At 44.5% G+C, this 50,164-nt stretch carries 63 protein-coding genes and 2 other annotated features; of the genes, 60 read left to right on the forward strand and 3 right to left on the reverse strand.

What is annotated here, in order from left to right:
- Nucleotides 1-257: 257 nt before the first annotated feature.
- From JOC94_RS18675 to tuf, 30 genes are all read left to right on the forward strand, one after another.
- A complete protein-coding gene (locus JOC94_RS18675; RefSeq protein ID WP_077111605.1) occupies nt 258-719 on the forward strand; it encodes a CtsR family transcriptional regulator in 462 nt (153 codons plus the stop codon).
- Nucleotides 720-740: 21 nt separating this feature from the next.
- Nucleotides 741-1,286, forward strand: a complete 546-nt coding sequence (locus JOC94_RS18680; RefSeq protein WP_077111516.1) for a UvrB/UvrC motif-containing protein — start codon at nt 741-743, stop codon at nt 1,284-1,286.
- Nucleotides 1,283-2,365 carry a protein arginine kinase gene (locus JOC94_RS18685; protein WP_077111517.1) on the forward strand — a complete coding sequence of 361 codons (1,083 nt, stop codon included), beginning with the start codon at nt 1,283-1,285 and terminating at the stop codon, nt 2,363-2,365. Before JOC94_RS18680 ends, JOC94_RS18685 begins: the two co-directional genes overlap by 4 nt.
- 1 nt (nt 2,366) lies before the next feature.
- On the forward strand, nt 2,367-4,802 hold the full coding sequence (gene clpC, locus JOC94_RS18690) for an ATP-dependent protease ATP-binding subunit ClpC (RefSeq protein ID WP_077111518.1): 2,436 nt from the start codon (nt 2,367-2,369) through the stop codon (nt 4,800-4,802).
- A gap of 68 nt (nt 4,803-4,870) precedes the next feature.
- The gene (gene radA / locus JOC94_RS18695; RefSeq protein ID WP_077111519.1) at nt 4,871-6,250 is read left to right on the forward strand and encodes a DNA repair protein RadA; all 1,380 of its coding nucleotides are present in this window, start codon (nt 4,871-4,873) and stop codon (nt 6,248-6,250) included.
- Nucleotides 6,251-6,444: 194 nt separating this feature from the next.
- The gene (locus tag JOC94_RS18700) at nt 6,445-7,542 is read left to right on the forward strand and encodes a PIN/TRAM domain-containing protein (RefSeq protein WP_077111520.1); all 1,098 of its coding nucleotides are present in this window, start codon (nt 6,445-6,447) and stop codon (nt 7,540-7,542) included.
- Between the two features lie 17 nt (nt 7,543-7,559).
- On the forward strand, nt 7,560-8,252 hold the full coding sequence (gene ispD, locus JOC94_RS18705; RefSeq protein ID WP_077111521.1) for a 2-C-methyl-D-erythritol 4-phosphate cytidylyltransferase: 693 nt from the start codon (nt 7,560-7,562) through the stop codon (nt 8,250-8,252).
- A gap of 12 nt (nt 8,253-8,264) precedes the next feature.
- Entirely contained in the window at nt 8,265-8,744 is a 480-nt protein-coding gene (gene ispF / locus JOC94_RS18710) for a 2-C-methyl-D-erythritol 2,4-cyclodiphosphate synthase (RefSeq protein ID WP_077111522.1), read from the forward strand.
- Nucleotides 8,745-8,840: 96 nt separating this feature from the next.
- Nucleotides 8,841-10,298 carry a glutamate--tRNA ligase gene (gltX, locus tag JOC94_RS18715; protein ID WP_077111523.1) on the forward strand — a complete coding sequence of 486 codons (1,458 nt, stop codon included), beginning with the start codon at nt 8,841-8,843 and terminating at the stop codon, nt 10,296-10,298.
- A gap of 35 nt (nt 10,299-10,333) precedes the next feature.
- Nucleotides 10,334-10,573 (forward strand) — a binding site (T-box leader).
- Between the two features lie 127 nt (nt 10,574-10,700).
- A complete protein-coding gene (cysE, locus tag JOC94_RS18720; protein WP_077111524.1) occupies nt 10,701-11,354 on the forward strand; it encodes a serine O-acetyltransferase in 654 nt (217 codons plus the stop codon).
- A complete protein-coding gene (cysS, locus tag JOC94_RS18725) occupies nt 11,351-12,748 on the forward strand; it encodes a cysteine--tRNA ligase (protein ID WP_077111525.1) in 1,398 nt (465 codons plus the stop codon). Before cysE ends, cysS begins: the two co-directional genes overlap by 4 nt.
- Nucleotide 12,749: 1 nt before the next feature.
- Nucleotides 12,750-13,181 carry a Mini-ribonuclease 3 gene (locus tag JOC94_RS18730; RefSeq protein WP_205180084.1) on the forward strand — a complete coding sequence of 144 codons (432 nt, stop codon included), beginning with the start codon at nt 12,750-12,752 and terminating at the stop codon, nt 13,179-13,181.
- The gene (gene rlmB / locus JOC94_RS18735; RefSeq protein ID WP_205180086.1) at nt 13,178-13,921 is read left to right on the forward strand and encodes a 23S rRNA (guanosine(2251)-2'-O)-methyltransferase RlmB; all 744 of its coding nucleotides are present in this window, start codon (nt 13,178-13,180) and stop codon (nt 13,919-13,921) included. Before JOC94_RS18730 ends, rlmB begins: the two co-directional genes overlap by 4 nt.
- A gap of 4 nt (nt 13,922-13,925) precedes the next feature.
- Complete coding sequence (locus JOC94_RS18740) at nt 13,926-14,435, forward strand: NYN domain-containing protein (RefSeq protein ID WP_077111527.1); 510 nt, start codon at nt 13,926-13,928, stop codon at nt 14,433-14,435.
- Between the two features lie 4 nt (nt 14,436-14,439).
- Complete coding sequence (gene sigH, locus JOC94_RS18745; protein WP_408021936.1) at nt 14,440-15,156, forward strand: RNA polymerase sporulation sigma factor SigH; 717 nt, start codon at nt 14,440-14,442, stop codon at nt 15,154-15,156.
- A 102-nt stretch (nt 15,157-15,258) separates the two neighbouring features.
- A complete protein-coding gene (gene rpmG / locus JOC94_RS18750; RefSeq protein ID WP_077111529.1) occupies nt 15,259-15,408 on the forward strand; it encodes a 50S ribosomal protein L33 in 150 nt (49 codons plus the stop codon).
- A gap of 31 nt (nt 15,409-15,439) precedes the next feature.
- Entirely contained in the window at nt 15,440-15,625 is a 186-nt protein-coding gene (secE, locus tag JOC94_RS18755; protein ID WP_077111530.1) for a preprotein translocase subunit SecE, read from the forward strand.
- Nucleotides 15,626-15,779: 154 nt separating this feature from the next.
- Nucleotides 15,780-16,313: a transcription termination/antitermination protein NusG gene (gene nusG, locus JOC94_RS18760; protein WP_077111531.1), complete on the forward strand. Its 534-nt coding sequence runs from the start codon at nt 15,780-15,782 to the stop codon at nt 16,311-16,313.
- A gap of 131 nt (nt 16,314-16,444) precedes the next feature.
- Nucleotides 16,445-16,870: a 50S ribosomal protein L11 gene (gene rplK / locus JOC94_RS18765; protein ID WP_139345628.1), complete on the forward strand. Its 426-nt coding sequence runs from the start codon at nt 16,445-16,447 to the stop codon at nt 16,868-16,870.
- An 89-nt stretch (nt 16,871-16,959) separates the two neighbouring features.
- A complete protein-coding gene (gene rplA, locus JOC94_RS18770) occupies nt 16,960-17,661 on the forward strand; it encodes a 50S ribosomal protein L1 (protein ID WP_077111533.1) in 702 nt (233 codons plus the stop codon).
- Nucleotides 17,662-17,707: 46 nt separating this feature from the next.
- Nucleotides 17,708-17,855, forward strand: a sequence feature (ribosomal protein L10 leader region).
- 31 nt (nt 17,856-17,886) lie between these two features.
- Nucleotides 17,887-18,387 (forward strand): 50S ribosomal protein L10, encoded by a 501-nt coding sequence (rplJ, locus tag JOC94_RS18775; RefSeq protein WP_077111534.1) that lies wholly within the window; start codon nt 17,887-17,889, stop codon nt 18,385-18,387.
- Nucleotides 18,388-18,535: 148 nt separating this feature from the next.
- Nucleotides 18,536-18,901 (forward strand): 50S ribosomal protein L7/L12, encoded by a 366-nt coding sequence (gene rplL, locus JOC94_RS18780; protein ID WP_077111535.1) that lies wholly within the window; start codon nt 18,536-18,538, stop codon nt 18,899-18,901.
- Between the two features lie 68 nt (nt 18,902-18,969).
- Nucleotides 18,970-19,572 (forward strand): class I SAM-dependent methyltransferase, encoded by a 603-nt coding sequence (locus JOC94_RS18785; RefSeq protein ID WP_077111536.1) that lies wholly within the window; start codon nt 18,970-18,972, stop codon nt 19,570-19,572.
- Nucleotides 19,573-19,818: 246 nt separating this feature from the next.
- The gene (gene rpoB, locus JOC94_RS18790) at nt 19,819-23,373 is read left to right on the forward strand and encodes a DNA-directed RNA polymerase subunit beta (RefSeq protein WP_077111537.1); all 3,555 of its coding nucleotides are present in this window, start codon (nt 19,819-19,821) and stop codon (nt 23,371-23,373) included.
- A gap of 55 nt (nt 23,374-23,428) precedes the next feature.
- Nucleotides 23,429-27,028: a DNA-directed RNA polymerase subunit beta' gene (rpoC, locus tag JOC94_RS18795; RefSeq protein WP_205180088.1), complete on the forward strand. Its 3,600-nt coding sequence runs from the start codon at nt 23,429-23,431 to the stop codon at nt 27,026-27,028.
- A 142-nt stretch (nt 27,029-27,170) separates the two neighbouring features.
- Entirely contained in the window at nt 27,171-27,419 is a 249-nt protein-coding gene (locus tag JOC94_RS18800) for a 50S ribosomal protein L7ae-like protein (protein WP_077111539.1), read from the forward strand.
- A gap of 105 nt (nt 27,420-27,524) precedes the next feature.
- Nucleotides 27,525-27,944 carry a 30S ribosomal protein S12 gene (gene rpsL / locus JOC94_RS18805; RefSeq protein WP_077111540.1) on the forward strand — a complete coding sequence of 140 codons (420 nt, stop codon included), beginning with the start codon at nt 27,525-27,527 and terminating at the stop codon, nt 27,942-27,944.
- A 47-nt stretch (nt 27,945-27,991) separates the two neighbouring features.
- Nucleotides 27,992-28,462 carry a 30S ribosomal protein S7 gene (gene rpsG, locus JOC94_RS18810; protein ID WP_077111541.1) on the forward strand — a complete coding sequence of 157 codons (471 nt, stop codon included), beginning with the start codon at nt 27,992-27,994 and terminating at the stop codon, nt 28,460-28,462.
- A 57-nt stretch (nt 28,463-28,519) separates the two neighbouring features.
- Entirely contained in the window at nt 28,520-30,595 is a 2,076-nt protein-coding gene (gene fusA, locus JOC94_RS18815) for an elongation factor G (protein ID WP_077111542.1), read from the forward strand.
- Between the two features lie 129 nt (nt 30,596-30,724).
- Nucleotides 30,725-31,912: an elongation factor Tu gene (gene tuf / locus JOC94_RS18820; protein WP_077111543.1), complete on the forward strand. Its 1,188-nt coding sequence runs from the start codon at nt 30,725-30,727 to the stop codon at nt 31,910-31,912.
- Nucleotides 31,913-32,642: 730 nt separating this feature from the next.
- On the opposite strand, the gene JOC94_RS18825 is transcribed toward tuf, so the two are convergent.
- From JOC94_RS18825 to JOC94_RS18835, 3 genes are all read right to left on the reverse strand, one after another.
- Nucleotides 32,643-33,605: a metal ABC transporter solute-binding protein, Zn/Mn family gene (locus JOC94_RS18825; RefSeq protein WP_077111545.1), complete on the reverse strand. Its 963-nt coding sequence runs from the start codon at nt 33,603-33,605 to the stop codon at nt 32,643-32,645.
- 250 nt (nt 33,606-33,855) lie between these two features.
- Nucleotides 33,856-34,686 carry a metal ABC transporter permease gene (locus JOC94_RS18830; RefSeq protein WP_077111546.1) on the reverse strand — a complete coding sequence of 277 codons (831 nt, stop codon included), beginning with the start codon at nt 34,684-34,686 and terminating at the stop codon, nt 33,856-33,858.
- Nucleotides 34,686-35,432: a metal ABC transporter ATP-binding protein gene (locus tag JOC94_RS18835; RefSeq protein WP_077111547.1), complete on the reverse strand. Its 747-nt coding sequence runs from the start codon at nt 35,430-35,432 to the stop codon at nt 34,686-34,688. The genes JOC94_RS18830 and JOC94_RS18835 overlap by 1 nt, the downstream gene beginning before the upstream one ends.
- 419 nt (nt 35,433-35,851) lie before the next feature.
- Between JOC94_RS18835 and rpsJ the strand changes: the two genes are divergently transcribed.
- From rpsJ to JOC94_RS18985, 30 genes are all read left to right on the forward strand, one after another.
- Entirely contained in the window at nt 35,852-36,160 is a 309-nt protein-coding gene (gene rpsJ, locus JOC94_RS18840; protein WP_018708729.1) for a 30S ribosomal protein S10, read from the forward strand.
- Nucleotides 36,161-36,195: 35 nt separating this feature from the next.
- The gene (gene rplC / locus JOC94_RS18845; RefSeq protein WP_077111548.1) at nt 36,196-36,825 is read left to right on the forward strand and encodes a 50S ribosomal protein L3; all 630 of its coding nucleotides are present in this window, start codon (nt 36,196-36,198) and stop codon (nt 36,823-36,825) included.
- A 30-nt stretch (nt 36,826-36,855) separates the two neighbouring features.
- The gene (rplD, locus tag JOC94_RS18850; RefSeq protein WP_077111549.1) at nt 36,856-37,479 is read left to right on the forward strand and encodes a 50S ribosomal protein L4; all 624 of its coding nucleotides are present in this window, start codon (nt 36,856-36,858) and stop codon (nt 37,477-37,479) included.
- Entirely contained in the window at nt 37,479-37,763 is a 285-nt protein-coding gene (rplW, locus tag JOC94_RS18855; RefSeq protein WP_077111550.1) for a 50S ribosomal protein L23, read from the forward strand. Before rplD ends, rplW begins: the two co-directional genes overlap by 1 nt.
- 36 nt (nt 37,764-37,799) lie before the next feature.
- Nucleotides 37,800-38,633, forward strand: a complete 834-nt coding sequence (gene rplB, locus JOC94_RS18860) for a 50S ribosomal protein L2 (protein WP_077111551.1) — start codon at nt 37,800-37,802, stop codon at nt 38,631-38,633.
- Between the two features lie 60 nt (nt 38,634-38,693).
- Nucleotides 38,694-38,972, forward strand: a complete 279-nt coding sequence (gene rpsS / locus JOC94_RS18865; RefSeq protein WP_077111552.1) for a 30S ribosomal protein S19 — start codon at nt 38,694-38,696, stop codon at nt 38,970-38,972.
- Between the two features lie 20 nt (nt 38,973-38,992).
- A complete protein-coding gene (gene rplV / locus JOC94_RS18870) occupies nt 38,993-39,334 on the forward strand; it encodes a 50S ribosomal protein L22 (RefSeq protein WP_077111553.1) in 342 nt (113 codons plus the stop codon).
- A 3-nt stretch (nt 39,335-39,337) separates the two neighbouring features.
- Nucleotides 39,338-39,994: a 30S ribosomal protein S3 gene (rpsC, locus tag JOC94_RS18875; protein WP_077111554.1), complete on the forward strand. Its 657-nt coding sequence runs from the start codon at nt 39,338-39,340 to the stop codon at nt 39,992-39,994.
- Between the two features lie 2 nt (nt 39,995-39,996).
- Nucleotides 39,997-40,431, forward strand: coding sequence for a 50S ribosomal protein L16 (rplP, locus tag JOC94_RS18880; RefSeq protein WP_077111555.1), 435 nt, complete (start codon nt 39,997-39,999; stop codon nt 40,429-40,431).
- The gene (rpmC, locus tag JOC94_RS18885) at nt 40,421-40,624 is read left to right on the forward strand and encodes a 50S ribosomal protein L29 (RefSeq protein WP_077111556.1); all 204 of its coding nucleotides are present in this window, start codon (nt 40,421-40,423) and stop codon (nt 40,622-40,624) included. The genes rplP and rpmC overlap by 11 nt, the downstream gene beginning before the upstream one ends.
- A gap of 18 nt (nt 40,625-40,642) precedes the next feature.
- Nucleotides 40,643-40,906 (forward strand): 30S ribosomal protein S17, encoded by a 264-nt coding sequence (gene rpsQ, locus JOC94_RS18890; RefSeq protein ID WP_077111557.1) that lies wholly within the window; start codon nt 40,643-40,645, stop codon nt 40,904-40,906.
- A gap of 48 nt (nt 40,907-40,954) precedes the next feature.
- Nucleotides 40,955-41,323, forward strand: a complete 369-nt coding sequence (gene rplN / locus JOC94_RS18895) for a 50S ribosomal protein L14 (protein WP_077111558.1) — start codon at nt 40,955-40,957, stop codon at nt 41,321-41,323.
- A gap of 35 nt (nt 41,324-41,358) precedes the next feature.
- Nucleotides 41,359-41,709: a 50S ribosomal protein L24 gene (rplX, locus tag JOC94_RS18900; protein WP_077111559.1), complete on the forward strand. Its 351-nt coding sequence runs from the start codon at nt 41,359-41,361 to the stop codon at nt 41,707-41,709.
- 18 nt (nt 41,710-41,727) lie between these two features.
- Nucleotides 41,728-42,267 (forward strand): 50S ribosomal protein L5, encoded by a 540-nt coding sequence (gene rplE, locus JOC94_RS18905; RefSeq protein ID WP_077111560.1) that lies wholly within the window; start codon nt 41,728-41,730, stop codon nt 42,265-42,267.
- A 24-nt stretch (nt 42,268-42,291) separates the two neighbouring features.
- A complete protein-coding gene (locus JOC94_RS18910) occupies nt 42,292-42,477 on the forward strand; it encodes a type Z 30S ribosomal protein S14 (protein WP_077111561.1) in 186 nt (61 codons plus the stop codon).
- Between the two features lie 29 nt (nt 42,478-42,506).
- A complete protein-coding gene (gene rpsH, locus JOC94_RS18915) occupies nt 42,507-42,905 on the forward strand; it encodes a 30S ribosomal protein S8 (protein WP_077111562.1) in 399 nt (132 codons plus the stop codon).
- 28 nt (nt 42,906-42,933) lie between these two features.
- Complete coding sequence (gene rplF / locus JOC94_RS18920) at nt 42,934-43,470, forward strand: 50S ribosomal protein L6 (protein ID WP_077111563.1); 537 nt, start codon at nt 42,934-42,936, stop codon at nt 43,468-43,470.
- A gap of 30 nt (nt 43,471-43,500) precedes the next feature.
- Nucleotides 43,501-43,863: a 50S ribosomal protein L18 gene (gene rplR / locus JOC94_RS18925; protein WP_077111564.1), complete on the forward strand. Its 363-nt coding sequence runs from the start codon at nt 43,501-43,503 to the stop codon at nt 43,861-43,863.
- A gap of 21 nt (nt 43,864-43,884) precedes the next feature.
- Entirely contained in the window at nt 43,885-44,385 is a 501-nt protein-coding gene (rpsE, locus tag JOC94_RS18930) for a 30S ribosomal protein S5 (RefSeq protein WP_077111565.1), read from the forward strand.
- A gap of 13 nt (nt 44,386-44,398) precedes the next feature.
- Nucleotides 44,399-44,581, forward strand: coding sequence for a 50S ribosomal protein L30 (gene rpmD, locus JOC94_RS18935; RefSeq protein ID WP_077111566.1), 183 nt, complete (start codon nt 44,399-44,401; stop codon nt 44,579-44,581).
- A 28-nt stretch (nt 44,582-44,609) separates the two neighbouring features.
- Nucleotides 44,610-45,050, forward strand: coding sequence for a 50S ribosomal protein L15 (gene rplO, locus JOC94_RS18940; protein WP_077111567.1), 441 nt, complete (start codon nt 44,610-44,612; stop codon nt 45,048-45,050).
- Nucleotides 45,050-46,342 carry a preprotein translocase subunit SecY gene (secY, locus tag JOC94_RS18945; RefSeq protein ID WP_077111568.1) on the forward strand — a complete coding sequence of 431 codons (1,293 nt, stop codon included), beginning with the start codon at nt 45,050-45,052 and terminating at the stop codon, nt 46,340-46,342. The genes rplO and secY overlap by 1 nt, the downstream gene beginning before the upstream one ends.
- 46 nt (nt 46,343-46,388) lie before the next feature.
- Nucleotides 46,389-47,039, forward strand: coding sequence for an adenylate kinase (locus tag JOC94_RS18950; protein WP_077111569.1), 651 nt, complete (start codon nt 46,389-46,391; stop codon nt 47,037-47,039).
- Nucleotides 47,039-47,785 (forward strand): type I methionyl aminopeptidase, encoded by a 747-nt coding sequence (gene map / locus JOC94_RS18955; RefSeq protein ID WP_077111570.1) that lies wholly within the window; start codon nt 47,039-47,041, stop codon nt 47,783-47,785. The genes JOC94_RS18950 and map overlap by 1 nt, the downstream gene beginning before the upstream one ends.
- A gap of 15 nt (nt 47,786-47,800) precedes the next feature.
- Nucleotides 47,801-48,136, forward strand: a complete 336-nt coding sequence (locus tag JOC94_RS18960; RefSeq protein ID WP_077111571.1) for a KOW domain-containing RNA-binding protein — start codon at nt 47,801-47,803, stop codon at nt 48,134-48,136.
- Nucleotides 48,114-48,332 carry a translation initiation factor IF-1 gene (infA, locus tag JOC94_RS18965; RefSeq protein ID WP_077111572.1) on the forward strand — a complete coding sequence of 73 codons (219 nt, stop codon included), beginning with the start codon at nt 48,114-48,116 and terminating at the stop codon, nt 48,330-48,332. Before JOC94_RS18960 ends, infA begins: the two co-directional genes overlap by 23 nt.
- 33 nt (nt 48,333-48,365) lie before the next feature.
- A complete protein-coding gene (gene rpmJ / locus JOC94_RS18970) occupies nt 48,366-48,479 on the forward strand; it encodes a 50S ribosomal protein L36 (RefSeq protein WP_048601043.1) in 114 nt (37 codons plus the stop codon).
- A gap of 18 nt (nt 48,480-48,497) precedes the next feature.
- Nucleotides 48,498-48,863, forward strand: a complete 366-nt coding sequence (rpsM, locus tag JOC94_RS18975; protein ID WP_077111573.1) for a 30S ribosomal protein S13 — start codon at nt 48,498-48,500, stop codon at nt 48,861-48,863.
- Nucleotides 48,864-48,885: 22 nt separating this feature from the next.
- Nucleotides 48,886-49,275, forward strand: coding sequence for a 30S ribosomal protein S11 (rpsK, locus tag JOC94_RS18980; protein WP_077111574.1), 390 nt, complete (start codon nt 48,886-48,888; stop codon nt 49,273-49,275).
- Between the two features lie 160 nt (nt 49,276-49,435).
- A partial coding sequence (locus JOC94_RS18985; RefSeq protein WP_205180090.1) for a DNA-directed RNA polymerase subunit alpha occupies nt 49,436-50,164 on the forward strand: 729 nt, incomplete at its 3' end.

Here is a 50,164-nt window from a genome sequence, read left to right on the forward strand (position 1 = left end):
TTCGCGCGCCGATGGTAATGAGGGGCTTCCCCTTGTGAGAGCAGGACGTTGCCGGGCAAGCGAAAACATAGAGTGGATACGCTCTATGTTTTTTCTGTTTTATTCCGAAATAGCCATTTTTTTGCTTTGGTTTTATTTTGTCGGAAAAAGGCAAAAATATAGATGACCGATCTGATTGCAAAAGAGGCTTTTTTTCGTGTATAATTTAAGTCAAATATAGTCAAAGTCAAGCATAAAGTCAGGGAGGCGGCTTGATGATGCGGAATGTGTCAGATATTATCGAGGAATATTTAAAAAAAGTATTGGAACTTAGTGAAGGCGAAATCGTAGAAATAAAGAGAAGCGAGGTGGCTGATAAGTTTCAATGTGTTCCCTCGCAAATTAATTATGTGATTAACACCCGTTTTACGATGGAAAGAGGATATATGGTAGAGAGCAAGCGGGGGGGAGGCGGTTATATCCGAATTTCCAGGGTGAAAATTCATAATCAGGCCCATCTAATTGATCAATTAAAAGTGCTGATTGGGAAAAAGATCTCTCAAACAAGAGCGGAAGATGTTATTATGCGACTATTGGAGGAAAAAATACTGAACGAACGCGAGGCAAAATTAATGCTAAACGTGATTGACCGGACAGTATTACACATCGATTTACCGGAAAGAGACGAGCTGCGCGCTCGTATGTTAAAAGCGATGCTGTTGTCGATTAAATATGATTAGGGGAAAAGGAGGATGGCTATTATGGTTTGTCAAGAGTGTAAAGAAAGGCCGGCCTCCCTGCATTTTACGAAAGTTGTGAATGGGGAGAAAACCGTTATTCAGCTGTGTGAGCGCTGTGCACAGGAAAAAGGGGAACTTTATTTGCTTCAAGGAGGGACCGGCTTTTCGATCAACGATATGCTTGCCGGACTATTGAATATTGATCCCGCTTATCAGCAAGCGGCTCCGGAATCGATTTCCGGAGGAGTGCTTCAGTGTGAAGTTTGCAAGATGACTTACCCGCAATTTGCCAAGGTTGGGCGATTCGGATGTGCAAACTGTTATAAAACATTTCGGCACCAGCTTGCCCCCATCATTAAAAGACTGCACAGTGGGAATATGGCACATGGAGGGAAAGTGCCTACAAGGATTGGCGGATCTTTGCATTTGAAAAAAGAAATAGAGTTGTTAAAAGAGAAACTCGGTTTTTTGGTTCGGCAGGAAGAATTTGAAAAAGCCGCAGAAGTACGCGATCAAATTCGCTCCCTTGAAAAAAAATTGCATGAAGGGGAGGATAAAAGCGAATGAGTCTCGAAAAGTTTCTTAATCAAGCTCTCAGTTCTTGGATGAGTTCGGAAGGCCCTGATTCGGATATTATTTTAAGCTCCCGCATCAGATTGGCCCGAAATCTGCGAAATTATAAGTTTCCTACGTTGTTTAGCAATGAGGAAGCGAGGGAAATTATTCATAAAATAAATGAAACGATCCAAGTACATGCTTTCCGCGACTACGGTGCATTGGAATTTTTGGAAATTGACGGATTAAAAGATTTGCAAAAAAGAGTGCTCGTGGAAAAGTATTTGATTAGTCCAAGGTTGGCGGAGCAAGCAACCCATGGAGCAGTCTTCCTTTCCGAAAAAGAAGACGTCAGCGTTATGATCAATGAGGAAGATCACATCAGGATACAATGCCTCTATCCGGGCTTGCAAATTATGGAGGCATTGGAACGCGCAAGTAAAATTGATGACCTGTTGGAAGAACATGTTGATTATGCGTTTGATGAGCAGTTTGGCTACTTAACTACATGTCCGACTAATGTTGGAACTGGATTGCGCGCATCCGTCATGGTTCATTTGCCTGCTCTGATTCTTACTCGTCAAATGAATCAGATTATCCCAGCCATCAACCAGTTGGGACTTGTCGTGAGGGGAATATATGGAGAGGGCAGTGAGGCTCTGGGAAACATATTCCAGATCTCCAACCAAATTACATTAGGGAAGTCTGAAGAGGATATTGTGGGCGACCTAATAGGTGTTGTTCATCAAATTGTGGCCCAAGAAAGGGCAGCCCGTGAAGCATTAGTGAAAACATCAAACATACAATTAGAAGACAAAGTGTTCCGATCATACGGGATCTTGGCCAATTGCAGAATTATTGAAACAAAAGAGGCGGCAGAATGTTTATCTGACGTCAGATTGGGCATAGATACAGGATATATTACTCATCTTTCAAGAAACATATTAAATGAACTCATGATTTTGACACAACCAGGATTTTTACAACAATATGCAGGAGGGCCGCTTCGACCTGTTGAACGGGATATAAAAAGAGCGGCGTTAATCAGGGAACGTTTAAAGCTTGAAGAGAAACGGACAGGAGGAGATTAGCATGATGTTTGGTCGTTTTACAGAGAGAGCACAAAAAGTATTGGCCCTTTCCCAGGAAGAGGCAGTTCGCTTGGGCCATGGAAATATTGGCACTGAGCATATTTTACTCGGTCTTGTCAGAGAAGGGGAAGGAATTGCAGCCAAGGCGTTATACGGACTTGGTCTCGGTCCAGAAAAAATTCAAAAAGAAGTTGAAAACTTGATTGGACGCGGAAAAGATACGTCTCAGACGATCCACTATACCCCACGGGCCAAAAAAGTAATGGAGCTTTCGATGGATGAAGCAAGAAAACTCGGCCATTCATATGTGGGCACGGAACATGTTTTGCTTGGACTAATTCGTGAAGGTGAAGGTGTAGCGGCGCGAGTCTTAAATAATCTGGGTGTCAGCCTCAACAAAGCGCGACAGCAAGTTCTCCAACTTTTAGGGAGCAATGAGGCCAGCACACATGGCGGTGGAAATGCTTCTAGCGCCAATACGCCGACACTGGACAGTTTGGCCCGCGATTTAACAGCAATAGCCAGGGAAGGGAGCCTGGACCCGGTGATCGGCCGGAACAAGGAGATCCAACGCGTCATTGAGGTACTCAGCAGGCGGACAAAAAATAACCCGGTTCTTATCGGAGAGCCAGGCGTAGGGAAAACAGCGATCGCTGAAGGTCTTGCTCAGCAAATTATCAATAACGAAGTGCCTGAAACGCTCCGTGACAAGAGAGTCATGACACTGGATATGGGAACAGTTGTTGCGGGGACAAAATATCGTGGCGAGTTTGAAGACCGCTTGAAAAAAGTGATGGATGAAATTAGGCAGGCAGGCAATATTATTTTATTTATTGACGAACTTCATACATTGATTGGTGCCGGTGGAGCTGAAGGAGCGATAGACGCTTCCAATATTTTGAAACCTTCTTTGGCTCGCGGAGAGTTGCAGTGCATTGGTGCTACAACATTGGATGAATACCGAAAGTATATTGAAAAAGATGCAGCACTTGAGCGGCGCTTTCAGCCAATACAGGTTGATGAACCAACAGTCGAAGAATCCATTCAAATTTTGGAAGGCCTACGCGACCGTTATGAAGCGCATCACCGTGTTTCTATTACAGACGAAGCGATTGAAGCCGCGGTAAAATTGTCTGACCGCTATATTTCAGACCGTTTTCTGCCGGATAAAGCCATCGATCTGATCGATGAAGCCGGTTCAAAAGTGCGACTTCGTTCCTATACGACACCTCCCAATTTAAAAGAGCTCGAGCAAAAGCTTGAAATGATCCGTAAAGAGAAAGATGCGGCTGTCCAAAGCCAGGAATTTGAAAAGGCTGCATCATTGCGGGATACAGAACAAAGACTCCGCGAAGAATTGGAGGAAACGAAGAAGTCTTGGAAAGAAAAACAAGGACAGGAAAATACAGAAGTCACGGTGGAAGACATTGCCCAAGTCGTATCAAGCTGGACGGGGGTTCCTGTATCGAAGCTTGCTTCTACCGAGACGGAAAGATTGCTTAATTTAGAGGAAATCCTCCATTCTCGTGTGATTGGCCAGGAAGAGGCTGTAAAAGCGGTTGCCAAAGCGGTTAGAAGAGCGCGTGCAGGATTGAAAGATCCCAAAAGGCCGATTGGATCTTTTATCTTCCTTGGCCCAACAGGTGTCGGAAAGACGGAACTGGCCCGCGCATTGGCGGAAGCTATGTTCGGCGATGAGGATGCCATCATCCGTCTGGATATGTCCGAATATATGGAGAAACATTCCACCTCTAGGCTTGTTGGTTCGCCTCCGGGATATGTCGGCTTTGAAGAGGGCGGACAGTTGACAGAAAAAGTTCGAAGAAAGCCGTACTCGGTTATCTTGCTCGATGAAATAGAAAAAGCACATCCTGATGTTTTTAATATTTTGCTTCAAGTTCTGGAAGATGGGCGGTTGACCGATTCCAAAGGTAGGACAGTCGACTTCCGGAATACAGTGCTCATCCTAACGTCAAACGTCGGAGCACAGGCTTTGCAGCGGAATAAATATGTCGGTTTCGCAGTCCAAGATGGGGAGCAAAGCTACAAGGACATGAAAGGCCAAGTGTTAGAGGAATTGAAAAAAGCGTTCCGCCCCGAATTTTTAAACCGGATCGACGAAATGATTGTATTCCATGCTTTGGAGAAAACACACTTGAAGAAAATTGCCACTCTCATGGTTAATCAGCTTATCAAGCGTTTGAAGGAACAGGAAATGGATCTTGAATTAACTGAACGGGCCCAGGAAAAAATTGCCGAAGAAGGGTTTGATCCAGAATATGGTGCAAGGCCGCTTAGAAGAGCAATTCAAAAGTTCGTTGAAGACCGTCTCTCAGAAGAACTGTTGAAAGGAACAATTAAAATAGGTCAACATGTACTGATTGATGTTGAGGACGACGAATTTGTCGTTAAAACAAAAGAAGAGTCATTGTCTTAATGAAACGGGGGTACATAGAGATCAATCTTGTACCCCATCTTTTGTATGACTGCTAGGGAGGAGAAACTATGGCGAAAAGAAAAACAAAGTTCATGTGCCAAAGTTGCGGCTATGAATCACCAAAATGGATGGGCCGCTGCCCAGGCTGTGGCGAGTGGAACCAAATGGTGGAAGAAGTCAATATAACCGGAAAAACGAGACGGGGAGCACTCCATCATACTGCCTCGGATACGACTTCTCAACCTTCGCCTATTACCTCCATTCAAACAGACATAGAGCCCCGCGTTGAGACAAAGTCAACAGAATTCAACCGCGTTTTGGGCGGAGGTGTCGTTCCCGGCTCGCTCGTCCTGATCGGGGGAGATCCAGGAATTGGCAAATCGACCCTTCTGCTCCAAACTTCTTCCCAACTGGCTGAATTGAATAAAAAAGTTCTATATATATCCGGAGAGGAATCGGTGAAACAAACAAAATTGCGAGCCAACCGGCTACATGTCACTTCATCAGAGCTTTACCTTTTTGCTGAAACGAATTTGGAGTTGATTCATCAAACCATTTTAAATTTATCTCCAGATTTTGTAGTGGTGGATTCGATTCAAACCGTCTATCATCCTGAAGTAACTTCTGCACCAGGCAGCGTTTCGCAAGTCCGTGAGTGTACCGGCGAATTAATGAAAATAGCAAAAACGAAAGGAATCGCGATTTTTATCGTTGGACATGTAACGAAAGAAGGAGCGATTGCGGGGCCGCGTCTTTTGGAGCATATGGTTGATACTGTTCTCTATTTTGAAGGAGAACGCCACCACACATACAGGATTTTGCGGGCCGTCAAAAACAGGTTCGGTTCTACGAATGAAATAGGGATTTTTGAAATGAAAGAGTCGGGATTAGAGCAAGTGGAAAATCCTTCGGAAATTTTCCTGGAAGAACGTTCAAAAGGAGCATCTGGTTCAACCGTAGTTGCTTCGATGGAGGGGACAAGGCCTGTCCTTGTAGAGGTTCAAGCCCTGATTTCTCCTACAAGCTATGGAAATCCCCGCCGAATGGCAACAGGTATTGACCATAATCGCGTTTCGCTGCTGATGGCCGTTTTGGAAAAGCGGGTAGGCCTTTTATTGCAAAACCAGGATGCTTATCTCAAAGTGGCTGGAGGAGTAAAACTAGACGAGCCGGCAATTGACCTGGCGGTAGCGGTTAGTATTGCATCGAGTTTTCGCGATCAGCCTACCAGACCCGCAGATTGCCTGATTGGAGAAGTTGGTTTAACAGGGGAGGTAAGGCGCGTATCCCGAATTGAGCAGCGGGTACAGGAAGCTGCAAAGCTGGGATTCACCCGGATATTGGTTCCCGCCAAAAATATCGGAGGCTGGAAGGTTCCGGAAGGGATTCGGCTTATTGGTGTAGATACGGTGGAGGAAGCATTACAGCAAGCATTTCTACCTTCATAATTTACCTAATTGTCATATGTCTGAAATGGAGATGTACCATACTTTTGTTAAAGTAAAAATGAAGAAAAGATAGGTCTTAAAGCTATTTAAGTATAATATTTGAAACCATTTTGCTTTTGAATTCGTAAAATAATCAATTCGTCACGTTTTTAAATCGCTTAATTTGCTTATAATTAAAACAAGGAGGTGAAAGCATGTTAAAGCGAATTGTCCAGGCATGTTTTTTGCTTTTTGGAGGAATGCTTGGCATTTTTCTAGTTCCCGAACTTTTAAAATTGGCATCTCTTGACGAAATTATTTGGATAAATAATACGTTTGTTACTGCTATTTTGGGTGCTATTATTTTTTATATCATTACATTTTGGGCAGTTGACCATGTGGTCAACTTGGTCAAATGGTTTGAAGACCGGATTGTAAAGGCTCCGGTCACTGATATATTGTTTGGAAGTTTGGGTCTTACTTTCGGATTGATCGTTGCATTTTTGGCCGGACTGGCCATCAATCATATTGAGATACCCATTGTGAACGAGTTTGTTCCGATTTTACTTACGCTGTTGCTCGGCTATCTCGGATTTCAAGTCGGGTTTAAAAAGCGCGATGAACTGACGAACTTATTTTCGTTCAACCGAGCCGGCAAAAAGAAAGCTGCCGGTGACTTGGGTGAAGATCAAGAACATGCATCAAAAAGGTTGAAAATCCTCGATACGAGTGTCATTATTGATGGGAGAATCGCCGATATTTGCCAAACAGGGTTTTTGGAAGGAACTCTTGTTATCCCCCATTTTGTGTTGGCGGAGCTTCAGCATATAGCCGATTCATCCGATGCTTTGAAAAGAAATAGGGGAAGGCGCGGTTTAGATACCCTGAATCGGATACAAAAGGAAGTCGAAATTGAGGTCGAGATGTATGAAGGCGACTTTGAAGATGTTCAGGAAGTGGACAGCAAGCTTGTCAAACTGGCAAAACTATTGAACGGCATCGTTGTAACAAACGATTTTAACTTAAATAAAGTATGTGAGATTCAAAACGTTTCTGTTTTGAACATAAATGATTTGGCAAACGCGGTAAAACCAGTCGTCTTGCCAGGAGAAGAACTCAATGTTCAGGTCATCAAGGACGGAAAAGAGTATAACCAGGGTGTGGCCTATCTTGACGACGGAACGATGATTGTCGTAGAAGAAGGAAGAGACTACATTGGCAAAAGAATTGACGTGGTTGTAACAAGCGTATTGCAAACATCGGCTGGGCGAATGATTTTTGCGAAGCCTAAATTACTGGAAAAAGCGCTATAGACAGGGGTTTGGACTAGGTGGAGTATGATGTCATCATCCCCGCTGCCGGATCGGGTACAAGAATGGGAGCGGGGAAAAACAAATTATTGTTGGAATTAAATGAGCGTCCGATTATTTTGCATACACTCGAGGTGTTTGCAGGAGAACCGGATTGTTCCAAAATGATTGTAGTGATACAACCCAAGGAAGAAAAGATTTTTCGGGAAATGACAGTGGGTTCGCCTTATGAAAAAAAACTGGCGTTTGTGTATGGTGGGGCAGAGCGGCAGCATAGCGTTTATAATGGTTTAAAAGCTGTATCGACGGGCATTGTTTTAGTCCATGACGGCGCCCGCCCATTTATCCGCCGCCCGGTCATTAAACAACTTGTGAGTGAGGCGGTGCGTTCCGGCGCGGCCATCGCAGCGGTGCCTGTAAAAGATACGATTAAACAAGCGGTTGACCATGAAGTTGTTCAAACCATTGACCGTAGCAGCTTGTGGCAAGTACAAACACCACAAGCTTTTCGTTTGCCCATTTTGCAGCAGGCTCACGAATGGGCGAGAGCTGAAGGGTACTTGGGCACGGATGAAGCATCGCTTGTTGAAAAAAAAGGGGATATTTCGATTAAAATCATTAAAAGTGATTACGATAATATAAAAATTACGACCCCTGAGGATTTATATTTTGCCAGAGCCATTTTAGAAAAACGCGCACAACTTGATGGATAGGGAGAGGCTTATATGTTAAGAATTGGACAAGGTTTTGATGTACATCAATTTGCCGACAAACGGCCGCTCATCATTGGCGGAATTGAAATTCCTTATGAAAAAGGGTTAATTGGCCACTCAGATGCAGATGTTCTTCTCCATACGATTGCGGATGCAGCACTGGGAGCCATTGGAGAAGGAGATATTGGCAGGCATTTTCCGGACACTGATATGGCGAATAAAGATTTGGATTCCGCCCTTCTGCTTGAAGATGTTTGGCGGCTTGTCAAACAAAAGGGTTACGATCTTGTAAATGTTGACTGTACCATTATGGCGCAAAAACCGAAAATGGCGCCCTATATTGAACAGATGAGAGAGCGGATCGCCGGTTTGTTGGAGGCGGACAAAGCCCGTGTCAATGTAAAAGCAACGACGACGGAAAAGCTTGGTTTTGTAGGGCGCGGGGAAGGAATTGCCGCCATGGCTGTTTTATTGATTCAAAAAAACAATTAAAGCACGCCACCTTTCAACAAAGGCTAAACTGTTGTAAAATATAAGAAGAATGAAGAGTTTCAAACTTGATTTGGAACTTTGAGGAGGCAGCAAGTGATGTCAAATGACATACGGGTACGCTATGCGCCGAGTCCGACGGGACATCTTCATATCGGAAACGCGCGTACAGCATTATTTAATTATTTGTTTGCCCGCAACAAGGGCGGAAAATTTATTATCAGAATTGAGGATACGGACCAGAAAAGAAATATAGAAGGTGGCGAGCAAAGCCAGCTTACATATTTAAAATGGTTAGGCATTGACTGGGACGAAAGCATTGATAAAGACGGGGGATATGGTCCCTATCGGCAGTCCGAGAGGAATCACATATACGAAGAATATTATAATACTCTTTTGGAACAGGGCTTGGTTTATAAATGCTACTGTACGGAAGAAGAATTGGAAGCGGAGCGCGAAGCGCAAATCGCCCGCAAAGAGATGCCGCGCTATTCCGGGAAATGTCGCCATTTAACAGATGAACAACGGAAACAGCTTGAAGCCGAGGGGCGAAAGCCGAGTGTCCGCTTTAAAGTTCTACCCGGAAAAACGTATACTTTTAAGGATATGGTAAAAGACGAGGTTTCTTTCGATTCTGATGGAATCGGTGATTTCGTCATTGTGAAAAAAGATGGCATTCCGACTTATAACTTCGCGGTTGCTGTTGATGATCATTTAATGGAAATCAGTCATGTGTTGCGCGGAGACGACCATATTTCCAATACTCCGAAGCAGTTGATGGTTTACGAAGCATTTGGCTGGGAACCTCCGGTATTTGGGCATATGACGTTGATCGTTAATGAAAGCCGGAGAAAATTAAGCAAGCGGGATGAGTCGATCATCCAGTTTATTGAACAATACGCCGAATTAGGTTATTTGCCGGAAGCATTATTTAATTTTATTGCGATGCTTGGCTGGTCTCCCGAAGGGGAAGAGGAAATTTTTTCGAAAGAAGAATTTATCGACATTTTTGACGCTAGTCGATTGTCGAAATCTCCAGCATTATTCGACAAGCACAAACTTGCCTGGATGAATAACCAATATATGAAAAAGCTGGATTTGGAGAAAGTAGTCGAATTATCTTTGCCACATCTTCAAAAAGCAGGCTTTATAAGCGAAAAGCCTACTAAAGAAGAAATGGATTGGGCAAGAAAACTGGTTGCCCTGTATCAGGAGCAAATGAGCTATGGTGCAGAAATTGTTGAACTGTCTAAACAATTTTTCCAAAATGACATAGAGTTTGATGATGATGCCAAAGCTGTGTTGGAAGAAGAGCAGGTGCCGGAAGTTCTCCAAGCATTTTATGATCAAATTTCGGTTCTGGAACCATTTGAAGCGGCCGGGATTAAACAGGCAATGAAGAACGTCCAAAAAGCAACTGGCCATAAAGGGAAAAAGCTATTTATGCCGATTCGGGTCGCCGTTACGGGTGCTACCCGCGGCCCTGAATTACCGAATGCCATTGAGCTTTTAGGAAAGGAAAAAGTAAAAAGACGGTTGGAGCGTTTGATTTTTTAACAAAATGCTCAAAATGTAATATATTAAAGTTATAGAAAAAAGCGTTGAAGAGGAAAAGTAAAAAGTCGATGCTGATCAGAGAGAACCGCCGCCGGCTGAGAACGGTTCAAGCCACTCGATTTTTGAAAATGCCCCTCTGAGCCTTGTGCCGAACGGAAATTCCCAGTAGGTCCAAGCGGGTCCCCTTGCCGTTATAAAGGAAGAGCTGGGGTGTAAAGCAATTTGATTGCTGGAATCCAACCAGAGTGGAACCGCGCGAAAAAAGCGTCTCTGATTGATCGGAGGCGTTTTTTGTGTTTCTTAGCGGCAAGCTTATCAATAGAGTGCGATTGGGTATGGGAGCAAGTTTCATTGTCGATGGCAAGGGTTCAATACACGCACTTATAGAGAGGAGTGAAGTCGATGTTCAAGCGAATGAAGGAAGATATTAATACGGTGTTTGATCAAGATCCGGCTGCCCGGTCGGTCGTGGAGGTTGTGTTAACATATTCCGGTTTGCATGCTGTTTGGGCGCATAGGATCGCCCACATGTTCTTCAAAAGAAAGATGTTTTTTATCGCGCGGCTCATTTCTCAAATCAACCGATTTTTTACAGGGATTGAAATACATCCGGGAGCGAAAATAGGCCGCAGATTTTTTATAGACCATGGCATGGGGGTTGTCATTGGGGAAACTTGTGAAATTGGTGATGATGTAACGGTATATCAAGGAGTAACGCTTGGAGGAACAGGGAAGGAAAAAGGAAAGCGGCACCCGACGATCAAAGATCATGCCTTAATTGCGACTGGAGCGAAGGTGCTGGGGAATATTACAATTGGAGAGTATTCAAAAGTGGGAGCCGGATCGGTCGTGTTGAAAGACGTGCCGCCCAACTCAACGGTTGTCGGAATACCTGGACGGGTCGTCATACAGGATGGGGTAAGGCTGAAAAGGGATCTTAACCACAGTGATTTGCCGGATCCCATTGCGGACCGCTGTTCAGCCATGGAAAAGGAAATTGAACGCCTGCAGTCCGAAATTGCTGCAATGAAACGGGAGAGGAGCCATTCGGGATGACAATTAAAATTTATAATACACTAACACGAAAGAAAGAGACATTCATTCCGTTAGAAGAAGGAAAAGTAAAAATGTACGTTTGCGGGCCGACCGTTTACAACTATATTCATATCGGGAATGCCCGGCCTGCAATAGTTTTCGACACAGTTCGCCGCTACTTGGAATACCGCGGCTATGAAGTACACTTCGTATCGAATTTTACGGACGTCGATGACAAAATTATCAAGGCCGCCAAGGAGCTTGGGGTGGACGCTATAACGGTGGCCGAGCGTTTTATCGAGGCATTTTTTGCAGATACATCAGCGCTCGGTTGCAAGAAAGCGGATGCTCATCCGCGCGTAACCGAAAATATGGATGAGATTATCCAGTTTATTGAGGCGCTTATCGAAAAGGGATATGCTTATGAGTCCGGCGGCGATGTATATTTTAGAACAAGAGAGTTTGATGGATACGGGAAGCTTTCCCACCAATCGGTTGACGATTTAAAAGTTGGCGCGCGTATTCAACCGGGGGAGTTAAAAGAGGATCCACTTGATTTTGCGTTATGGAAAGCGGCAAAAGAAGGGGAAATCAGTTGGGATAGTCCATGGGGAAAAGGCCGTCCGGGCTGGCATATCGAGTGTTCCGCCATGGCGAGAAAGTATTTGGGAGATACGATTGATATTCATGCCGGCGGCCAGGACTTGACATTCCCTCACCATGAAAATGAAATCGCCCAATCCGAAGCGCTGACGGGGAAAATGTTTGCTCGCTACTGGATGCATAACGGGTATATTAATATCGAGAATGAAAAAATGTCAAAATCTCTCGGCAACTTTGTCCTCGTCAATGATATTATTAGGGAACATGATCCACAAGTCTTACGGTTTTTCATGCTGTCTGTCCATTACCGCAACCCTATTAACTACTCCGAAGAATTGTTTGCCAATGCGGGAGCAGGATTGGAAAGGCTGAAAACAGCGTATCAAAACTTGAAGCACCGCCATGGGGTCAGCGCCAATTTGGCGGATGGCGATCAGAAGTGGCTTGATCAGATCAAAGCGCTCCATGATGAGTTTATCGAAAAGATGGACGACGACTTTAACACGGCAGATGGTATTTCTGTCCTGTTTGAACTGGCCAAACACGCCAATTACTATTTGAGGGAGAAAAACACCTCAACAACTGTCATAGAGGCCTTCATGAAGGAATTTGAGGAACTTTTTTCCGTGCTCGGATTGGAACTGGAAACCGAAGAATTGCTGGATGAGGAAATTGAACAGTTGATTAAGCAGCGAAATGAGGCGCGGAAAGAACGCAATTTCAAGCTCGCCGATGAAATACGCGACCGTTTAAAGGATATGAACATTATTTTGGAAGATACCGCACAAGGTACTAGATGGAAGCGAGGATAACATGATGCAGCTCCCGCAGCTAAATATAGATTATAAACAACTAAACAGCCTGGCTCTTGCCTATATGGGGGATGCTATTTACGACGTATTTATCAGACGGCACTTGATTGCAAGCGGAAAAACAAGGCCTCATCGGCTTCATTCAGAAGCCACCCGCTTCGTGTCAGCAAAAGCGCAGGCCGCCACGTTGAAAACCTTGGTCGATAATGGATGCCTGAGGGAACAGGAATTAGAGATCATCAGACGCGGCCGAAACGCCAAGTCTGGAACAATCCCGAAAAACACCGATGTCCAAACATACAGGCACAGCACGGCTTTTGAAGCGCTAATCGGATGGCTGTATTTGGCGGATGAGCGGGAGCGGCTTTTTGAAATTGTCCAAATGGCCATCAAGAGTGTTGAAAAAGAGAAAAAAGGAGGCGGCCTGGCATGAGCGGGCAATGGATTGCCGGAAAAAACCCAGTTTTGGAAGCTTTAAAATCCGGTCGCGATATGCATAAAATTTGGATTGCCGAAGGCTCCCAAAAAGGGCAGATGAGGCCAATCATCCAACTAGCAAATGAAAAAAAGGTCCAGATTCAATTTGTTCCAAAACAAAAACTAGATCAAATGACAAAAGAAAATCACCAAGGTGTCATCGCTGAAGTGGCCGCTTATCAATATGCGGAGATTGACGACTTGTTTAAGCGTGCGGAAGAAAAAGGTGAAGATCCTTTTTTTCTCATCTTGGATGAACTGGAGGATCCACATAATTTGGGGTCCATTTTAAGGACAGCCGATGCAGCGGGGGTCCACGGCATCATCATTCCGAAAAGGCGGGCGGTTGGCTTGACCGCCACGGTGGCCAAGCTCTCAACTGGTGCGATTGAGCATGTGCCGGTCGCCCGTGTAACGAATATCGCTCGTACGATTGATGAGTTGAAAGACCGCGGGGTTTGGGTGTTTGGAACAGAAGCAAAGAAGAGTCAAGATTACCGCATGATGGATGCCTCTCTTCCTCTTGCGCTCGTCATTGGAAGTGAAGGAAGAGGAATAGGCCGCCTTGTAAAGGAAAAATGTGACTTTTTCATTCATTTGCCAATGGCTGGGCATGTCACTTCATTGAATGCTTCAGTGGCGGCCGCTTTGCTAATGTATGAAGTATACCGGAAGCGACAGCCGCTGCGGGGGTGAAGGAATGGACATCCTTATTGTTGACGGTTACAACATGATCGGAGCATGGCCTGAACTCATTGAATTAAAAAAGAAGGATCTTGCAGCGGCCCGGGACCGGCTTATTGAATTGCTGGCTGATTATCAGGGGTTTACCGGTTTGAAAGTCATTGTCGTCTTTGATGCTTACCATGTACGCGGCAATGAAAAGAAATACTTGAACCATAAGGTGGAGGTCATTTATACAAAATCGGAAGAAACCGCAGATGAGAGAATAGAAAAGCTGGCGATGGAGCTACATCATATCCGCAATAAAATTTACGTGGCGACGTCCGATTTTACAGAGCAATGGGTGATTTTTGGTCAGGGAGCCTTGCGCATTTCCGCTAGGGAACTGTTAAAAGAAATAGAAGATACCGAGCGAAAAATAGAAAGCAGAATCGAAAAAACTCGAGTTCAAGCACCAACTGGAAAAATCATTCTTAGTCAAGATCTGACAGAAATCTTCGAAAAGTGGCGGCGGGGAAAAAAATGACCAGTTGACGTTAGAATTTTCAGTCATGTATAATATTTCTAATCGACGGTTTAAAGGACGGGGGATAAGAGTGATCTCATACATGAAAATTGATCAAGATGTCGGGTTCGATTTGCTAGAAGATGAGGCTTTAATAGAATTAGTCCACAAAGGAGAAAGCGAAGCACTTGATTACCTTATCAAAAAATATCGTAACTTCGTCAGGGCTAAAGCGCGCTCTTATTTTCTAATAGGAGCGGACAGTGAAGATATTATTCAGGAAGGTATGATCGGTCTTTACAAAGCAATTAGGGATTATAAGGAAGAAAAGCTCACCTCGTTTAAAGCTTTTGCGGAGCTATGTATTACACGGCAAATTATTACCGCTATCAAAACTGCCACTCGTCAAAAACATATTCCACTTAACTCCTACGTTTCCTTGGACAAGCCAATTTATGATGAAGATTCTGACCGTACGCTGATGGACGTTATTTCTGGCGCCAAAAATATGGATCCCGAAGAGTTGCTCATTCATCGGGAGAAGTTTAATAGTATTGAAGATAAAATGACCGAGCTTTTAAGCGATCTTGAGAGAAAAGTGCTGGCGCTTTATTTGGATGGAAGGACATATCAGGAAATCTCTGATGAACTCGACCGTCACGTAAAGTCGATAGACAATGCTCTTCAAAGAGTCAAACGGAAGCTGGAACGCTATATGGAATTGCGTGAAATTAGTCTGTAAAAACTCTGTAAAAACTCTGTAAAACCCGGCTGTCATGTTGACAGCCTTATTTCTCTATGGTATTTTTTATGAGATATATCGAGATTATAGGTGCTATCATACATGAAGAAAAAAATCACATTGGCCTGCACCGAGTGCGGCTTGCGAAACTATACCACGGACAATTCAAAAGACGGTTCAGACAAGCGGTTAACATTGAAGAAGCATTGCCGGCATTGCAACGCCCACACGCTTCATCAAGAAACGAAGTAATCCGTCGCATTTCATGTTGGAGGTTTGATCCATGTCAAGCATAACTCAATTTTTCCGTAACGTCAGCTCAGAGATGAGAAAAGTAAGCTGGCCGAAGCGGAAAGAACTTACGGGATATACCATCACCGTTATTTCAACTGTTATTATACTTGCCTTATTTTTTGCCGGTATTGATCTAGTCATTTCCAAATCGATTCGCCTTATTCTCGATTTATAAATAATTAATCGATAAACTGTATATAAGCAAACACCGCATGGTATAATGTTATCAATCCTATATTGCACCGTACATCAAAGCCCGATCGACGGGTTTTTTCATTTGGCTTACATTTTACAATTAATAGGGAGGGAAGGACGAACAGTCCTAATCCATGGAAAAAAATTGGTATGTTGTCCACACTTATTCGGGATACGAGAATAAGGTAAAGGCAAATTTGGAAAAAAGGGTAGAATCTATGGGGATGCAAGACAAGATTTTCCGTGTCATCGTTCCCGAAGATGAAGAAACGGCCATGAAAAACGGCAAAAAGAAAACAGTCAAGAAAAAAGTTTTTCCCGGTTATGTGCTCGTGGAAATTATTATGACGGATGACTCATGGTATGTTGTTCGGAACACTCCGGGTGTGACGGGGTTTGTCGGTTCTGCTGGTTCAGGATCAAAGCCGACGCCGCTGTTGCCTGAAGAAATCAACTATATATTAAAGAGAATGGGCCTCGAAAAGACCCAGGTTGATGTCCAGTTTGAACAAGGGGAAACGGTTACGGTAAAAGAAGGCCCGTTTGCCAGTTATACTGGAAAGATAGAGTCATTGGATCAAGATAAGGGGAAAGCGAGAGTTCTTGTCAACATGTTTGGCAGGGAAACGCCCGTGGAACTCGATTTTACCCAAATTGAAAAAATATGATTTTCAACAGCTTGAATTTTGCTGTTAAAAGTGGTAATATTCTTTAGGTTAGTCTGTCTTTAAAAAGACAGCTTTATGAGTGGGAGGGGAAAACCCTATTACCACATCACGGACTTAAGGAGGTGTGTCTCGTGGCTAAAAAAGTCATTAAGGTTGTTAAATTGCAAATCCCTGCTGGAAAAGCGAATCCCGCACCGCCAGTCGGACCGGCGCTCGGTCAGGCAGGTGTGAACATCATGGGCTTCTGTAAAGAGTTTAACGCCCGTACACAAGATCAAGCAGGACTTATTATTCCTGTTGAAATCACAGTGTTTGAGGATCGTTCTTTTACATTCATTACAAAAACTCCACCGGCGGCTGTTTTGCTTAAAAAAGCAGCAGGTATCGACTCTGGTTCCGGTGAACCAAACAAGAATACGGTGGCTGTCATTAAACGTGATAAAGTGAGAGAAATCGCTGAATTAAAAATGCCGGATTTAAATGCGGCGAATGTGGAAGCGGCAATGCTCATGGTTGAAGGCACTGCGCGCAGCATGGGAATCAAGATAGAAGACTGATTGTTGGTGGTTGCAGGATTTTATATCAATCTGCAACCTTCTTCGTGGGAGGTTATTCCGCTATAACCACAATATAGGAGGATATTATAATGGCTAAAAAAGGCAAGAAATATATTGAAGCTTTAAAGCTTGTCGACCGTTCAAAAGCTTATGCAGTTTCCGAAGCGATTGAACTCGTCAAAAAAACAGATCATGCAAAATTTGACGCGACAGTAGAAGTGGCATTCCGCCTCGGGGTAGACCCGAAAAAAGCGGATCAGCAAATTCGCGGTGCTGTTGTACTGCCTAACGGCACTGGTAAAACGCAACGTGTGCTCGTCTTTGCCAAAGGCGAAAAAGCGAAGGAAGCAGAAGCTGCTGGAGCTGATTATGTCGGAGACGCAGAATACATCAATAAAATCAACCAAGGCTGGCTCGACTTTGATGTCGTTGTCGCAACGCCTGATATGATGGGTGAAGTGGGCAAACTTGGACGCACACTCGGTCCCAAAGGCTTAATGCCTAACCCGAAAACAGGAACTGTTACATTTGATGTAGGCAAAGCGGTTAATGAAATCAAAGCGGGTAAAGTAGAGTATCGTTTGGATAAAGCTGGGATTATCCACGTTCCAATCGGCAAAGTGTCCTTTGATTCCGCCAAATTGGAAGAAAACTTCGTTACCATTTTTGACACGCTCTTAAAAGCGAAGCCGGCTGCCGCCAAAGGCACTTACATGAAAAATGTAACGATCACTTCGACAATGGGCCCTGGCATTAAAATTGACCCGACATCTGTTTCTGTCAAAGCATAAGTTGACAATAAACAGTGAATTTGGTAGAATATTTTTGCTGAAAAATTGAATGAAAACATTTGTACCGTAGACAGCAGGTGCCGATAAGCTTAATTTCCTGCCGAGGTCATTGCGATATATTTTTTCAATCTGTCCGAAATGATTGAACGCATTGAAACCTCCAGTCTGCCGCTTGGAGGTTTTTTTATGGTATAAATGTTCATCTGAACTTTGGGAGGTGTAAAGGTGAGCAAAGTAATTGAACAAAAGAAACAAATAGTTGATGAAATTACCGAGAAATTAAAAGCGAGTGTATCTACAGTCATTGTTGACTACCGCGGATTGAACGTTGCCGAAGTAACAGAACTTCGCAAACAGTTGCGTGATGCTGGAGTCGAATATAAAGTTTATAAAAACTCAATGACTCGTCGTGCCGCAGAAGCTGCCGGTCTGGCTGAGCTAAATGAAACATTGGTTGGTCCGAATGCAATTGCGTTCAGTACAGAAGATGTTGTAACACCTGCGAAAATTTTAAATAATTTCGCAAAAGACCATGAAGCTCTGGAAATCAAAGCAGGGGTCATAGAAGGAAACATTGCTACTGTCGAAGACATTAAGGCACTTGCAAATCTTCCTTCCCGCGAAGGCTTACTTTCTATGTTGCTTAGCGTTCTTCAAGCTCCGGTTCGCAACCTCGCGCTTGCTACAAAAGCTGTTGCGGAGCAAAAAGAAGAGCAAGGTGCGTAAAAAAGTAAGGGCGCTTTGCGATCGGCGAAGCATTTTGCGTCAACCAGAGAGGTTATCATTAGGAACCTCATGAATGGAACCGCTGATAGCGCCAAGAAATGGGTACGGAATACAAACGATTTAAATCAAATGATGGAGGAAAAAAATCATGACGAAAGAACAAATTATTGAAGCTGTCAAAGAAATGACAGTTCTTGAATTAAATGAATTAGTAAAAGCCATTGAAGAAGAGTTTGGTGTAACAGCCGCTGCTCCAGTTGCTGTAGCGGGTGGAGCTGCTGCTGGTGAAGCTGCTGCTGAACAAACTGAGTTTGATGTAATCCTAGCAAACGCTGGAGGACAAAAAATCAAAGTAATCAAAGCGGTTCGTGAAATTACAGGTCTTGGCCTGAAAGAAGCGAAAGAGCTTGTTGATAACGCGCCTAAACCAGTCAAAGAAGGTGCATCTAAAGAAGAAGCAGAAGAACTGAAAGCGAAGCTTGAAGAAGCTGGAGCTGAAGTGGAAGTTAAGTAATGATTGTGTTGGGGAAAAGCTCGTCCATTTAAGGCGGGCTTTTTTCGCACGTTCACGGAGGTAGCCAAATGACGGATCATTATTATTCGCGCACGCCGGAAACGGAGAGTGAACCAACCGTTTGGACAGCGGTATTGCGAGGGCATAAATTTCACTTCCAAACAGACCGGGGTGTTTTTTCCAAAAATGAAGTCGATTTTGGTTCCAGGTTGCTCGTCGATTCTTTTTCCATGCCTGAAATAGAAGGGCCTTTGCTTGATGTCGGTTGCGGCTATGGTCCGATTGGATTGAGCATCGCAAAGGAGTATCCCGGAAGACATGTTCACATGATTGATGTAAACGAGCGGGCGCTCAGATTAGCCAAAGAGAATGCCCAAGCAAATCACATTGAAAATGTGAAAATATATGAGAGCTCCGGTTTTCAAAGTATACAGGAAAAAAACTTTGCCGCCATTTTGACGAATCCGCCTATTAGGGCCGGAAAGCAAGTCGTGTTTGCCATATTTGAAGGCAGTTTCTCTCATTTGGCGCCAGGCGGGGAGCTGTGGGTCGTGATCCAAAAGAAGCAAGGCGCACCTTCCACAAAAGTAAAATTAGAAGAGCTTTTTGGCGCTGTGGAAGTTGTCGCCAAGAAAAAAGGATATTTTATTTTTAAAGCAATAAAAATTTGATTCTTCACCACTTTTATGATAGCATTGTAAAATGCCAATATACTGTTCTCCATAAAATGGCCAAAAAGATAATTTTGACGTATAATCAATGGCTTTTATGGAAAAAATGAATAAATATAAGTTTGTCTCGGGTAAATTGTGGTTTTCAAAGCAAAACCATTTTTCTTTTTGTCTGATGATTTGTATCTTCCAGTCTTTTTGGTTGGAAATCAATCATTAAAATGCATGATTTGAGGGGTGAAACAGTTGACAGGTCAACTTGTTCAGTACGGACGGCACCGCAAACGCAGAAGCTTTGCCCGCATTAGTGAAGTATTGGAGCTGCCAAATCTAATTGAAATCCAATCTTCATCCTATCAATGGTTTCTTGATGAGGGCTTAAAGGAAATGTTTCAAGACATCTCCCCAATCGAAGACTTTGCCGGGAACTTATCTTTGGAATTTATTGATTATAGTCTCGGCGAACAGAAATACTCCGTAGAGGAAGCAAAAGAGCGTGATGCCACATACTCTGCGCCGCTTCGGGTCAAATTGCGCCTTTTAAATAAAGAAACAGGCGAAGTAAAAGACCAGGATGTCTTCATGGGTGACTTTCCGTTGATGACAGAAATGGGAACATTTATCATCAATGGAGCAGAACGTGTCATTGTTTCTCAGCTCGTTCGGTCACCGAGCGTTTATTATAGCGCCAAAATTGACAAAAACGGCAAAAAAGGGTTTACGGCCACGGTCATACCAAACCGCGGAGCATGGCTCGAGTATGAAACAGATGCAAAAGATGTAGTGTATGTCCGGATTGATCGGACAAGAAAATTGCCGGTAACGGTTCTTTTGCGCGCACTTGGTTTTGGTTCTGATCAAGAAATCATCGAACTAATCGGAGATAATGACTATTTAAGAAATACGCTTGAAAAAGACAATACGGAGAGCGTGGAAAAAGCGCTTCTCGAAATTTATGAACGCCTTCGTCCAGGCGAGCCCCCAACAGTGGAAAATGCCAAAAGCTTGCTGATCTCCCGTTTCTTTGATCCAAAAAGATACGACTTGGCGAATGTTGGACGTTATAAAATCAATAAAAAACTCCATATAAAGAACCGATTGTTCGGACAACGGCTCGCCGAAACGCTTGCCGATCCGGAAACAGGTGAAATCATCGCGGAAAAAGGAGCGATCCTTGACCGCCGCACGTTGGATAAATTGATCCCATTCCTTGAAAAGGGAGCAGGATTTAAAACATACAATAGTCATGGCGGCGTAGTGGAAGATGATATCATCGTGCAAACAGTTAAAATATATGCTCCTAACGATGACGAAGAAAAAGTCATTAATGTAATAGGAAATGCCTTTATTGAAGAAGAAATCAAAAATATTACGCCTGCCGATATTATTGCATCCATCAGCTATTTCTTTGATTTGCTGTATGGTGTCGGCGATACGGACGATATTGACCATTTGGGAAACCGGCGTTTAAGGTCTGTCGGAGAATTGCTTCAAAACCAATTCAGAATCGGTTTGTCCCGTATGGAGCGAGTTGTACGCGAGCGTATGTCCATACAGGACATTAATACGATCACCCCACAGCAATTAATCAATATACGCCCGGTCATTGCTTCTATTAAAGAATTTTTCGGAAGCTCCCAGTTATCACAATTCATGGACCAGACGAATCCGCTTGCGGAATTAACGCATAAGCGCAGGCTGTCGGCACTTGGACCAGGTGGTTTAACCCGTGAGCGTGCGGGCATGGAAGTCCGAGATGTCCACTATTCCCACTATGGACGCATGTGTCCGATTGAAACGCCTGAGGGCCCGAACATCGGCTTAATCAACTCGCTCTCCACTTATGCGAAAGTCAACCGCTTCGGTTTTATTGAAACACCGTACCGCCGGATCGATCCCGAGACGGGGCTTGTCACGGATCGCATTGATTATTTGACAGCCGATGAAGAGGACAACTACGTTGTTGCACAAGCAAATGCTCTACTGGATGAAAATGGCGCCTTTGTCAATGAGGAAGTGATTGCCCGTTTCCGTGGAGAAAATACAGTTGTTAAAAGAGAGCGTGTCGACTATATGGACGTCTCTCCAAAACAAGTTGTATCTGCTGCAACAGCGTGTATCCCGTTCTTGGAAAACGATGACTCCAACCGCGCGTTGATGGGTGCGAACATGCAGAGGCAAGCTGTTCCGCTTATGAAGCCGGAAGCTCCGCTTGTCGGAACTGGAATGGAATATGTTTCAGCAAAAGATTCGGGCGCGGCCGTTATTTGTAAACATGACGGCGTTGTCGAACATATTGAAGCGCGGGAAATCTGGGTGCGTCGCATTCAAACACTCGACGGCGTAGAAGTCAAAGGCGACCTTGATAAATATCGCCTGCTTAAGTTTATCCGTTCCAACCAGGGAACTTGTTACAATCAGCGCCCAATTGTAAGTGTCGGCGATCATGTAACGAAAGGCGAAATCCTTGCAGACGGACCTTCCATGGATCAAGGGGAACTCGCCCTTGGCCGCAACGTCCTAGTCGCATTCATGACATGGGAAGGCTACAACTATGAGGATGCCATTATTATGAGTGAACGTCTTGTAAAAGACGATGTATATACATCCATTCATATTGAAGAATATGAATCCGAGGCCCGCGATACGAAACTTGGCCCCGAAGAAATGACAAGAGACATTCCAAATGTTGGGGAAGAGGCTCTTAAAAATCTCGATGAACGCGGTATTATCCGCATTGGTGCGGAAGTCAAAGACGGCGATTTGCTCGTCGGCAAGGTGACCCCAAAAGGCGTTACCGAATTAACCGCTGAGGAACGCCTCCTTCATGCCATTTTTGGGGAGAAAGCGCGTGAAGTCCGCGATACGTCACTCAGAGTACCGCACGGCGGAGGCGGGATTGTTCTTGATGTAAAAGTTTTCAACCGTGAAGACGGTGACGAATTGGCTCCTGGAGTAAACCAGCTTGTTAGAGTGTACATTGTCCAGAAGAGAAAGATCTCCGAAGGAGATAAAATGGCTGGACGCCACGGAAACAAAGGGGTCATTTCCCGAATATTGCCTGAAGAGGATATGCCGTTTATGCCTGACGGCACCCCAGTGGATGTCATGCTTAACCCGCTCGGAGTTCCATCAAGGATGAACATCGGACAAGTATTGGAACTACACCTGGGAATGGCGGCAAGAAATCTCGGCCTGCACATGGCTTCACCCGTTTTTGATGGAGCCACTGAAGAAGACGTTTGGGATACGATTGAAGAAGCCGGTATGGCTTCTGACGCAAAAACAGTCCTATACGATGGAAGGACGGGAGAACCGTTTGATACGAGAGTTTCCGTCGGTGTCATGTATATGCTGAAATTGGCTCACATGGTTGACGACAAACTGCATGCCCGTTCCACCGGGCCATACTCACTCGTTACACAGCAGCCGCTCGGCGGTAAGGCCCAATTTGGCGGCCAGCGTTTCGGCGAGATGGAAGTATGGGCACTGGAAGCATATGGAGCTGCTTATACGCTTCAGGAAATCTTGACAGTCAAGTCCGACGATGTTGTCGGTCGCGTTAAAACATATGAGGCAATTGTTAAGGGGGAGAATGTACCGGAACCGGGCGTCCCTGAATCATTCAAAGTATTGATCAAAGAATTGCAAAGCCTCGGAATGGACGTCAAAATTTTATCGGGTGACGAACAGGAGATTGAAATGCGCGAGCTTGAGGATGAAGATGACGTTCATCAAGCAGATACGTTAAACATTGCCCCGGAAACCAAAGTGGAAGAAACAGCTGCGACAAAGGAATAATCAATTCGTCAAGGCAATAAGGGTTAAACCTGATAGGAAAAGGGAGGTAGGCTCCTTGTTGGATGTAAACAATTTTGAGTATATGAAAATAGGCCTTGCTTCACCAGATAAGATTCGTTCATGGTCGTATGGGGAAGTGAAAAAGCCGGAAACGATCAACTATAGAACACTTAAGCCAGAAAAAGACGGCCTTTTCTGTGAGCGTATTTTCGGACCGACGAAGGATTGGGAGTGTCATTGCGGTAAATACAAGCGTGTACGTTACAAAGGCGTTGTTTGTGATCGGTGCGGCGTTGAAGTAACAAGGGCGAAAGTTCGCCGCGAGCGCATGGGCCATATTGAGCTCGCCGCTCCCGTCTCTCACATTTGGTATTTTAAAGGGATTCCGAGCCGAATGGGGCTTCTCCTTGATATGTCACCAAGAGCGTTGGAAGAAATTATTTACTTCGCATCTTATGTTGTGACAGATCCGGGAGATACGACTCTAGAAAAGAAACAACTTTTATCTGAAAGGGAATACCGTGCGTACCGTGAAAAATATGGAACGCAATTCCATGCATCCATGGGCGCAGAAGCGATCAAAAAGCTTTTGCAGGATATCGATCTTGACAAAGAAGTGGATCAACTAAAAGAAGAGCTGAAAACGGCGCAGGGCCAGCGTCGTACGCGCGCCATCAGGCGTCTTGAGGTACTGGAAGCTTTTCGACATTCCGGAAATCATCCGGACTGGATGGTGCTCGATGTGCTACCGGTTATTCCTCCTGAACTGCGCCCCATGGTGCAGCTGGAGGGCGGCCGCTTTGCAACTTCAGATTTGAACGATTTATACCGGCGGGTTATTAACCGAAATAATCGCCTAAAACGGCTATTAGATTTGGGCGCTCCGGGTATTATCGTACAAAATGAAAAGCGGATGCTTCAAGAAGCGGTAGATGCTTTGATTGACAACGGCCGAAGAGGGCGCCCGGTAACGGGGCCTGGAAACCGCCCGCTTAAATCACTTTCCCACATGTTGAAAGGAAAGCAAGGACGTTTTCGTCAAAACTTGCTCGGTAAGCGTGTTGACTACTCAGGACGTTCGGTTATTGTTGTAGGCCCGAACCTGAAAATGTACCAGTGCGGGCTTCCGAAAGAAATGGCTCTTGAACTGTTCAAACCTTTTGTCATGAAAGAGCTTGTGGAAAAAGGTCTTGCACACAATATAAAAAGCGCAAAACGCAAAATCGAACGAGTTCATCCCGAGGTTTGGGATGTACTTGAGGAAGTAATTCGGGAACATCCGGTTCTATTGAACCGCGCGCCGACATTACACAGACTTGGAATCCAAGCATTTGAGCCGACACTTGTAGAAGGCAGAGCTATTCGCCTTCACCCACTTGTTTGTACGGCTTACAATGCGGACTTTGATGGCGACCAAATGGCTGTACACGTGCCGCTTTCGGCTGAAGCGCAGGCTGAAGCAAGGTTGCTGATGCTCGCGGCCCAAAACATCCTGAATCCAAGGGACGGAAAACCGGTCGTTACGCCATCACAAGACATGGTTCTCGGCAACTATTATTTGACACTTGAGCGTGAAGGTGCCATGGGCGAAGGAATGATTTTTACCGATCAGAATGAGGCGCTTCTTGCGTACCATAACGGTTACGTACATCTTCATTCCCGGATCGCCATTCATGCCGAGGCGCTGAAGAACGAAAGGTTTACAGACGAACAGCGTAAGAAATTGCTTATTACAACTGTCGGGAAAGTCATTTTCAACGAGATTTTACCACCTTCGTTCCCGTTCATTAACGAACCGACGATCGAGAATTTGGAAGGAAATACCCCTGACAAATACTTTGTTTCTCCAACAGAGAACGTTCGTGAATATATTAAAAAGCAACCGATCGTGCAGCCGTTCAAGAAAAAAATACTCGGTAACATCATTTCGGAAATCTTTAAGAGATTCAAGATTACCGAAACCTCCAAAATGCTTGACCGGATGAAGAATCTCGGCTTCAGATATTCTACAAAAGCCGGAATTACTGTTGGTGTTTCTGACATTGTTGTTTTGGCAGAAAAAGAGACGATTTTGGAAGAGGCTCAAAAGAAAGTCGATAATGTCATGAAGCAATTCAAGCGTGGTTTGATTACAGATGAAGAGCGCTATGACCGTGTTATTTCCATTTGGAGCGCAGCGAAAGACGATATACAAGATAAATTGATGGAATCTCTTGATAACCTGAACCCGATCTACATGATGAGTGATTCCGGTGCCCGTGGTAACCCGTCCAACTTTACCCAGCTGGCAGGAATGCGCGGGCTGATGGCGAACCCGGCTGGACGAATCATTGAACTTCCGATCAAATCAAGCTTCCGTGAAGGATTGACGGTACTCGAGTACTTTATTTCAACACACGGAGCTCGTAAAGGTTTGGCGGATACAGCGCTTAAGACTGCCGACTCCGGATACTTGACAAGGCGTCTCGTCGATGTAGCTCAAGACGTCATTGTTCGTGAGGATGACTGTGGAACAGACCGCGGACTTCTCGTAGGGGCACTAAAAGACGGATCCGAAGAAATTGAGTCCCTGGAAGAGAGGTTGATTGGCCGCTTTTCTCGCAAGAAGATCGTTCATCCTGAAACAGGAGAAGTCATCATGAGAGAAAATACGTTGATTACCGAGGATTCGGCCAAGGAAATCGTCAACGCAGGCATTGAAAAAGTATGGATTCGCTCTGCATTTACGTGTAACACGCGCCACGGTGTATGTAAAAAATGTTATGGCCGCAACCTGGCCACCGGTTCTGTTGTTGATGTGGGAGAAGCGGTCGGAATCATCGCTGCCCAATCGATTGGTGAGCCTGGTACCCAGCTAACAATGAGAACATTCCATACCGGGGGTGTGGCGGGGGACGATATCACGCAAGGTCTTCCTCGTATTCAAGAGTTGTTTGAAGCGAGAAATCCGAAAGGGCAGGCGGTTATCTCGGAAATCAGCGGCGTTGTTACTGCCATTAACGAAGGTCGTGACCGTCAGCACGAAATCGTCGTCCAAGGCGAAATCGAAAGCAAAACGTACAATGCTCCTTATACGGCCCGCTTGAGTGTTGCCGTCAATGATCGCGTGGAGCGAGGGCAGGAATTGACTGAAGGGTCGATTGATCCTAAAGAACTTCTGCGCGCGCGCGATGTTGCCGCAGTACAAGAATATCTGTTGCTTGAAGTACAAAAGGTTTACCGTATGCAAGGTGTTGAAATTGGGGATAAGCATATTGAGGTAATGGTGCGGCAAATGCTCCGCAAAGTCAGAGTAACCGACGCAGGGGATACAGACGTACTGCCTGGAACGCTTCTTGACATTCATCAGTTTACAGATGCAAATGAAAAAGCCCTCTTGGAAGGGAAAACGCCGGCAATCGGCCGTCCGATTTTGCTTGGTATTACGAAAGCATCACTTGAAACTGATTCATTCTTGTCTGCCGCTTCCTTCCAGGAAACGACACGAGTCCTGACCGATGCCGCCATCAAAGGCAAGCGGGATGAACTGCTCGGGTTAAAAGAAAATGTCATTATTGGAAAACTCGTTCCTGCAGGAACAGGCATGCAGCGTTACAGGAAAGCAAGAGCCGTAGTTGAGGAGCGGGAAGAAACAGTAAACGTGGAATCACAATAATCAATAACAACAATCCGCCAGCTTTCAGGCTGGCGGGTTATATCAATAAATTTCTCTGATTTATGTTGACATTGAAAATATCAGATGATAATATATTCAAGGTGATCCTATCATTAACCTGTTACTTTGGAGGATATACACATTGTCTTATGAAAAAGTGTCACAGGCTACAAATGTAATTATAGGAACAAAGCAAACGTTGAGAGCTCTGAAGTCCGGACACGTGATTGAAGTAATTGTCGCCGAGGATGCAGATCCGCGCATCATCGGAAACATCATTCAAACCGCCAACGAAGCGAATGTGCCCGTTACAAAAGTCGACTCGATGAAACGGTTGGGCAAAGCGTGCGGAATTGAAGTGGGAGCGGCAACCGTTGCTATTACTCACTAATGGTGTTTTTGCAGGAAACCAATATCTGCAAAAACTTGTTTTTTGCCTAAAAAAGAACCACCTGGATGTGTGGGACTAGTAAAATCATGAAAGGAGGAGCAAACAGTGCCTACAATCAATCAATTGGTTCGTAAGCCAAGAAAGTCTAAAGTAACTACTTCTGACTCTCCTGCGCTGAATAAAGGATACAACAGCTTTAAGAAAACAACGACTGACGTATCATCCCCTCAAAAACGCGGTGTATGTACTCGTGTAGGAACAATGACGCCTAAAAAGCCGAACTCTGCACTTCGTAAATATGCCCGTGTCCGTTTGACTAATGGAATTGAGGTAACTGCATACATTCCTGGAATAGGGCATAACCTGCAAGAACACAGCGTTGTGTTGATCCGCGGCGGACGTGTTAAAGACTTGCCAGGTGTACGTTACCATATTGTACGCGGTGCTCTTGACACTGCTGGCGTGGAAAACCGTGCACAAAGCCGTTCGAAATACGGAACAAAACGCCCTAAAGACAAAAAATAATCGATCATTCTACAATGTTTTAACGAATCGCGAAAGGAGGAAACTCAATGCCACGTAAAGGATCTGTTCCCAAGAGGGATGTTCTCCCTGATCCGATCTATAACTCTAAGCTTGTTACTCGTTTGATCAACAAACTTATGATAGACGGAAAAAGAGGAAAAGCACAGTCTATCCTATATTCAGCATTCGATATTGTTCAAGAAAAATCCGGCAAAGACCCAATGGAAGTGTTTGAACAGGCGCTTAAAAACATCATGCCTGTATTGGAAGTAAGAGCTCGCCGTGTTGGTGGCGCCAACTACCAAGTGCCGATAGAAGTACGCCCAGAGCGCCGATCTACGCTTGGATTGCGCTGGTTAGTAAACTACGCCCGCCTTCGTGGAGAAAAAACAATGGAAGAGCGTTTGGCGAATGAAATTCTTGATGCTGCCAACAACAGCGGCGCTTCAGTTAAAAAGCGTGAAGACACTCATAAAATGGCGGAAGCGAACAGAGCGTTTGCTCATTATCGCTGGTAAGCATAAAAAGATTTTTACCACTAATCATTTATACATTCCAGGAAGGAGAAATACGAGATGCCTAGAGAGTTCTCCTTAGAAAAGACTCGTAATATCGGAATCATGGCTCACATTGATGCCGGTAAAACAACAACAACAGAGCGCATACTTTTCTATACGGGACGCATTCATAAAGTGGGTGAGACTCACGAAGGTGCCTCGCAAATGGACTGGATGGAGCAGGAACAGGAACGCGGTATTACGATTACATCCGCTGCTACAACGGCAGAGTGGAAAGGTTACCGTGTCAACATTATCGATACTCCTGGCCACGTAGACTTCACAGTTGAAGTTGAACGTTCTTTGCGGGTCCTTGATGGCGCCGTAACTGTTCTTGACGCCCAGTCAGGTGTCGAGCCGCAAACAGAAACAGTTTGGCGGCAGGCGACAACTTACGGTGTACCACGTATCGTCTTTGTAAATAAAATGGACAAAATTGGCGCTGACTTTGAGTATGCGATCAAAACAATCCATGACCGATTACAGGCAAATGCCCATGCAATTCAGCTTCCTATAGGTGCAGAAGACAATTTTAGGGGTATAGTGGACCTTGTGGAAATGAAGGCGTGGATTTATGAAGGCGACGTGCTAGATGCAACCGAATCTGAAATTCCTGATGACTTGAAAGATAAAGCAGAGGAAATGCGCGCCAACTTAATAGAAGCCGTATCCGATTTTGATGAAGAACTCATGATGAAATATCTTGAGGGCGAAGAAATTACGACTGAAGAGTTGAAAGCAGCTATTCGTGCTGCAACACTAAAAGTTGAATTCTATCCTGTTCTTTGCGGAACAGCCTTCAAAAATAAGGGCGTTCAGCCAGTTCTTGATGCAGTTATTGACTACTTGCCAGCTCCTACGGATATCGAGTCCATTAAAGGAATTGTGCCGGGAACGGAGGAAGAGGTAGAGCGTCATGCCGATGACAACGAACCTTTTTCCGCTCTTGCATTTAAAGTCATGACAGACCCATATGTAGGACGCCTTACATTCTTCCGGGTATATTCCGGAACGCTTGAGTCCGGCTCTTACGTTCAAAACTCAACAAAAGGCAAACGCGAACGGATCGGACGCATCCTGCAAATGCATGCGAACCACCGTGAAGAAATTTCAACTGCTTACAGCGGTGATATTGCCGCGGCAGTAGGCTTAAAAGATACGAGCACAGGCGACACTCTTTGTGACGAGAAAAACCTCGTTATCTTGGAGTCCATGGAATTCCCAGAGCCGGTCATTGAAGTTGCGATCGAACCCAAGTCAAAGGCCGATCAAGACAAAATGGGCGCTGCTCTTGCCAAACTTCAAGAAGAGGACCCGACTTTCCGTGCAGAAACGAACCCTGAGACAGGCCAAGTTATTATTGCCGGAATGGGTGAGCTTCACCTTGACATTATCGTTGACCGCTTAAAGCGGGAGTTTAAAGTTGAAGCAAATGTTGGTGCGCCGCAAGTTTCTTATCGTGAAACTTTCCGTTCCACAGCTCAAGTGGAAGGAAAATTTGTACGCCAATCTGGTGGACGCGGCCAGTACGGGCACGTCTGGATCGAGTTTTCACCGCTTGAAGAAGGCGAAGGCTTTGAATTTGAAAATGCCATCGTCGGGGGTGTTGTTCCTCGTGAATATATTCCAGCGGTTCAGGCCGGCCTGGAAGATGCGATGAGCAACGGAATTTTGGCGGGATACCCGCTCATCGACATAAAAGCCAAATTGTACGATGGTTCATACCACGATGTTGACTCAAGTGAAATGGCCTTTAAAATCGCAGCTTCACTCGCTTTAAGAAATGCTGCGAAAAAATGTAACCCGGTTATCTTGGAACCAATCATGAAAGTTGAAGTCATTGTACCTGAAGAATATCTAGGTGATATTATGGGTGACGTTACTTCCCGCCGCGGCCGTGTTGAAGGAATGGAAGCAAGAGGAAATGCACAGGTTGTAAGAGCATTTGTCCCTCTTTCCGAAATGTTCGGATATGCGACAACCCTTCGTTCTAACACACAAGGGCGTGGAACGTATACAATGCACTTTGATCACTATGAAGAAGTACCTAAATCAATTGCTGAAGAGATTATCAAAAAAAATAGCGGTGAATAATTGATTTTACAACGTCTATCAAGTATAACTACTTATAGATGTCCGGGCAGCTTTAAAGACGGGAATCCTCCCGGCTTTAAGGCGCTCTATCATACTTAATATTTTTTAATTATAAAGGAGGATTTCCTAATGGCTAAGGAAAAATTTGATCGTTCCAAAGAACATGCGAATATTGGTACAATCGGACACGTTGACCATGGTAAAACAACTTTGACTGCTGCAATTACAACTGTTATGTCTAAACGCGGCGGCGGTGAAGCAAAAGGTTATGACATGATCGACAACGCTCCTGAAGAGCGCGAGCGTGGAATTACTATCTCTACTTCCCACGTGGAGTATGAAACTGACAAACGCCACTATGCACACGTAGACTGCCCAGGACACGCTGACTATGTTAAAAACATGATCACTGGTGCTGCACAAATGGACGGCGCAATTCTTGTTGTGTCTGCAGCGGATGGTCCAATGCCGCAAACTCGTGAGCATATCCTTCTTTCCCGTCAAGTTGGCGTTCCTTACATCGTTGTATTCATGAACAAATGTGACATGGTTGACGATGAAGAACTATTAGAATTGGTAGAAATGGAGATCCGTGATCTTCTTTCCGAATATGATTTCCCTGGCGATGACGTTCCTGTTATCAAAGGTTCAGCTCTTAAAGCTCTTGAAGGCGAAGCTGAGTGGGAAGATAAAATTGTTGAATTAATGGATGCAGTTGACTCTTATATCCCAACTCCAGAGCGTGAAACTGACAAACCTTTCATGATGCCGATTGAGGACGTATTCTCTATTACTGGACGTGGAACAGTTGCAACGGGTCGTGTAGAGCGCGGTCAAGTAAAAGTTGGCGATGAAGTAGAGATCATTGGTCTTGCTGATGAATCCAAGAAAACAATTGTTACCGGAGTTGAAATGTTCCGTAAGCTTCTTGACTATGCTGAAGCTGGAGACAACATCGGTGCCCTTCTTCGCGGTGTTTCCCGTGACGAAATTCAGCGTGGCCAAGTGTTGGCTCAACCAGGTTCCATTACTCCCCATACAAAATTTAAAGCGGAAGTTTATGTTCTTTCTAAAGAAGAGGGTGGACGTCACACTCCATTCTTCTCGAACTACCGTCCACAGTTCTACTTCCGTACAACGGACGTAACTGGAATCATCAACCTTCCTGATGGAGTAGAAATGGTTATGCCTGGCGATAACGTCGAAATGACTGTTGAGCTTATCTCCCCAATCGCGATTGAAGAAGGAACCAAATTCTCAATTCGTGAAGGTGGGCGTACTGTAGGCGCGGGCGTCGTTGCATCTATCGAAAAGTAATGCATTGCCTAAAGGGCAAATAAAAAACAAATATAGAGCAGGGAACTGATCACTCCCTGCTCTTTTTTGTGCAAAAAAATGGGTGTTGTCCCTTTTCATCATTAACCCGGCCAAGACTTATTAAGAGCTGTCTAAAAAAATGAAATTCACAAATGTTGGTAGCACAACGTTTTTACATAGAAGAAGAGGTGACCTATGGGCCGAAAAACCGACCCATAGGTCACCCATCTGATTTTTATTTATGAAATCCGCTCTCGAAAGTATTGACGGATGCCCGCTTGTGATCCATAGCCACGGCCCCAAACTCCACACGGAATTTCTCAGGCTCACCTTCAGATCCTGCGGAACAATTAATCGTAGGCATTGACTTTGTGTGTTTTTCATATTCAAGGGGTGCTTTGCCTTTGTATTTCTTACGTACTGAATTCCAGTGGAAGATCATCTGTTCAAAAGACAGCGGGGATAAATGAAAAACGGTCATCAGACCGCTGGAGTCGTGTTCGAACAGCGGAGACAAATGAAAAAAGATCGTCATTAGACCAGTAGTATCGCGCCTGGTCAGCGCAGATAAACGAAAAAACGGTCATCACCCACACTCCCTTGATGAAACTTGGGAGCTTTTTAACAAAGAAAGGAAGCAGTTTTGTTGAGGCGGCTCAACGAGGTAGCCGCCTCAATATTTGAGTTATGCCAGTGCGAATCGACTTTAGCGCTTTGCTTTTTTCATCACTTATGATCTGCTCAGGCCATCAGCAATGATGTTAATATTGTATTCCAAATACTTGATATAAGTATCAACTTCATCACCAGGCTTGCCAATCTCATCGGAATAGATTGGTTTTTCATAAATAGGGATTCCGGATTCTTTTGAAACAGTCTCCATCGGACGCGGGTCAACGTTAGATTCAAGGAAGAGAACAGGCACATTATGCTCTTTAATGAATTGAACAAGTGACTTAATCTGTGAGGGCGAGCCGTTTTCCTCTGTGTCAATTGCCCATATATAGGCCTCTTTTAACCCGTAACGTTTGGCCATATATTGGAATGCGCGCTCACTCGTTACTAAAATGCGATCTTCTTCAGGGATCTTTTCAATTTCCTCTGAGTACTTCTGTTCAATCTCCTTCAACTTTTCAATGTACTCATTCCCGCGTTTTTCATATTTCTCCTTATTATCAGAGTCTACTTCGATTAAAGCGTCCCTCATCGCCTCAGCCATTTGGATTCCTACATTGGGATCGATAAAGGCATGTGGATTCATTTCCTCTTCTTTGCCATCTTTACTGCTGATATACATCGGTTCTATGCTTTCTGTCAAATTGAACACATTTTCCTCCTTCTGCCCAACAGAATCTACCATTTTATAGAACCAGCCGTCCTTGCCTCCTTCCAGATTCAAACCGTTATAGAAGAGCACATCCGCATCAGTAGCCTTTTTAATGTCCTCCGGCAGCGGCTCATATTCATGGGGATCCGTGCCTGTTGGAACTAAATTGTGCACCTCGACATCCTCTCCGCCAATTTCCTTTGCAAGGTCTTGAATTATTGTAAAGGAAGTGACAATCTTTAAGGGTTCGTCCTTTTTGGATGCCGGTTTTCCGCCCGCCTCTGATGCCGGTTTTTCATTTCCACAAGCCGTAAGCAACAAAGCCACTATGCTCGCCAGTCCAATCCATTTCAATAATTTCTTCAATCTGCAAAACTCCTTTTCAAATAAAATATTTCTTATGTGATACCTGTTTCCGGTTGCTCCCATGCAATTAGCCTAGCGAAGCTTTCTGCCTGTTCATTTTTTTCCCGCATATAAGGTGCCGTAAGGCTGCCACTTCAAAATCTCGAGTGAATATCAAAAGATCCAAGTGGGAGAAAACGGCACCTAAATGCCCGATCGGTTCAACTAACATTCAGTAGGAGATGGAAGAAAACTCCTACTGAATGAAGTTTCACTTTATCTTCCTCCACAGAATTCCTTGCTTGGGAGACAACAGAAATGCAACAAGAAAAATCGCTGTTGTCGCCAGGGCGATCACGGGTCCGGAAGGCAGGTTATAAACAAAACTAAAATATAATCCGATAATCGAAGACAGTGCTCCAAATATTGCGGCAAGTAGAATCATGGTTGACAGCCGGTTTGTCAGCAGATAGGCAGTAGATGCCGGAGTAATTAACATGGATACAACAAGAACGACACCTACGGTCTGCAAGGAAGCGACAGTGACAAGTGTAAGAAGTACCATGATCAAATAATGGATCAGTCTCGTTTTGAGCCCATAAGCAGCAGCCATCGTTTCATCAAAGCTTGAGACAAGCAATTCTTTGTAAAACAAAACAACAACAAGAACGACCACGGCTCCGATAATGAGTGTGACCCACATGTCAGAAGCTCTGACCGACAATACATTTCCGAACAGGATCTGTGTCAAGTCCGTCGCACTTTGGGCTAAAGTGATTAAAATAATTCCCAAGGCAAATGCGGCTGAAAAGACAAGGCCGATCGAAGAGTCATTTTTAATACGGCTGTTTTGGCTTATCAGTCCGATGCCTAGTGATGTCAAAGCGCCAGTTGCTACGGCGCCGTAAAAAAAATTGATACCAAGCATGTACGAAATCGCGACTCCAGGTAAAACAGCGTGCGCAATGGCATCACCCATTAATGCCATTCCGCGCAAAACAATGAAACTTCCAATTACTCCACAAATGATGCCCACCATAATGGAAGTAATAAAGGCCTTCTGTAAAAATTCATACGTCATTAAATCTTGAATAAACGCCATTACATGCCGACCCCCAAACTTTCAAACATATGGACAGGAGACTTGTAAGCTGCCTGCATCAACTCGGGTCGGAAGATCCGATCAACAGGACCTGCGCCAATTAATTCTTTATTAATGAGAATAAGGTCATCAAAGTAGCTTTCCACTTTTGTCAAATCGTGGTGAACGACGAATACGGTTTTTCCTTCATCCCTCAATGATTTTAAGATATTGACAATGACTTCCTCACTTGCCACATCAACCCCGACAAAGGGCTCGTCAAGGAAGAAGTATTCAGCTCGCTGTGCGAGCGCCCGTGCCAGAAATACCCGTTGTTGTTGACCTCCTGACAGTTCTCCGATCTGGTTTTTTGTAAAGTCTTCCATCCCCACTTTTTCCAGGCATTCCAAAGCCCATTTTTTGTCCGCTTTCGACGGACGGCGGAAAAGTCCCAGATTTGGATATGTTCCTAATAGAACGGTATCTTTGACAATGATTGGGAAATCCCAGTCAATATTTGCCCGCTGTGGAACATAGGCAATTTTGTTTCTCACTTCCTTCAGCGGCCTCCCGCCAATGGTGACTTGTCCACTGCTTTTGGGAACCAAGCCCAGAGATGCTTTGATCAACGTTGATTTTCCCGCGCCGTTTGGTCCGATAATACCTATGAGCTTTCCACGTTCGCACGTAAAATTAATATTTTTGAGAACCTCCTTCCCGTAATAAGATACAGACAGATTACGCACGGATACAACTTGATCCGCCATAACCTTCACCTTCCTTTGTATTTGATATTTATAAATAGCGTCAGAATTGTTCGTTCGGTAAAAAAAGTTTCCCTTGGTAAACTTATTAACCAGCATATACAAACTCTGCTCTTTTGTAAACACCTTATACATTTTAATAAAACAGTCTTGAGATATATTCCTTACTTTTTAAAATGCCCGGGTGTTTGAAAAATGCTTTGAACACCTGTATAATGAAACAGTTCTTATTTTAAGAGGCTGTTTTTTAATTTCATATTGCATTGACCAATTATTATATGTATAATGTATAATGTTGGTTTTTGACTGCAATGATGTGGAAGGTTGCCGATACACCCGGCCGCTTTGCCATGGCGAGTGTATGGGGAAATTTTCATGGAGCAAGTCTATTTTTGAAAAATAGGCGAAAAGGAGGGAAAGTAATGGCAAAACAAAAGATCAGAATCAGATTAAAAGCATATGATCATAGAATTTTGGATCAGTCAGCAGAGAAGATTGTAGAAACGGCAAAACGTTCAGGTGCGAATGTTTCGGGGCCTATCCCGCTTCCAACTGAAAAATCTGTCTACACAATCTTGCGCGCGGTACACAAATATAAAGATTCCCGCGAGCAATTTGAAATGCGCACACATAAGCGTTTAATCGATATTATCAGTCCTACACCACAAACGGTAGATTCACTGATGAGACTTGATTTGCCGTCCGGAGTGGACATTGAAATTAAATTATAAGGAAAAAATTGAAATTCATACAGGAGGTGTGACTCATGGGCAAAGGAATCTTAGGAAGAAAAATTGGTATGACGCAGATTTTTGCTGAAGATGGACGTTTGATCCCTGTAACAGTAATTGAGGCGGCTCCAAATGTGGTTCTTCAAAAGAAAACGGTTGAATCAGACGGTTACGAAGCCATTCAGATCGGCTTTGAAGATAAGCGTGAAAAGCTTGCCAACAAACCTGAGAAGGGGCATGTTGCAAAAGCAAATACTGCACCTAAGCGCTTCATCCGTGAGTTGAACGGAGTTAATATAAGTGAGTTCGAAGTTGGTCAGGAGATTAAAGTTGATATATTCGCAGAAGGCGATTTGGTAGATGTAACAGGAATTTCTAAAGGGAAAGGTTTCCAAGGTGTCATCAAACGCCACGGGCAGGCCCGCGGGCCAATGACGCACGGTTCCCGTTTCCATCGCCGTCCGGGATCAATGGGTCCTGTTGACCCCGCTAAAGTATTTAAACAAAAAGCGCTCCCTGGCCGTATGGGTGGCGAAAAAGTTACAGTTCAAAACCTTCCAATCGTTAAAGTAGATGCTGAACGCAACTTGATTTTAGTCAAAGGAAACGTTCCAGGTCCGAAAAAAGCGATGTTGGAAGTTAAATCCGGAGTAAAAGCGAAATAAAGCTAAATTGGAAGAAAGGAGGAATAAAGCATGCCAAAAGCAAGCCTTTTTAATCAAGAAGGTTCCAAGGTTGGGGAGGTTGATCTCAACGATGCCATCTTTGGAATCGAACCAAACAATCATGTCTTGTTCGAAGCAATCATCATGCAAAGAGCTTCATTAAGACAAGGAACTGCAAAAGTAAAAACACGTTCGGAAGTGCGAGGCGGAGGAAGAAAGCCATGGCGCCAAAAAGGAACCGGGCGGGCACGCCAGGGATCGATTCGTTCGCCACAATGGCGCGGAGGCGGAACTGTATTTGGTCCTGCTCCACGCAGCTACAGCTATAAATTGCCTAAAAAGATGCGCCGCCTAGCGATCAAGTCGGCTTTATCCGCGAAAGCACAGGAAGAAAATGTACTCGTTGTCGAGGCGTTATCGTTTGACGCGCCGAAAACAAAAGAATTTGTAAAAGTGCTCAATAATCTTCCAGTTGGCAAAAAAGCATTGTTCGTAACGGAAAGCACAGAAGAGAACGTAGCTTTATCAGCGCGGAATATTCCAGGAGTAACAGTGATTGATGCAGACAGTCTCAACGTACTCGATGTCGTTGGCCATAACTCATTGGTCTTGACGAAAGCTGCAGTTGAAAAAGTGGAGGAGGTGCTTGGGTAATGGATGCACGTGATATAGTTAAGCGCCCCATCATCACTGAACGTTCTATGGATTTGACGGCAGACAAAAAATATACTTTTGAAGTAGACGTCAAAGCGAATAAAACGCAAGTAAAAGATGCGGTAGAAAACATTTTTGACGTAAAAGTGGCAAAAGTGAACGTAATGAATTATAAAGGCAAATACAAGCGTGTAGGCCGATTTGCGGGCTATACGAAAAAACGTCGCAAAGCAATTGTCACGTTAACACCAGACAGCAAAGAAATCGACTTTTTCGAAGCCTAATAGAGCTTTTCCAATAATAGAAGAGGAGGGAAAAACATGGCGATCAAAAAATACAAACCTACCTCCAACGGACGTCGCGGGATGACAAGTTTGGATTTTTCCGAGATCACAACAGATACCCCGGAAAAATCATTGCTTGCGCCTCTTAATAGAAAAGGCGGCCGCAATAATCAAGGTAGGACTACAGTTCGTCATCGCGGCGGCGGTCATAAGCGTCAATACAGGGTCATCGACTTTAAACGCAACAAAGATGGTATACCTGGACGCGTTGCTACAATCGAATATGATCCGAACCGTTCCGCAAACATCGCGTTGATCCACTATGTTGATGGTGAAAAACGCTACATCTTAGCACCAAAAAATTTACAGGTGGGCATGGAAGTCATGTCCGGACCGGATGCAGACATTAAAGTCGGAAATGCTTTGCCTTTGGCAAATATTCCTGTCGGTACGGTCGTTCACAACATTGAAATGAAGCCTGGCAAAGGCGGGCAGTTGGTACGTTCAGCGGGCACTTCTGCGCAGGTTCTTGGTAAAGAAGGAACAAAATACGTTCTTGTCCGTTTGAATTCAGGTGAAGTACGCATGATTTTAGCCGCTTGCCGCGCAACAATCGGTCAAGTGGGAAATGAACAACACGAGCTCGTAACAGTAGGTAAAGCCGGCCGTTCCCGCTGGTTGGGCAAAAGACCTCACGTTCGCGGTTCCGTTAAGAACCCTAACGATCACCCGCATGGCGGTGGTGAAGGCAAAACGCCAATCGGACTTAAATCTCCGGTTACACCTTGGGGCAAACCAACGATCGGTTACAAAACACGGAAGAAAACAAACAAGTCGGATAAATTCATTGTACGCCGACGCAAAAAGTAACGGGATTGTCCTACGGTTCAATCGCCGGACCGTAGCGCAATCACGAAGGGAGGTACTAGCATGGGACGCAGCCTGAAAAAAGGGCCTTTTGCAGATGATCATTTATTGAAAAAAATCGAAAAGCTAAATGAAGATAATAAAAAGCAAGTCATTAAAACGTGGTCACGCCGTTCTACCATTTTTCCATCATTCATCGGACATACCATTGCGGTATATGATGGACGCAAGCATGTTCCGGTCTATATCAGTGAAGATATGGTAGGCCATAAGTTGGGTGAATTTGCTCCGTCAAGAACTTATCGGGGCCATGCCGCAGATGACAAAAAAACTAGACGCTAATGAGAGGAGGGAACCCCCTGATGCAAGCAAAAGCTGTTGCCAGAACAGTTCGTATTGCTCCTCGTAAAGCACGCCTTGTCGTCGATTTAATTCGAGGAAAGCAAGTAGGCGAAGCAGTTGCCATTTTGAAGCTGACACCAAAAGCCGCCTCTCCCATCGTGGAAAAGCTTTTGAAATCCGCTGTAGCAAATGCAGAGCATAACTATGATATGGACATTGACAATCTTTTAATATCCGAAGCTTACGTAGACGAAGGTCCGACAATGAAACGCTTCAGACCGCGTGCGCAAGGACGGGCAAGCCAGATCAATAAGCGCACAAGCCACATTACGATTGTGGTATCAGAAAAGAAGGAGGGATAAATCGTGGGTCAAAAAGTTAATCCGATCGGAATGCGAATTGGCATCATTCGTGATTGGGAATCTAAATGGTACGCTGACAAGGAATTCGCAACTTTATTGCACGAAGATATAAAGGTGCGTGAGTATATCGAAAATCGGCTTGCGGATGCATCTGTTTCCAGTGTTGAAATCGAGCGCGCTGCAAACCGCCTCAATATTACGGTCCACACTGCCAAACCTGGAATGGTGATTGGTAAAGGTGGAAGTGAAGTAGAAGCACTTCGTAAAGCATTAAACAAATTAACAAACAAACGGGTACACATCAATATTGTTGAAATTAAAAAAGCGGACTTGGATGCAAAACTTGTCGCAGAGAACATCGCTCGTCAGCTTGAAAGCCGGATTTCGTTTCGCCGTGCTCAAAAACAAGCGATTCAACGGACAATGCGTGCAGGCGCACAAGGAGTCAAAACAATGGTTTCCGGGCGCTTGGGCGGAGCAGATATTGCCCGTTCTGAACATTATAGCGAAGGAACAGTCCCACTTCATACACTTCGCGCAGATATCGATTATGCACATGCGGAAGCCGACACAACTTACGGCAAGCTTGGCGTAAAAGTATGGATTTACCGTGGAGAGGTCCTTCCAGAAAAGAAAAAGTCCGAGGAAGGAGGAAAATAATCATGTTAATGCCTAAACGTGTAAAGTATCGCCGCGAGCATCGCGGAAAAATGCGTGGCCAGGCAAAAGGCGGCACGGAAGTAAGCTTTGGCGAATATGGATTACAGGCTTTGGAAGCTTCTTGGATCACAAACCGCCAAATTGAAGCTGCCAGGATTGCCATGACCCGTTACATGAAACGTGGCGGTAAAGTATGGATTAAAATTTTCCCGCACAAACCTTATACTGCAAAGCCATTGGAGGTCCGCATGGGTTCCGGTAAAGGGGCTCCAGAAGGCTGGGTAGCTGTTGTAAAACCAGGAAAAATCATGTTTGAAATTGCCGGGGTACCTGAAGAAGTTGCGCGTGAAGCACTTCGTCTGGCGTCTCACAAACTTCCAGTAAAGTGCAAGTTTGTTAAACGAGAAGAAATTGGTGGTGAACGAGATGAAGGCTAATGAAATACGTGAATTAACCACTGCCGAAATAGAACAAAATATTAAGTCTTTAAAAGAAGAACTATTTAACCTTCGCTTTCAACTGGCGACTGGGCAACTTGAAAATACCGCCCGCATCAGAGAAGTACGCAAAGATATCGCTCGGATGAAAACAATCGTCCGCGAAAGAGAGATTGGGGTTAACAATCGATAATGATAGGAGGTTTGCGATATGAGTGAACGCAACCAACGTAAAGTGTATACTGGCCGGGTTGTTTCCGACAAGATGGATAAAACCATCACAGTAATGGTCGAAACGTATAAAAAGCACTCTTTGTACGGCAAACGCGTGAAGTACTCGAAAAAGCTCAAGGCTCATGATGAGCAAAACGAAGCAAAAGTAGGGGACATCGTCCGGATTATGGAAACTCGCCCGCTATCGGCTACAAAACGCTTCCGCCTCGTAGAGGTCGTAGAAAAAGCCGTCATTATATAATCAACATTTTTTCGGATATATACGATTTCCGAAGGGAGGTAAAATGAGATGATTCAACAAGAATCCCGTTTAAAGGTGGCTGACAACTCTGGCGCCCGTGAAGTATTAACCATTAAAGTGCTTGGCGGATCCGGCCGTAAAACGGCTAATATTGGGGATGTCATCGTGTGCACAGTGAAAAATGCAACACCTGGGGGCGTTGTCAAAAAAGGCGACGTCGTAAAGGCTGTTATTGTACGGACAAAAAGTGGAGCCCGTCGTCCGGATGGTTCTTACATCAAATTCGACGAAAATGCATGTGTCATTATCCGTGATGATAAAGCGCCTCGAGGAACTCGTATCTTCGGACCGGTTGCCCGCGAACTTCGCGATAAAAACTTCATGAAAATCATATCTTTGGCTCCTGAAGTTCTTTAAGGAATTACATTTAGGTCATAAGGAGGTGCGCTTGAATGCATGTCAAAAAAGGCGATAAAGTAATGATTATTACTGGAAAAGACAAAGGAAAAACAGGCACCGTGCTTGCCGCATTCCCTAAAAAGGAACGTGTACTTGTAGAAGGCGTCAACATTGTGAAAAAACACGCCAAACCTTCCCAAGACAATCCTCAAGGCGGGATCTTTGAAAAAGAAGCAGCAATCCATGTGTCTAACGTAATGGTCATTGATCCAAAAACGAATGAACCGACAAGAGTCGGCTATAAAAGAGTAACAATTAAAATGAAAGATGGCAGCGAAAAAGAAAAAAGTGTTCGTGTAGCCAAAAAATCAGGCGAAATATTAGATGACGTAAAAACTGTTTAGTGAAGGGAGGTACACGACATGAGCCGCCTAAAGGAAAAATTTCAAAAAGAAATCACTCCTGCTCTCATGAGCAAGTTTAACTATAAATCTGTAATGGAAGTACCTAAAATTGAAAAGATCGTTGTGAACATGGGTGTTGGCGATGCTGTTCAGAATGCAAAATTGCTCGATAACGCCGTTGAAGAATTGGCTTTGATCACAGGACAAAAGCCGGTTGTCACAAGAGCAAAAAAATCTATTGCGGGCTTCCGCCTACGGGAAGGCATGCCGATCGGCGCGAAGGTTACGCTTCGTGGCAAACGCATGTATGACTTTTTCGACAAACTCGTTTCCGTTTCGCTTCCGCGTGTACGCGACTTCCGTGGAATTTCCAAAAAAGCATTTGACGGACGCGGCAACTATACATTAGGCATTAAAGAACAACTCATTTTCCCAGAAATTGATTACGATAAAGTCAGCAAAGTTCGTGGTATGGATATTGTGATCGTCACTACGGCTAAAACGGACGAAGAAGCTCGTGAACTTCTTGCCGGATTCGGAATGCCGTTTCAAAAGTAATCAAAATAAAAGGGAGGCGAAATAGTGGCTAAAAAATCTATGGTTGTGAAGCAAAAACGCACACCAAAATTCAAAGTGCAAGAATACACTCGTTGCGAACGATGCGGCCGTCCGCACTCTGTCCTTCGCAAATTTAAACTATGCCGGATTTGTTTCCGCGAGTTGGCCTACAAAGGTCAAATTCCTGGCGTCAAAAAAGCCAGCTGGTAAGACCGAAACTGGGAAGGAGGTAAATATAAATGGTAATGACTGATCCGATAGCAGATTTACTGACAAGAATTCGCAATGCGAATATGGTTCGTCACGAAACTTTGGAGGTTCCTGCTTCCAACATCAAGAAAGAAATCGCAGAAATATTGAAAAAAGAAGGTTTCATTCGTGACGTTGAGTTTATAGAAGATAACAAGCAAGGTATCCTTCGCATTTTCCTTAAATACGGAGCTAATAACGAGCGCGTTATTACCGGACTAAAACGCATCAGCAAACCAGGCCTTCGCGTATATGCAAAAGCGAATGAAGTGCCAAAAGTATTAAACGGCCTTGGAATTGCGATTGTTTCTACGTCTCAAGGCGTATTGTCCGATAAAGATGCGAGAGCAAAACAAGTTGGCGGCGAGGTACTCGCATACGTCTGGTAATTTCTCATACAAGAACGGAGGTGTAAAAATGTCCCGTATTGGTAACAAACCAATTGAAATCCCTTCTGGCGTAACAGTGACAAAGGACGGAAATAAAGTTACTGTCAAAGGTCCAAAAGGTGAGCTTACAAATAACTTTCATTCCGAAATGAACATCAACATTGAAGATAATACGATCACGGTTTCCCGTCCATCTGATGCAAAAGACCATCGCTCCATGCACGGAACAACCCGTTCTTTGCTTGCGAACATGGTGGAAGGAGTATCAAAGGGCTTTGAAAAGTCGCTTGAACTGGTCGGAGTTGGATACCGTGCCCAAAAACAAGGTAAAAAGCTCGTATTAAACGTAGGTTATTCACATCCTGTTGAATTCAATCCGGAAGATGGCATCGAAATTGATGTTCCATCCAACACAAAAGTAGTCGTTAAAGGTTACAATAAAGAAAGAGTAGGAGCCTTGGCTGCTGACATCCGTGCGGTACGCCCGCCTGAGCCGTACAAAGGCAAAGGTATTCGTTACGAAGGTGAATACGTCCGCCGCAAAGAAGGAAAAACAGGTAAATAAAGCCGCTAGGTACTGAAAGGAGTGACTCGCATGATTACCAAGCTCGATAAGAATAAAGTACGCAAGAAAAGACATGCGCGTGTCCGTGTGAAATTAAGCGGTACAGCAGAGCGCCCGCGCTTAAGCGTGTATCGTTCCAATAAAAATATTTATGCCCAATTGATCGATGATGAAAAGGGAGTAACAATTGCCAGTGCTTCTACGCAAGAAAAAGACCTCGGCCTCGAAGCGGCGGGTAACGTGGAAGCCGCGCAAAAAGTAGGAGAGCTCATTGCCAAACGCGCAGTTGAAAAGGGCATCAAGTCAGTCGTATTCGACCGCGGTGGTTATTTGTACCATGGACGTGTAAAAGCATTGGCTGATTCTGCTCGTGAAAATGGCCTAGAATTCTAATTAAAAGGAGGGACGAACTACATGCGTCAAATTGATGCGAACAAACTTGATTTAGAAGAACGTGTAGTTACAGTAAACCGTGTCGCAAAAGTTGTGAAAGGTGGACGGCGCTTCCGCTTTACCGCGCTTGTTGTTGTCGGTGACAAAAATGGTCACGTTGGATTCGGTACTGGTAAAGCCCAGGAAGTTCCTGAAGCAATCCGCAAAGCGATCGAAGATGCGAAAAAGAATATGATCGAAGTGCCTCTCGTTGGTTCTACGATTCCACATGAAATTATCGGACGTTACGGCGGAGGACAAATTCTTCTCAAACCTGCCAACGAAGGTACGGGAGTAATTGCCGGCGGACCGGTTCGTGCGGTATTAGAATTGTCCGGCATTGCTGATATCACTTCAAAATCTCTTGGTTCCAGCACGCCGATTAATATGGTTCGAGCAACAATCGAAGGAATTAAAAATCTAAAACGAGCTGAAGACGTAGCGAAGTTACGTAACAAATCAGTCGAAGAATTGTTAGGTTAAGGAGGGGAAGATCATGGCTCAAAAATTAACAATCACCCTCACTCGCAGCTTGATCGGCCGTACGAAAGATCAGCGTGACACTGTCGAAGCGCTCGGTTTGCGCAAAATCAACCAAACAGTAGAGCATAATGACAATCCGGCGATCAGGGGAATGATTAACAAAGTTTCCCATCTTGTAACGGTCAAAGAACAGTAAGAGCAAAAGGAAGAAGGAGGTGTCCAGAATGAAATTGCATGAGTTAAAACCTGCTGAAGGAGCCCGCAAAGAACGCAACCGGGTTGGGCGCGGAATTGGCTCTGGCAACGGAAAAACAGCCGGCAGAGGACATAAAGGACAAAATGCCCGTTCAGGCGGCGGAGTACGGCCGGGATTTGAGGGTGGCCAAACACCTTTATTCCAACGTTTACCAAAGCGCGGTTTCACAAATATTAACCGCAAGGAATATGCGATTGTGAATCTTGATGTACTCAATCGTTTCGAAGAAGGCACGGAAGTGACGCCGGAGCTCCTCATTGAAACAGGAGTCGTCCGCAACGAAAAGTCTGGAGTTAAAATCCTTGCAAAAGGCAATATCGAGAAAAAGTTGACTGTAAAAGCAAATAAATTCTCCTCTGCCGCCAAAGAAGCAATTGAAGCAGCAGGCGGTACTACTGAGGTGATTTAATGTTCCAGACAATCTCCAACCTGTTGCGTGTAAAGGATATTAGAAAAAAGATCATTTTTACGCTGTTAATGCTGGTTGTGTTTCGAATCGGGGCTTTTATCCCCGTACCGAATGTAGATGCCGATGTGCTTAAATTGCAGGATCAGGCGAGTTTGTTTGGTTTCATGAATATTTTTGGTGGAGGTGCCCTTCAAAATTTCTCTATTTTTGCGATGGGCATTATGCCATATATTACAGCATCCATCATCGTGCAACTGTTGCAAATGGATGTTGTGCCAAAATTTACGGAGTGGTCCAAGCAAGGTGAAGTCGGGCGCCGTAAACTGGCACAATTCACCCGCTATTTCACCATTGTATTAGCATTTATACAAGCAATAGGCATGTCTTTTGGCTTTAACCGAATGACACAGCTTCAACTGATAAAGGATCCTGGATTTGGCACGTATGTTACGATTGCCGTCGTCCTGACAGCAGGAACAGCATTCCTGATGTGGCTGGGCGAGCAAATTACGGCAAATGGCGCCGGCAACGGAATTTCCATTCTTATTTTCGCCGGAATCGTCGCGGGCATTCCTAATGCAGTAAACCAGATCTATGCAACGCAATTTGAAGGTGCAGGAGAACAACTATTCATTCGAATTGTCGTCATGCTGCTTATCCTGCTCGCAGTCGTCGCAATCATTGTTGGCGTCGTATTTGTCCAGCAGGCATTGCGTAAAATTCCAATCCAATATGCAAAGCGCATGGATGGACGCAACCCTGTCGGCGGACAAAATACACATTTGCCGTTAAAGGTGAATGCCGCTGGAGTTATTCCAGTTATCTTCGCAAGCGCGTTTTTAGTAGCACCACAAACAGTCGTGACATTTTTTGGTTCAGGTGATACGGCCAGTACGATCCAATCTTATTTTGATCATACAAAGCCTATCGGCATGACTATTTTTGTCGTTTTGATTATCGCCTTTACTTATTTTTACGCCTTTGTTCAGGTGAATCCGGAAAAAGTCTCCGAAAACCTGAAAAAGCAAGGCGGTTATATACCTGGTATACGTCCAGGGAAAAATACGCAAGAATACCTGACGCGTGTACTATATAGACTGACATTTGTCGGAGCGCTGTTTCTTGCGGTGATTTCCATTCTGCCTGTATTTTTTATTAAATTTGCCGGCTTGCCGGAGGCAGCCCAAATCGGCGGTACAGGATTGCTCATTGTGGTCGGTGTTGCGCTTGAAACGATGAAACAACTGGAAGCTCAGCTAGTAAAGCGCCATTACAAAGGTTTCATTAAATAACATGCGGGCGGTTAAGCCCGAGTGGTTGCAGAGGGGCGAGATTTGAATGAATTTAGTGTTAATGGGACTTCCTGGTGCTGGAAAAGGTACACAGGCCGATAAGATTGTTGACAAATATCAAATTCCTCATATTTCAACAGGAGATATGTTCCGCGCAGCAATGAATGAGGGAACGGAATTGGGACTTAAGGCGAAATCCTTTATGGATAAAGGGGAGCTCGTTCCCGATGAAGTAACAATTGGTATCGTTCGTGAACGTTTAGGCAAAACAGATTGCGAACATGGCTTCCTTCTTGACGGTTTTCCCAGAACAGTGCCACAAGCAGAAGCCCTTGAAAATATATTGTCTGAGCTTGGAAAAAAAATCGACTATGTCTTTAACATTGATGTAGATGCAGATATATTGGTAGAGCGGTTAACAGGCCGCCGAATCTGTAAGGAATGCGGCACCACCTACCATCTGATCTTTAATCCGCCAAAAGAGCCTGGTGTATGTGACCGTTGCGGCGGAGAATTGTATCAGCGCAAAGATGACAACGAAGAAACGGTCCAAAACAGACTCGACGTTAACATGAAACAGGTGCAGCCGCTTCTGGATTTCTATCGCGGGAAAGGCTATTTAAAAAACATCAATGGCCAGCAGCATATTGATCAAGTATTCTCTGACATTGATGCTCTTTTAAAGGATTTGAAATAATGATTATTACAAAAACACCCCGAGAAATTAAATTAATGAGAGAAGCCGGACGAATTGTTGCCATGACTCATCAAGAGTTGAAGAAGCATATTCAGCCTGGTATTACGACGAAACAATTAGATAGCATTGCTGAAAGCTTTATCAGGCAACAAGGTGCACATCCTTCTTTTTTAGGCTATAACGGATTTAGCGGGAGCATCTGTGTTTCGGTCAACGAGGAGCTTGTCCATGGCATACCCGGAGACCGTGTTCTGAACGAGGGTGACATCGTCAGCCTGGACATTGGAGCCGAATATAGCGGGTACCACGGTGATTCGGCATGGACCTATGCAGTGGGCAAGATCGATGATGAAACGCAAAAGCTGCTCGATGTTACGGAAAAATCCCTCTATATGGGATTGGAACAAGCCAAGCCGGGCGCTCGTCTTTCAAATATTTCTCATGCGATACAAACATTTGTGGAAGCAGAAGGTTTTTCCATTGTCCGTGAGTATGTAGGGCATGGGATTGGTCAAAGCTTACATGAAGATCCGCAAATTCCCAATTATGGTCCACCTGATAAAGGACCGCGCTTGAAGCCCGGAATGGCACTGGCTATTGAGCCGATGGTCAATGCGGGGAGCCGCTATGTAAAGACGCTTCCGGACAATTGGACTGTCGTGACAGTTGACGGGAAAATGTGTGCGCATTTTGAACATACAATAGCCATTACGGAAACCGGTTTTGAGATTTTGACAAAACTGTGAGCGCAGGTGATCTCGTTGAAAGAGTCTGATTCGAATCCCCAAATAGGCCAGATTGTCCAGATCCAAAAAGGACGGGATGCGGGACAATACGCGGTTGTAATCCAGCGGTTGGATGATAAGTTTGTATTCATCGCGGATGGGGAAAAAAGAAAATTTGACAGTCCCAAAAAGAAAAACATTCAACATCTTCAGTGCCAAGACTACATGAATGAAGAAGTACGCAGAAGCTTGTTGGAAACTGGGCGGGTCACCAATGGGAAGTTACGATGGGCTCTTGGAAAATTTGTGGAAGAAGTTTTGGAAGACTTAGAGAAGGGAGACGAGTTGGATGGCGAAAGAAGACGTCATTGAAGTTGAAGGCAAGGTAGTAGACACTTTGCCAAATGCCATGTTTAAGGTAGAATTAGAAAATGGCCATACGGTACTTGCGCATGTATCGGGTAAAATCCGTATGCACTTCATCCGTATTTTGCCTGGTGATAAAGTAACTGTAGAGCTTTCTCCATATGATTTGACACGGGGAAGAATCACATACCGCTTTAAGTAGTGCACTTCAGGCTGTTAAGGAGGTTTTAAAAAAATGAAAGTAAGGCCATCAGTAAAGCCGATCTGCGAGAAGTGCAAAATTATCCGTAGAAAAGGCAAAGTTATGATAATCTGTGAAAATCCGAAACATAAACAAAAACAAGGATAATAAGGAGGTGCAAAACTTATGGCACGTATAGCCGGAGTGGACATTCCACGTGAAAAGCGCGTCGTTATTGCGCTCACATATATTTACGGTATCGGAAAAAATACAGCTATCGAAGTTCTCAAGGAAGCGGGTGTTTCCGAAGATACACGCGTTAGAGACTTGACGGATGACGAATTGGATAAAATCCGTAATATCGTTGACGGTTTAAAAGTTGAAGGAGACCTTCGCCGTGAAGTGTCTTTAAACATTAAACGTTTGATGGAAATCGGCTCTTATCGGGGGCTTCGCCATCGCCGCGGACTGCCGGTGCGTGGACAAAACACGAAAAATAACGCACGGACTCGAAAAGGCCCTCGTAAAACTGTAGCGGGCAAGAAAAAATAATAGGTAAAGGAGGTTATATACAATGGCACGTAAAACGAATACTCGTAAACGTCGTGTGAAAAAAAATATAGAAACAGGGATCGCGCATATTCGCTCTACATTTAACAATACAATCGTAACGATTACAGATGCGCAAGGAAATGCCGTTTCCTGGTCTTCAGCTGGTGCGCTTGGATTTAAAGGTTCCCGTAAATCTACTCCATTTGCTGCCCAGATGGCTGCAGAAACAGCTGCGAAAGTTTCGATGGAGCATGGCATGAGGTCTTTGGAAGTTACTGTAAAAGGACCAGGTGCAGGCCGTGAAGCGGCAATTCGTGCTCTTCAAGCCGCAGGACTTGAGGTAACAGCAATCCGTGATGTAACACCTGTTCCTCATAACGGATGCCGTCCGCCAAAACGTCGTCGTGTATAATGAATTTGTATAAATTCGGTATTACCTGTCTATAATGGGGTAATATATGAATTTATGGTTACATTCAATTTGTTCCTCATCAAGTTGTTGCACAGACAAATGTAGCATGGGGAATTTCGGGCCGCCGGAATTTCGACGTTTTGAAGGAGGGTATATGTGAATGATCGAGATTGAAAAGCCGAAAATAGAAACGATTGAGATCAGCGATGATGCTAATTATGGAAAGTTCGTTGTCGAACCGCTTGAGCGTGGGTATGGTACAACATTGGGTAACTCCTTGCGTCGTATTCTATTATCCTCACTCCCAGGTGCAGCGATCACCTCGATTCAGGTCGAAGGGGTACAGCATGAATTTTCAACCATAGAAGGTGTCGTCGAAGATGTTACCTCTATCATCCTTAATCTTAAGAAACTAGCTCTCAAGATTTATTCTGACGAAGAAAAAACGTTGGAAATAGATGCACAAGGCGAAGGCGCAGTGAAAGCATCGGACATTATGCATGACAGTGATGTAGAAATACTAAATCCGGATCTGCATATTGCCACATTAGCCGAAAACGGCAACTTTCGAGTTCGCATGACAGCCAAAAGAGGCCGCGGATATACGCCCGCTGATATGAACAAGCGCGATGATTTACCGATTGGCGTTATACCGATCGACTCAATTTATACACCTGTATCGCGCGTCAATTATCAAGTGGAAAACACACGTGTCGGCCAAATGACAAACTTCGATAAGCTGTCATTGGATGTATGGACAAACGGAAGTATCAGTCCGGAAGAGGCTATTTCACTTGGAGCCAAAATTTTAACAGAGCATTTAAATATTTTCGTTGGGTTGACGGACGAAGCCCAGCATGCTGAAATCATGGTCGAAAAAGAAGAAGAT

It is taken from the genome of Siminovitchia thermophila (genome assembly GCF_016909185.1).
Taxonomy (GTDB): domain Bacteria; phylum Bacillota; class Bacilli; order Bacillales; family Bacillaceae_C; genus Siminovitchia; species Siminovitchia thermophila.

Bases quoted from the DNA above. Each gene is read 5' to 3' on its own strand.
- JOC94_RS18675 (WP_077111605.1), top strand. From the start codon at position 258: ATGCGGAATGTGTCAGATATTATCGAGGAATATTTAAAAAAAGTATTG.
- JOC94_RS18680 (WP_077111516.1), top strand. From the start codon at position 741: ATGGTTTGTCAAGAGTGTAAAGAAAGGCCGGCCTCCCTGCATTTTACG.
- JOC94_RS18685 (WP_077111517.1), top strand. From the start codon at position 1,283: ATGAGTCTCGAAAAGTTTCTTAATCAAGCTCTCAGTTCTTGGATGAGT.
- clpC (WP_077111518.1), top strand. From the start codon at position 2,367: ATGATGTTTGGTCGTTTTACAGAGAGAGCACAAAAAGTATTGGCCCTT.
- radA (WP_077111519.1), top strand. From the start codon at position 4,871: ATGGCGAAAAGAAAAACAAAGTTCATGTGCCAAAGTTGCGGCTATGAA.
- JOC94_RS18700 (WP_077111520.1), top strand. From the start codon at position 6,445: ATGTTAAAGCGAATTGTCCAGGCATGTTTTTTGCTTTTTGGAGGAATG.
- ispF (WP_077111522.1), top strand. From the start codon at position 8,265: ATGTTAAGAATTGGACAAGGTTTTGATGTACATCAATTTGCCGACAAA.
- gltX (WP_077111523.1), top strand. From the start codon at position 8,841: ATGTCAAATGACATACGGGTACGCTATGCGCCGAGTCCGACGGGACAT.
- cysE (WP_077111524.1), top strand. From the start codon at position 10,701: ATGTTCAAGCGAATGAAGGAAGATATTAATACGGTGTTTGATCAAGAT.
- cysS (WP_077111525.1), top strand. From the start codon at position 11,351: ATGACAATTAAAATTTATAATACACTAACACGAAAGAAAGAGACATTC.
- JOC94_RS18730 (WP_205180084.1), top strand. From the start codon at position 12,750: ATGATGCAGCTCCCGCAGCTAAATATAGATTATAAACAACTAAACAGC.
- rlmB (WP_205180086.1), top strand. From the start codon at position 13,178: ATGAGCGGGCAATGGATTGCCGGAAAAAACCCAGTTTTGGAAGCTTTA.
- JOC94_RS18740 (WP_077111527.1), top strand. From the start codon at position 13,926: ATGGACATCCTTATTGTTGACGGTTACAACATGATCGGAGCATGGCCT.
- rpmG (WP_077111529.1), top strand. From the start codon at position 15,259: ATGAAGAAAAAAATCACATTGGCCTGCACCGAGTGCGGCTTGCGAAAC.
- secE (WP_077111530.1), top strand. From the start codon at position 15,440: ATGTCAAGCATAACTCAATTTTTCCGTAACGTCAGCTCAGAGATGAGA.
- nusG (WP_077111531.1), top strand. From the start codon at position 15,780: ATGGAAAAAAATTGGTATGTTGTCCACACTTATTCGGGATACGAGAAT.
- rplA (WP_077111533.1), top strand. From the start codon at position 16,960: ATGGCTAAAAAAGGCAAGAAATATATTGAAGCTTTAAAGCTTGTCGAC.
- rplL (WP_077111535.1), top strand. From the start codon at position 18,536: ATGACGAAAGAACAAATTATTGAAGCTGTCAAAGAAATGACAGTTCTT.
- JOC94_RS18785 (WP_077111536.1), top strand. From the start codon at position 18,970: ATGACGGATCATTATTATTCGCGCACGCCGGAAACGGAGAGTGAACCA.
- rpsG (WP_077111541.1), top strand. From the start codon at position 27,992: ATGCCACGTAAAGGATCTGTTCCCAAGAGGGATGTTCTCCCTGATCCG.
- fusA (WP_077111542.1), top strand. From the start codon at position 28,520: ATGCCTAGAGAGTTCTCCTTAGAAAAGACTCGTAATATCGGAATCATG.
- tuf (WP_077111543.1), top strand. From the start codon at position 30,725: ATGGCTAAGGAAAAATTTGATCGTTCCAAAGAACATGCGAATATTGGT.
- JOC94_RS18830 (WP_077111546.1), bottom strand. From the start codon at position 34,686: ATGGCGTTTATTCAAGATTTAATGACGTATGAATTTTTACAGAAGGCC.
- JOC94_RS18835 (WP_077111547.1), bottom strand. From the start codon at position 35,432: ATGGCGGATCAAGTTGTATCCGTGCGTAATCTGTCTGTATCTTATTAC.
- rpsJ (WP_018708729.1), top strand. From the start codon at position 35,852: ATGGCAAAACAAAAGATCAGAATCAGATTAAAAGCATATGATCATAGA.
- rplC (WP_077111548.1), top strand. From the start codon at position 36,196: ATGGGCAAAGGAATCTTAGGAAGAAAAATTGGTATGACGCAGATTTTT.
- rplD (WP_077111549.1), top strand. From the start codon at position 36,856: ATGCCAAAAGCAAGCCTTTTTAATCAAGAAGGTTCCAAGGTTGGGGAG.
- rplW (WP_077111550.1), top strand. From the start codon at position 37,479: ATGGATGCACGTGATATAGTTAAGCGCCCCATCATCACTGAACGTTCT.
- rplB (WP_077111551.1), top strand. From the start codon at position 37,800: ATGGCGATCAAAAAATACAAACCTACCTCCAACGGACGTCGCGGGATG.
- rpsS (WP_077111552.1), top strand. From the start codon at position 38,694: ATGGGACGCAGCCTGAAAAAAGGGCCTTTTGCAGATGATCATTTATTG.
- rplV (WP_077111553.1), top strand. From the start codon at position 38,993: ATGCAAGCAAAAGCTGTTGCCAGAACAGTTCGTATTGCTCCTCGTAAA.
- rplP (WP_077111555.1), top strand. From the start codon at position 39,997: ATGTTAATGCCTAAACGTGTAAAGTATCGCCGCGAGCATCGCGGAAAA.
- rpmC (WP_077111556.1), top strand. From the start codon at position 40,421: ATGAAGGCTAATGAAATACGTGAATTAACCACTGCCGAAATAGAACAA.
- rpsQ (WP_077111557.1), top strand. From the start codon at position 40,643: ATGAGTGAACGCAACCAACGTAAAGTGTATACTGGCCGGGTTGTTTCC.
- rplN (WP_077111558.1), top strand. From the start codon at position 40,955: ATGATTCAACAAGAATCCCGTTTAAAGGTGGCTGACAACTCTGGCGCC.
- rplX (WP_077111559.1), top strand. From the start codon at position 41,359: ATGCATGTCAAAAAAGGCGATAAAGTAATGATTATTACTGGAAAAGAC.
- rplE (WP_077111560.1), top strand. From the start codon at position 41,728: ATGAGCCGCCTAAAGGAAAAATTTCAAAAAGAAATCACTCCTGCTCTC.
- rpsH (WP_077111562.1), top strand. From the start codon at position 42,507: ATGGTAATGACTGATCCGATAGCAGATTTACTGACAAGAATTCGCAAT.
- rplF (WP_077111563.1), top strand. From the start codon at position 42,934: ATGTCCCGTATTGGTAACAAACCAATTGAAATCCCTTCTGGCGTAACA.
- rplR (WP_077111564.1), top strand. From the start codon at position 43,501: ATGATTACCAAGCTCGATAAGAATAAAGTACGCAAGAAAAGACATGCG.
- rpsE (WP_077111565.1), top strand. From the start codon at position 43,885: ATGCGTCAAATTGATGCGAACAAACTTGATTTAGAAGAACGTGTAGTT.
- rpmD (WP_077111566.1), top strand. From the start codon at position 44,399: ATGGCTCAAAAATTAACAATCACCCTCACTCGCAGCTTGATCGGCCGT.
- rplO (WP_077111567.1), top strand. From the start codon at position 44,610: ATGAAATTGCATGAGTTAAAACCTGCTGAAGGAGCCCGCAAAGAACGC.
- secY (WP_077111568.1), top strand. From the start codon at position 45,050: ATGTTCCAGACAATCTCCAACCTGTTGCGTGTAAAGGATATTAGAAAA.
- JOC94_RS18950 (WP_077111569.1), top strand. From the start codon at position 46,389: ATGAATTTAGTGTTAATGGGACTTCCTGGTGCTGGAAAAGGTACACAG.
- map (WP_077111570.1), top strand. From the start codon at position 47,039: ATGATTATTACAAAAACACCCCGAGAAATTAAATTAATGAGAGAAGCC.
- infA (WP_077111572.1), top strand. From the start codon at position 48,114: ATGGCGAAAGAAGACGTCATTGAAGTTGAAGGCAAGGTAGTAGACACT.
- rpmJ (WP_048601043.1), top strand. From the start codon at position 48,366: ATGAAAGTAAGGCCATCAGTAAAGCCGATCTGCGAGAAGTGCAAAATT.
- rpsM (WP_077111573.1), top strand. From the start codon at position 48,498: ATGGCACGTATAGCCGGAGTGGACATTCCACGTGAAAAGCGCGTCGTT.
- rpsK (WP_077111574.1), top strand. From the start codon at position 48,886: ATGGCACGTAAAACGAATACTCGTAAACGTCGTGTGAAAAAAAATATA.